The sequence below is a fragment of the Paraburkholderia lacunae genome, from assembly GCF_003353175.1.
Taxonomy (GTDB): domain Bacteria; phylum Pseudomonadota; class Gammaproteobacteria; order Burkholderiales; family Burkholderiaceae; genus Paraburkholderia; species Paraburkholderia lacunae.
Genome location: NZ_QHKS01000002.1, coordinates 342,351 through 399,076, shown reverse-complemented (window position 1 = coordinate 399,076; position 56,726 = coordinate 342,351). Strand labels below are relative to the sequence as shown.

General features: G+C 62.1%; 55 protein-coding genes, 1 tRNA gene and 2 pseudogenes (2 of these 58 cut by a window edge). 36 read left to right on the top strand and 22 right to left on the bottom strand.

Annotated elements, in window-relative coordinates:
• From DLM46_RS04670 to DLM46_RS04645, 7 genes are all read left to right on the top strand, one after another.
• A protein-coding gene (locus DLM46_RS04670) for a LysR family transcriptional regulator (protein WP_115099596.1) crosses the window boundary here: on the top strand, positions 1-222 show its end. 678 nt of this gene lie to the left of the window's left edge; 222 of the gene's 900 nt are visible here — the last part of the coding sequence; its start codon lies beyond the left edge, outside the window; the stop codon is at positions 220-222.
• Positions 223-697: 475 nt separating this feature from the next.
• Complete coding sequence (locus tag DLM46_RS04665) at positions 698-1,414, top strand: c-type cytochrome (RefSeq protein WP_115099595.1); 717 nt, start codon at positions 698-700, stop codon at positions 1,412-1,414.
• A 71-nt stretch (positions 1,415-1,485) separates the two neighbouring features.
• Positions 1,486-2,781: a c-type cytochrome gene (locus tag DLM46_RS04660; RefSeq protein WP_244305826.1), complete on the top strand. Its 1,296-nt coding sequence runs from the start codon at positions 1,486-1,488 to the stop codon at positions 2,779-2,781.
• Positions 2,782-2,915: 134 nt separating this feature from the next.
• Positions 2,916-3,092, top strand: a complete 177-nt coding sequence (locus tag DLM46_RS39285; RefSeq protein ID WP_165847908.1) for a hypothetical protein — start codon at positions 2,916-2,918, stop codon at positions 3,090-3,092.
• A 2-nt stretch (positions 3,093-3,094) separates the two neighbouring features.
• The gene (locus DLM46_RS04655) at positions 3,095-3,667 is read left to right on the top strand and encodes a cupredoxin domain-containing protein (RefSeq protein ID WP_115099594.1); all 573 of its coding nucleotides are present in this window, start codon (positions 3,095-3,097) and stop codon (positions 3,665-3,667) included.
• A complete protein-coding gene (locus tag DLM46_RS04650; protein ID WP_115099593.1) occupies positions 3,654-5,279 on the top strand; it encodes a b(o/a)3-type cytochrome-c oxidase subunit 1 in 1,626 nt (541 codons plus the stop codon). Before DLM46_RS04655 ends, DLM46_RS04650 begins: the two co-directional genes overlap by 14 nt.
• Positions 5,276-6,085 (top strand): c-type cytochrome, encoded by an 810-nt coding sequence (locus DLM46_RS04645; RefSeq protein ID WP_115099592.1) that lies wholly within the window; start codon positions 5,276-5,278, stop codon positions 6,083-6,085. The genes DLM46_RS04650 and DLM46_RS04645 overlap by 4 nt, the downstream gene beginning before the upstream one ends.
• A 37-nt stretch (positions 6,086-6,122) precedes the next feature.
• Here DLM46_RS04645 and DLM46_RS04640 read toward each other — a convergent pair whose 3' ends face one another.
• The 4 genes from DLM46_RS04640 to DLM46_RS04625 all read right to left on the bottom strand — a co-directional run bounded on the left by DLM46_RS04640 (position 6,123) and on the right by DLM46_RS04625 (position 12,825).
• A complete protein-coding gene (locus DLM46_RS04640) occupies positions 6,123-7,763 on the bottom strand; it encodes a methyl-accepting chemotaxis protein (RefSeq protein ID WP_115099591.1) in 1,641 nt (546 codons plus the stop codon).
• 409 nt (positions 7,764-8,172) lie between these two features.
• Complete coding sequence (locus DLM46_RS04635) at positions 8,173-11,184, bottom strand: hybrid sensor histidine kinase/response regulator (protein WP_244305816.1); 3,012 nt, start codon at positions 11,182-11,184, stop codon at positions 8,173-8,175.
• Between the two features lie 157 nt (positions 11,185-11,341).
• Positions 11,342-12,004 carry a response regulator gene (locus DLM46_RS04630; RefSeq protein WP_115099638.1) on the bottom strand — a complete coding sequence of 221 codons (663 nt, stop codon included), beginning with the start codon at positions 12,002-12,004 and terminating at the stop codon, positions 11,342-11,344.
• A 140-nt stretch (positions 12,005-12,144) separates the two neighbouring features.
• A complete protein-coding gene (locus tag DLM46_RS04625) occupies positions 12,145-12,825 on the bottom strand; it encodes a response regulator (RefSeq protein ID WP_115099590.1) in 681 nt (226 codons plus the stop codon).
• Positions 12,826-13,209: 384 nt separating this feature from the next.
• On the opposite strand from DLM46_RS04625, the gene DLM46_RS40880 reads away from it, so the two are divergent.
• The gene (locus DLM46_RS40880) at positions 13,210-13,341 is read left to right on the top strand and encodes a hypothetical protein (RefSeq protein WP_279635156.1); all 132 of its coding nucleotides are present in this window, start codon (positions 13,210-13,212) and stop codon (positions 13,339-13,341) included.
• A gap of 53 nt (positions 13,342-13,394) precedes the next feature.
• On the opposite strand, the gene DLM46_RS04620 is transcribed toward DLM46_RS40880, so the two are convergent.
• From DLM46_RS04620 to DLM46_RS04605, 4 genes are all read right to left on the bottom strand, one after another.
• On the bottom strand, positions 13,395-13,718 hold the full coding sequence (locus DLM46_RS04620) for a DMT family transporter (protein WP_115099589.1): 324 nt from the start codon (positions 13,716-13,718) through the stop codon (positions 13,395-13,397).
• A gap of 4 nt (positions 13,719-13,722) precedes the next feature.
• The gene (locus tag DLM46_RS04615; protein WP_115099588.1) at positions 13,723-14,076 is read right to left on the bottom strand and encodes an SMR family transporter; all 354 of its coding nucleotides are present in this window, start codon (positions 14,074-14,076) and stop codon (positions 13,723-13,725) included.
• Between the two features lie 450 nt (positions 14,077-14,526).
• Positions 14,527-15,051: a single-stranded DNA-binding protein gene (locus DLM46_RS04610; protein ID WP_115099587.1), complete on the bottom strand. Its 525-nt coding sequence runs from the start codon at positions 15,049-15,051 to the stop codon at positions 14,527-14,529.
• Between the two features lie 133 nt (positions 15,052-15,184).
• Complete coding sequence (locus DLM46_RS04605; RefSeq protein ID WP_165847907.1) at positions 15,185-16,372, bottom strand: MFS transporter; 1,188 nt, start codon at positions 16,370-16,372, stop codon at positions 15,185-15,187.
• Between the two features lie 450 nt (positions 16,373-16,822).
• Between DLM46_RS04605 and uvrA the strand changes: the two genes are divergently transcribed.
• The 3 genes and pseudogenes from uvrA to DLM46_RS04590 all read left to right on the top strand — a co-directional run.
• Positions 16,823-19,696 carry an excinuclease ABC subunit UvrA gene (gene uvrA / locus DLM46_RS04600; RefSeq protein ID WP_115099585.1) on the top strand — a complete coding sequence of 958 codons (2,874 nt, stop codon included), beginning with the start codon at positions 16,823-16,825 and terminating at the stop codon, positions 19,694-19,696.
• 35 nt (positions 19,697-19,731) lie between these two features.
• The gene (locus DLM46_RS04595; protein WP_115099584.1) at positions 19,732-20,817 is read left to right on the top strand and encodes an AI-2E family transporter; all 1,086 of its coding nucleotides are present in this window, start codon (positions 19,732-19,734) and stop codon (positions 20,815-20,817) included.
• 266 nt (positions 20,818-21,083) lie between these two features.
• A pseudogene (locus DLM46_RS04590) lies at positions 21,084-21,445 on the top strand (PepSY domain-containing protein); the annotation flags it as partial.
• 91 nt (positions 21,446-21,536) lie between these two features.
• Here DLM46_RS04590 and purU read toward each other — a convergent pair.
• The 5 genes from purU to DLM46_RS04565 form a co-directional block, all read right to left on the bottom strand.
• Positions 21,537-22,406, bottom strand: coding sequence for a formyltetrahydrofolate deformylase (gene purU / locus DLM46_RS04585; protein ID WP_115099583.1), 870 nt, complete (start codon positions 22,404-22,406; stop codon positions 21,537-21,539).
• 112 nt (positions 22,407-22,518) lie between these two features.
• Positions 22,519-23,397 (bottom strand): NUDIX hydrolase, encoded by an 879-nt coding sequence (locus tag DLM46_RS04580; RefSeq protein WP_115099582.1) that lies wholly within the window; start codon positions 23,395-23,397, stop codon positions 22,519-22,521.
• Between the two features lie 33 nt (positions 23,398-23,430).
• A complete protein-coding gene (locus DLM46_RS04575; protein WP_115099581.1) occupies positions 23,431-24,045 on the bottom strand; it encodes a LysE family translocator in 615 nt (204 codons plus the stop codon).
• Positions 24,046-24,090: 45 nt separating this feature from the next.
• Positions 24,091-24,657, bottom strand: a complete 567-nt coding sequence (locus DLM46_RS04570) for an adenine phosphoribosyltransferase (protein ID WP_115099580.1) — start codon at positions 24,655-24,657, stop codon at positions 24,091-24,093.
• 73 nt (positions 24,658-24,730) lie between these two features.
• Positions 24,731-26,734 (bottom strand): monovalent cation:proton antiporter family protein, encoded by a 2,004-nt coding sequence (locus DLM46_RS04565; protein WP_115099579.1) that lies wholly within the window; start codon positions 26,732-26,734, stop codon positions 24,731-24,733.
• 149 nt (positions 26,735-26,883) lie between these two features.
• Between DLM46_RS04565 and kdsD the strand changes: the two genes are divergently transcribed.
• The 11 genes from kdsD (at position 26,884) to DLM46_RS04510 (ending at position 36,308) form a co-directional block, all read left to right on the top strand.
• Positions 26,884-27,867, top strand: a complete 984-nt coding sequence (gene kdsD, locus DLM46_RS04560; RefSeq protein WP_115099578.1) for an arabinose 5-phosphate isomerase KdsD — start codon at positions 26,884-26,886, stop codon at positions 27,865-27,867.
• Positions 27,867-28,424 (top strand): KdsC family phosphatase, encoded by a 558-nt coding sequence (locus tag DLM46_RS04555; protein WP_115099577.1) that lies wholly within the window; start codon positions 27,867-27,869, stop codon positions 28,422-28,424. The genes kdsD and DLM46_RS04555 overlap by 1 nt, the downstream gene beginning before the upstream one ends.
• On the top strand, positions 28,421-29,029 hold the full coding sequence (gene lptC / locus DLM46_RS04550) for an LPS export ABC transporter periplasmic protein LptC (protein WP_115099576.1): 609 nt from the start codon (positions 28,421-28,423) through the stop codon (positions 29,027-29,029). Before DLM46_RS04555 ends, lptC begins: the two co-directional genes overlap by 4 nt.
• Before the next feature lie 20 nt (positions 29,030-29,049).
• Complete coding sequence (gene lptA / locus DLM46_RS04545) at positions 29,050-29,721, top strand: lipopolysaccharide transport periplasmic protein LptA (RefSeq protein WP_115099575.1); 672 nt, start codon at positions 29,050-29,052, stop codon at positions 29,719-29,721.
• Positions 29,718-30,503 (top strand): LPS export ABC transporter ATP-binding protein, encoded by a 786-nt coding sequence (gene lptB, locus DLM46_RS04540; RefSeq protein WP_115099574.1) that lies wholly within the window; start codon positions 29,718-29,720, stop codon positions 30,501-30,503. The genes lptA and lptB overlap by 4 nt, the downstream gene beginning before the upstream one ends.
• 187 nt (positions 30,504-30,690) lie before the next feature.
• The gene (locus DLM46_RS04535) at positions 30,691-32,208 is read left to right on the top strand and encodes an RNA polymerase factor sigma-54 (RefSeq protein ID WP_115099573.1); all 1,518 of its coding nucleotides are present in this window, start codon (positions 30,691-30,693) and stop codon (positions 32,206-32,208) included.
• A 169-nt stretch (positions 32,209-32,377) separates the two neighbouring features.
• The gene (hpf, locus tag DLM46_RS04530) at positions 32,378-32,737 is read left to right on the top strand and encodes a ribosome hibernation-promoting factor, HPF/YfiA family (RefSeq protein ID WP_115099572.1); all 360 of its coding nucleotides are present in this window, start codon (positions 32,378-32,380) and stop codon (positions 32,735-32,737) included.
• A gap of 295 nt (positions 32,738-33,032) precedes the next feature.
• The gene (gene ptsN / locus DLM46_RS04525; protein WP_115099571.1) at positions 33,033-33,548 is read left to right on the top strand and encodes a PTS IIA-like nitrogen regulatory protein PtsN; all 516 of its coding nucleotides are present in this window, start codon (positions 33,033-33,035) and stop codon (positions 33,546-33,548) included.
• Between the two features lie 124 nt (positions 33,549-33,672).
• Positions 33,673-34,641: an HPr(Ser) kinase/phosphatase gene (gene hprK / locus DLM46_RS04520; RefSeq protein ID WP_115099570.1), complete on the top strand. Its 969-nt coding sequence runs from the start codon at positions 33,673-33,675 to the stop codon at positions 34,639-34,641.
• 98 nt (positions 34,642-34,739) lie between these two features.
• The gene (gene rapZ / locus DLM46_RS04515) at positions 34,740-35,633 is read left to right on the top strand and encodes an RNase adapter RapZ (RefSeq protein WP_115099569.1); all 894 of its coding nucleotides are present in this window, start codon (positions 34,740-34,742) and stop codon (positions 35,631-35,633) included.
• Positions 35,634-35,672: 39 nt separating this feature from the next.
• On the top strand, positions 35,673-36,308 hold the full coding sequence (locus DLM46_RS04510; protein ID WP_115099568.1) for an LON peptidase substrate-binding domain-containing protein: 636 nt from the start codon (positions 35,673-35,675) through the stop codon (positions 36,306-36,308).
• Between the two features lie 12 nt (positions 36,309-36,320).
• Here the strand turns inward: DLM46_RS04510 and mutY are convergent, their stop codons facing one another.
• Together mutY and mutM are read right to left on the bottom strand one after the other, a co-directional pair.
• A complete protein-coding gene (gene mutY, locus DLM46_RS04505; protein ID WP_208866233.1) occupies positions 36,321-37,436 on the bottom strand; it encodes an A/G-specific adenine glycosylase in 1,116 nt (371 codons plus the stop codon).
• A gap of 7 nt (positions 37,437-37,443) precedes the next feature.
• On the bottom strand, positions 37,444-38,274 hold the full coding sequence (gene mutM / locus DLM46_RS04500) for a bifunctional DNA-formamidopyrimidine glycosylase/DNA-(apurinic or apyrimidinic site) lyase (RefSeq protein WP_115099566.1): 831 nt from the start codon (positions 38,272-38,274) through the stop codon (positions 37,444-37,446).
• Positions 38,275-38,361: 87 nt separating this feature from the next.
• Between mutM and DLM46_RS04495 the strand changes: the two genes are divergently transcribed.
• The 8 genes from DLM46_RS04495 (at position 38,362) to hisC (ending at position 45,577) form a co-directional block, all read left to right on the top strand.
• Positions 38,362-40,203, top strand: coding sequence for a tetratricopeptide repeat protein (locus tag DLM46_RS04495; protein ID WP_115099565.1), 1,842 nt, complete (start codon positions 38,362-38,364; stop codon positions 40,201-40,203).
• Positions 40,203-40,835: a lipoprotein insertase outer membrane protein LolB gene (lolB, locus tag DLM46_RS04490; protein ID WP_115099564.1), complete on the top strand. Its 633-nt coding sequence runs from the start codon at positions 40,203-40,205 to the stop codon at positions 40,833-40,835. Before DLM46_RS04495 ends, lolB begins: the two co-directional genes overlap by 1 nt.
• Positions 40,836-40,899: 64 nt before the next feature.
• Positions 40,900-41,781: a 4-(cytidine 5'-diphospho)-2-C-methyl-D-erythritol kinase gene (ispE, locus tag DLM46_RS04485; RefSeq protein WP_115099563.1), complete on the top strand. Its 882-nt coding sequence runs from the start codon at positions 40,900-40,902 to the stop codon at positions 41,779-41,781.
• 52 nt (positions 41,782-41,833) lie between these two features.
• Positions 41,834-41,910: transfer RNA gene (locus tag DLM46_RS04480), tRNA-Gln, on the top strand.
• Positions 41,911-41,956: 46 nt separating this feature from the next.
• The gene (locus DLM46_RS04475) at positions 41,957-42,913 is read left to right on the top strand and encodes a ribose-phosphate pyrophosphokinase (protein WP_006048037.1); all 957 of its coding nucleotides are present in this window, start codon (positions 41,957-41,959) and stop codon (positions 42,911-42,913) included.
• Positions 42,914-43,075: 162 nt separating this feature from the next.
• Positions 43,076-43,696 (top strand): 50S ribosomal protein L25/general stress protein Ctc, encoded by a 621-nt coding sequence (locus DLM46_RS04470; protein WP_115099562.1) that lies wholly within the window; start codon positions 43,076-43,078, stop codon positions 43,694-43,696.
• 139 nt (positions 43,697-43,835) lie between these two features.
• Positions 43,836-44,438 (top strand): aminoacyl-tRNA hydrolase, encoded by a 603-nt coding sequence (gene pth, locus DLM46_RS04465; protein WP_115099561.1) that lies wholly within the window; start codon positions 43,836-43,838, stop codon positions 44,436-44,438.
• Between the two features lie 59 nt (positions 44,439-44,497).
• On the top strand, positions 44,498-45,577 hold the full coding sequence (gene hisC, locus DLM46_RS04460) for a histidinol-phosphate transaminase (RefSeq protein ID WP_115099560.1): 1,080 nt from the start codon (positions 44,498-44,500) through the stop codon (positions 45,575-45,577).
• Between the two features lie 72 nt (positions 45,578-45,649).
• On the opposite strand, the gene DLM46_RS04455 is transcribed toward hisC, so the two are convergent.
• The 3 genes from DLM46_RS04455 to rsmD form a co-directional block, all read right to left on the bottom strand.
• On the bottom strand, positions 45,650-45,907 hold the full coding sequence (locus DLM46_RS04455; protein ID WP_064266587.1) for a YfhL family 4Fe-4S dicluster ferredoxin: 258 nt from the start codon (positions 45,905-45,907) through the stop codon (positions 45,650-45,652).
• A 63-nt stretch (positions 45,908-45,970) separates the two neighbouring features.
• Complete coding sequence (gene coaD / locus DLM46_RS04450; protein ID WP_115099559.1) at positions 45,971-46,486, bottom strand: pantetheine-phosphate adenylyltransferase; 516 nt, start codon at positions 46,484-46,486, stop codon at positions 45,971-45,973.
• A gap of 112 nt (positions 46,487-46,598) precedes the next feature.
• A complete protein-coding gene (gene rsmD, locus DLM46_RS04445; RefSeq protein WP_115099558.1) occupies positions 46,599-47,213 on the bottom strand; it encodes a 16S rRNA (guanine(966)-N(2))-methyltransferase RsmD in 615 nt (204 codons plus the stop codon).
• A gap of 241 nt (positions 47,214-47,454) precedes the next feature.
• Here rsmD and ftsY point away from each other — a divergent pair, with 241 nt between their 5' ends.
• Positions 47,455-48,588, top strand: a complete 1,134-nt coding sequence (gene ftsY / locus DLM46_RS04440) for a signal recognition particle-docking protein FtsY (protein WP_115099557.1) — start codon at positions 47,455-47,457, stop codon at positions 48,586-48,588.
• Positions 48,589-48,713: 125 nt separating this feature from the next.
• On the opposite strand, the gene maiA is transcribed toward ftsY, so the two are convergent.
• Together maiA and DLM46_RS04430 are read right to left on the bottom strand one after the other, a co-directional pair.
• Entirely contained in the window at positions 48,714-49,358 is a 645-nt protein-coding gene (maiA, locus tag DLM46_RS04435; RefSeq protein ID WP_115099556.1) for a maleylacetoacetate isomerase, read from the bottom strand.
• Positions 49,359-49,382: 24 nt separating this feature from the next.
• A complete protein-coding gene (locus DLM46_RS04430) occupies positions 49,383-50,081 on the bottom strand; it encodes a fumarylacetoacetate hydrolase family protein (protein ID WP_115099555.1) in 699 nt (232 codons plus the stop codon).
• Between the two features lie 216 nt (positions 50,082-50,297).
• Between DLM46_RS04430 and ybiB the strand changes: the two genes are divergently transcribed.
• Positions 50,298-51,269 carry a DNA-binding protein YbiB gene (ybiB, locus tag DLM46_RS04425; RefSeq protein ID WP_115099554.1) on the top strand — a complete coding sequence of 324 codons (972 nt, stop codon included), beginning with the start codon at positions 50,298-50,300 and terminating at the stop codon, positions 51,267-51,269.
• A gap of 510 nt (positions 51,270-51,779) precedes the next feature.
• Positions 51,780-52,832: pseudogene (locus tag DLM46_RS04420) on the top strand (2-isopropylmalate synthase); the annotation flags it as partial.
• Positions 52,833-52,971: 139 nt separating this feature from the next.
• On the opposite strand, the gene DLM46_RS04415 reads toward DLM46_RS04420, so the two are convergent.
• Positions 52,972-53,355: a nuclear transport factor 2 family protein gene (locus tag DLM46_RS04415; RefSeq protein ID WP_115099553.1), complete on the bottom strand. Its 384-nt coding sequence runs from the start codon at positions 53,353-53,355 to the stop codon at positions 52,972-52,974.
• 43 nt (positions 53,356-53,398) lie between these two features.
• A complete protein-coding gene (locus DLM46_RS04410; protein WP_115099552.1) occupies positions 53,399-53,962 on the bottom strand; it encodes an acyloxyacyl hydrolase in 564 nt (187 codons plus the stop codon).
• A gap of 363 nt (positions 53,963-54,325) precedes the next feature.
• Between DLM46_RS04410 and rpoH the strand changes: the two genes are divergently transcribed.
• The 3 genes from rpoH to DLM46_RS04395 form a co-directional block, all read left to right on the top strand.
• Entirely contained in the window at positions 54,326-55,261 is a 936-nt protein-coding gene (gene rpoH, locus DLM46_RS04405; protein ID WP_115099551.1) for an RNA polymerase sigma factor RpoH, read from the top strand.
• A gap of 346 nt (positions 55,262-55,607) precedes the next feature.
• Positions 55,608-55,868 carry a cytochrome oxidase putative small subunit CydP gene (gene cydP / locus DLM46_RS04400; protein WP_115099550.1) on the top strand — a complete coding sequence of 87 codons (261 nt, stop codon included), beginning with the start codon at positions 55,608-55,610 and terminating at the stop codon, positions 55,866-55,868.
• On the top strand, positions 55,858-56,726 hold the 5' portion of the coding sequence (locus tag DLM46_RS04395) for a cytochrome ubiquinol oxidase subunit I (RefSeq protein ID WP_115099549.1). It continues 724 nt past the right edge of the window; 869 of the gene's 1,593 nt are visible here — the first part of the coding sequence; the start codon lies at positions 55,858-55,860; its stop codon lies off the right edge, out of view. The genes cydP and DLM46_RS04395 overlap by 11 nt, the downstream gene beginning before the upstream one ends.

Below are 56,726 nucleotides of genomic sequence, written 5' to 3'. Positions count from 1 at the left end.
CATTCCGCGTCCGGGGTCGCCGGCTTGCAACTCGCGCTGAAGGCAGGGCTCGGCATGTCCTGCCTGAACGAGTCGTCGATCGGTGCGGGCGTGGTGGCATGTCCGCCGAGTGTCGGACTGCCGCCGCTGCCGGCGGTCGAGTTTCATCTGTTGCCGGGGCGAATCGGCGAAAGCGAACGCGTGAGCAACGCACGCACGGCGCTGATGCGGCTCTTCAGCTGACGCACGCAGCGTTGCGATATGCGCGTCGGCCTGAACAGTTCGATGCGTATGGCTCGACGCACGCGGCGAATCAGGTATCGAGCGCGTTTCGCCATGCTGTCCGCCCTCAATCCATGCGCAATCGAAAGGTTGAATCGGCTCCAGGCGCCACCTATGATGGTCAGGTGCCCAACCGGTTAGCCCCTCGCTTCCGGTTGACGCACCGGATAAATTCCTGCAACCTGCTACCCGCTGCCCGACATAACGAACACCCATTCCCACAGCCCGAAAGCCGCCACCCATCGGCGCATTCTGGCCAATGATTGTCTTCATCACGCAATTGCATCGCCGTATCGATTCAACACCGCGCCCCAAAAAATAAATCCGTTTCGATTTGCTGTTTTTGCAGTCGTTATAAAAGAAGAATTGGCAGGGTTGTCATGCATTGGTCATCGAATGCATGAGAAATAAATCGCGTTCCCCGACGAGGCCTGGCGTGCACCGTAGAACTATCGGATCTTCGATTCTGTTGGTGTTTTACGTCATGTGGAGTGGCGCGGCGTTCGCGGCCAGCGGCGCGCCGGGCCCCATGCCCTCGGCGATGGACGAGCGCGTGCGCGCCTGCACCTCGTGCCACGGCGTGCACGGCCAGGGTCTGAACGACGACTACTTCCCGCGCATCGCCGGCAAACCGGCCGACTACCTGTTCAACCAGTTGAGCGCGTTCCGCGACGGCGGCCGCACCTATCCGCCGATGGGCTATCTGCTCGCCTTTCTGCCGGATGAATACCTGCGCAAGATCAGCCAGTACTTCGCCGACCTGCAACCGCCCTATCCCAATGCCGACCACGCCGAAGTCTCGCCTGCCGTGCTCGCGGCCGGCCAGCGTCTCGTCACGCAGGGCGACCCGGCGCGCAGGATACCGGCCTGCATCGCGTGCCACGGCGCGCGCATGACCGGCACGCAGCCGGGCATTCCGGGGCTGCTCGGTCTACACGCGAGCTACATCGCGGGACAGATGGGCACATGGCGCTCGGGCACGCGTCGCGCGCTCGCGCCGGACTGCATGCATACGATCGCCGTCAAGCTGACCGACAAGGACATCACCGCAGTGTCGAGCTGGCTCGCGCGTCAGCCGCGGCCGGCAGATCCCCGGCCTGGAGCGGCGTCCGGTGAGCGGCTGCCTCTCGCCTGCGGGAGTCAACCGCAATGAAGCCGATCCTGTGCGCCATTCACACCGTTTCATGGGCGATGACGACAAGCCGTCGCGCCGCTGCGTCGCTCATGGCCGGCGCGCTGGCCGTCAGCATGATCGCGGCCGCAAGCGCCGTGGTTGCGCTCGCGCCGCATGCGCCGCTGATCGCTGAAGCCCGCGCCGCCGAAACCGCACCGGCTGCCATCGGCAACCCATCCGACACCCGCCCCGACATCGTCAAGCGCGGCGAGTATCTCGCGCGCGCCGGCGACTGCGTCGCCTGCCATACCGCGCCGCGCGGCAAGCTGTTCGGCGGCGGGCTCGCGATGGAAACGCCGTTCGGCACGCTTTATTCGCCGAACATCAGTCCGGACGCGCAGTACGGCATCGGCACATGGAGCGAGGAAGCGTTCTTCACGATGATGCGCACCGGCCGCACGCCGGACGGCAAGCTGCTTTACCCGGCCATGCCGATCGCGCAATACACCAAAGTCACGCGCGAAGACTCGAATGCGATCTTCGCCTATCTGAAAACGGTGCCGCCGGTGCGCCAGCCGAATCACAAGCACACGCTGCGCTTTCCGTTCAACCAGCGCAAGCTGCTATACGGCTGGCGCACGCTGTATTTCCGCGAAGGCGAGTTCCAGCCGGATCCGACGAAGTCGGTCGAATGGAATCGCGGCGCGTATCTGGTCGAAGGGCTCGGGCACTGCACGATGTGTCACACGAAAATCAACATGCTCGGCGGCTCGTCGCAGAGCGAACAGTTCGCGGGCGGTCTGATTCCGGTGCAGAACTGGTATGCGCCTTCGCTCACGTCCGACAAGGACGGCGGTCTCGGCGACTGGACCATCAAGGACATCGTCGACCTGCTGCAGGCGGGCATCTCCGACCGCGGCGCCGTGTACGGCCCCATGGCGGAAGTCACGTATCACAGCCTGCAATACATGACGGACGCGGACGTCAAAGCGATGGCCGCGTATCTGAAGACGCTGCCGGACAACGACCGCGGCCGCAAATCCGGCCCCTCCGCGCCGACCAGCACCAACGTGTTCGCGCTCGGCGAAAAGCTCTACGCCGACAAGTGCGCGCTGTGCCATGGCGCCAAGGGCGAGGGCCAGTTGCAGCATTACCCGCCGCTCGCCGGCAATCAGTCGATCGAAATGGATTCGGCGGTCAACCCGATCCGCATCGTGCTGAACGGCGGCTTCCCGCCCGGCACCATGCGCAATCCCGAGCCGTACGGCATGCCGCCGTTCGGCCAGGAACTGAACGACACCGATGCCGCCGCCGTCGTCACGTATATCCGCACCGCGTGGGGCAATCACGGCAAACCGGTGACGGCCCGCGAGGTCAACGAGTTGCGTAAGGCGCCGCTGCATTGAAGCGGCTGGGCGGTTGCGCGTGCGCGTTTCGCTCTGTGTTTTGCGAGGCGCGCTGCGTGGCGGCCCGGCTGATTCAGCGTTGTCGTCACACGGTACCGCGCTGCGCATGAACCGCTGCACTGGAGATTCTTTAGATGGAAGCGCACGACACCCGCAGTCCGGCCCCACCCACCGATGACGAGGTGGACCGCGTCGTTGCCGCCGGCCCGCATGGCGCGATCGCCGTGGCGGGCGTGGCCACGCTGATCGTCATCGCGATCTGGTTCGGCTTCTACTTTCTTGTCTTTCTGCCGCGCGGCGTCATTCACTGATCATGTCGACCGAGTCTCCTCACCCACCAGGCAGCGGCCACGCGGTCGCCTTACGCGCCGAGCGCCGCTGGGCGATTTTCGCCGCCGCGCTGATCGTACTGATGCTGGCCGTCGTCGTGTTCTCCGGGCTGCATTGGGCGATGATGCCGCCGTCGCGGGTCGAGACGATCGATCCCTCGCGCCTGCAACTGTCCGGCGAATTCGTCGAAGGCAATCTCGGCACCGCTGTCGAAGCGGACGGCTCGGTGGTCGTGCGTTTCATCGCGCAGCAGTATTCGTTCACGCCGCAATGTCTGCTGGTACCCGCCGATACGCCGGTCACGATCCGCACGACCAGCGCGGACGTCGTGCACGGCCTGCTCGTCACCGACACCAACATCAACACGATGGTTGTGCCCGGCTACGTCGCCACGCTGAACACCCGCTTCGACAAACCCGCCGATCACCTGATGCCGTGCCATGAGTTCTGCGGCTTCGGCCACCAGGCGATGTGGGCGCACGTGAAGGTGATCGACAAAACCGCCTTCTTCGAGCAAGCCCGGCAATCACGGAGGCTCAGCTGTGTTTCACGCTAAGCGACTCGTTCTCGCGCATTTCTGGCTCGCCTTCATTACGTTTCTGATCGCGCTGCTTCTCGGCGCGTGGCAGATGCTGGTACGCAGCCCGCTGCTGCCGTGGATCGGCGACCCCGAGCTCTACTATCGATCGGTCACCGCGCACGGCACGGTAATGGCCTACGTGATGCCGACTTTGGTGTCGATGGGCTTCGGCTACGCGATCGTCGAACTGGCGCTCGCGCAGCGGCTCGTCGGCCTGAAGTGGGCGTGGGCCGCGTTCATCATGCTGGCGGTCGGCGCGGTGATGGCGATGGTTCCCGTCGCGCTCGGCCAGGCCTCGGTGCTGTACACGTTCTATCCGCCGATGATCGGCAGCCCGTTCTATTACCTCGGCGTGGTGCTGGTGGTGGTCGGCTCGTGGATCTGGGTCGCGTTGATGCATGCGAATCTGCGCGTCTGGAAACGCGCGAATCCCGGCAAGCCCGTGCCGCTCGCGATGTTCGCCAACGTCGCCGGCGCGTATCTGTGGGCCTGGACCGCGGTGGGCGCCGCGCTCGAGATTCTGTTTCAGATCTTGCCGGTCGCGTTCGGTCTGACCAACACGATCGACGCCGGTCTTTCGCGCGTGCTGTTTTCGTGGACGCTGCACGCAATCGTCTACTTCTGGCTGATCCCGGCCTACATCGCGTACTACACCCTGGTGCCGCGCGCGATCGGCGGGCGGCTTTATAGCGACTCGATGGCGCGTGTGTCGTTCATCCTGTTTCTCGTATTCGCGATGCCGATCGGCATTCACCATCTGTTCGTCGACCCGCAGGTCGGCGCGGGCTTCAAGTTCCTGCACGCGGTGTTTACCGGCATGGTGTCGGTGCCGACGCTGCTGACGGTGTTCACGATCTGCGCGTCGGTGGAGATCGCCGGACGGCTGCGCGGCGGCAAGGGTGCGTTTGGCTGGCTGACGGCGTTGCCGTGGCAGAACCCGATGATGCTGGTGGTCGCGTTTTCATTCGTGATGCTGGGTCTCGGCGGGGCGGGCGGACTGATCAACATGAGCTACCAGTTGAACTCGACGGTGCACAACACGCAGTGGGTGACCGGGCACTTCCATCTGATTTTCGGTGGCGCGATCGTCATCATGTACTTCGCGATCGCTTATGAACTGTGGCCACAGTTGACCGGCCGCGCGATCGGCTCGGTGCGGTTGATTCGCACGCAACTGTGGCTGTGGTTCATTGGCATGATGGTGGTGACGCTGCCGTGGCATTACGTAGGCTTGCTGGGTGCGCCACGCCGCATGGCGTATTACGACTACAACGCGCCGGGCATCGAATCGCAGGCGCTCTGGGTCGGGATGTCGGCGGTGGGCGGGCTGATCCTCGCCGTGTCAGGCGTGCTGTTCATCTACATCCTGGCGAAATCGCAATTCGGGCCGGCGGAGCAGCAGCAGAGCTTCCGCTTCGCCAGCGCCGCACAGCCGGTGGAACGCGTGCCGGCCGCGCTCAATAGTTTCGGCTTGTGGGTGGCGTTGATGATCGGACTGACTGTGGTCAACTACAGTGTGCCGATTGTTCAGCTGCTCAAACTGCCGCAGACGTCGGTGCCGGCAGTGGTCGTCGGAGCACAGCGATGAATGAGGACCGCGTCTTCAGCTTGCGTAACCCGTGGTTCACGTTGAGCCTGGGCGGTACGGTCGCGATTGCCGTTGTGGCGGTTCTGATCGGGTTTGTCTGGTTGCCTTCGGCGAACAGTGCCTTCAGCGGACGCGGCCTGTGGGCGACTATTTGCAGCGCCGCCGGTGTCCCATCGAGCTGGTATGGAGGCAGCAACATCGCCGGAACCGCGCCGAGCGACGTGGTGGTGTTGCCGCCATCGCGGCGCGTGCGTGTCGACGCGAACTCTATCGGCCGCGGCGCGACCATCGCGACACAGAAGTGCTCCATGTGTCATGGTGTACAGGGCACGGTGCAGGTGACGGCGCCTGCCTTGGCCGGGCAGTATGCCGACGTGGTCTATAAAGAGTTGCGTGACTATCAGATGGGCTTGCGTCAGAACGCGGTCATGCAGCCGATCATTGCTGCGCGCAGCAATCAGGATCTGCATGATCTGGCGGCCTATTATGCTTCGCTGCCGCGAACTGGGGCGGCTGAGGTTTTGCCTTCCGGCGCCATGCCCGATGCGAATGCCGTGAAGCTGGCGATGCAAGGTGATCCGCTGCGCAATATTGCGCCTTGTGCCGCTTGCCATGGACAGTTGGATCGCAAGGGTGCGGCGCCCTGGCTCGGCGGGCAGTCTTCCGTTTATCTTGCTGCGCAGATGCGGGCGTTTGCTTCCGGTGCTCGGCATAACGATATAAACGAGCAGATGCGGAATGCGGTCCGGCAGATGACACCTGATGAAATTGACGGTTTGGCTAAATATTATGCCGCCATGCAGTGATGCAACCAGCCGCGTCGCGCATGCAATGAAACGCGACTCAAACCGCAATAACCTCCTCAGTCCCAACGAACCCCGGCGCTTGCGCACCACCGCGCCGACCGGCGAAAGAAGAAGCTGAGCCACGCCCCGTCTGAAAGACAGCCACCGCCGAAGTCAGCCTCCGCGCCTGCTCCTCGAGCGAACCAGCCGCCGCCGCGGCCTGCTCGACGAGCGCTGCATTCTGTTGCGTCACCTCGTCCATCTGCGCGACAGCGAGATTCACCTGATCGATCCCGGTACTCTGCTCAATCGCGGCAGCGGCAATCTCACTCATGATCGAACTCACGCGAGCAATCGCGTCAACAATCTCGGTCATCGTCGACCCCGACCGCTCGACCAGTTGCGAACCAGCCTGCACCCGCGCGGTCGATGCATCGATCAACGCCTTGATCTCTTTCGCGGCCCCCGCGCTACGCTGCGCCAACGACCGCACTTCACTCGCCACCACTGCAAATCCACGGCCCTGCTCGCCCGCACGCGCAGCCTCAACCGCCGCGTTCAGCGCCAGAATGTTGGTCTGGAAAGCAATCCCCTCGATCACGCCAATGATGTCGGCAATCCGCCGCGAGTCGTCGACGATGCCATGCATCGTGTCCACCACCTGCTCCGTGAGGTCGCCACCCTGCGCGGCCAGGCTCGACGCGCCTTGCGCGAGTCCGCTCGCCTGCTTCGCATTGTCGGCGGTCTGCTTGACTGTCGAGGTCAGTTGTTCGATGCTGGCCGCCGTTTCCTCGAGCGATGCAGCTTGTTCCTCGGTACGCTGCGACAGATCGGCATTGCCCGCGGCAATCTCGCTCACGCCCGTATCGATGGATTCAGTGCCCTGACGCACGGTGCTCACCGTGGCGATCAACGAGTCCTGCATCTTGCTCAATGCCGCGGCCAGCCGCCCCATTTCGTTGTCGCTGGTCACTACGATCTTGCTGGTCAGGTCACCGTTAGCGATCCGCTGAAACTGCGCAATGGTCGCGTCGACAGGACTGACAATCGCACGCACGAGCACCGTACGGCCGATCCACGAACCCAGCAGCGACACCACCATACCGACCGCCACCACGATACAGATCGCGTAGAACAGGTCCTGTGCATCCTGATAGCGCTGCGCGCCATGATCGAGCTGCAATTGTTCGAGCGCGAGCATCGCCTTCTCGTACGCGGTGTAGAGCGACGACAGCTTGTGCGCCTGCAATTGCTGGAACGAGGTCCTGTCGCCGGACTTCAACGCGGCCAACGCCGGTTCGACGCCTTCGCGCAAGAACGTATCGCGCTTGTCCTGCATGTCCTTGATGAGACGTTGCTCATCGGCGCCCATGGTCGCGCGGCTCATATAGTGAGCGAGCCGTTCGTCGGATACTTTCTGATACTGATCGAAGCGCCCGAGCACCGCGTTCGCGCCGTCCTGATCGTTCAGATCGATCAGCGACGCGTACGTCGCCAGTGCCAGGCGCAGCCGAAGCAGTTGTCCGGCGCTGCCTTCCAGGTCGGCGACTGCCGGCGTGTCCACGGTGTACATCTGCTGCAGCGACGCGTTGCTCGAGCGCAATGACAGCAGGCCGGCGGCAGCGCCGGCTAGCAGCACGACAAAAAAGAACACCACCATCGCGGTGAGGCAGGTGCGAATCGACAGTTTTTTCAGCATTGGGACTTGCCTCCGTTGTGCTGCCCGGCCGAAGGTCCGGAAAAATAGCCTCGGCCACGCGTGCTGCGCCCAAGCCCATCCGGCCAGGTCCGCAACCGTTTTGTCCAAAATTTAAGCGGACGCCACATAAATGGACAACGGAGGGATTGCCAAAAACTTTATGGTGGATGACGCATGCGTTTGCGCTACGTCAAATTACAGTCGGACAGCGCCGGCGGCAGGCCTCGTGCTGAAACTGGCGCTCGGTCAAACTGCGGCTCCTGCTTGCAAACGGCTACTTATCTAGCAACGACGAACGTCAGATGGTTGGCAGGGGGAGCGCGCTGACCTAAGCATACGGTCCGGGTCAGCGCGATCGATGCATGCCCCGAGCTTCGCGACGTCGATCGCGCCTTCCAGTTGGATCGGATCAGGACGAGGACCGCTCCTGGGCAGATGCTTCGAAAGCAACCAGCGCGCCTTGCACCTCAGCGCGTAACGCTGGCCAGAGTTCGGCAAGCGTAGCCGCCCCTTCGTCGCGCACCATCTGCTCCAGGCCACCGAGAAGTTCAGCCAGGACCCGATTCCCGACCGACATGAATCCGCCCCTTAGCGAGTGAAGTTCGCGTACCAGCGCTTGCGCATCGTTGCTCGATAACGCAGTTTCAATCGATTCGAGGGACGCCCGAGTCGCCTCTTGCATCGCAGTTCTGACGCCATCCGGAAGAGTCTTTACGGAACTCGCAGCCAGCGCTCCGCAACTCGAACGAACGGCACCCCTCGCGTGGGCGCGCAGCGCGCGATCCAACACGGCAAGCGTCAATGGTTTGGCGAGGAGCGCGCTGATTCCCGCGCTCTTTGATCGCCGCTCTTCCTCAGGCGCGATGTGGGCTGTCATTGCAACCACAGGCAGCGTTGAATCGTGCTCGTGCACGGCGCCTGCCAGCGTATAGCCGTCCATTGACGGCATGCCGAGATCTGTCAAAACGAGGTCGTAATTTCCCTGCTTAAGCGCACTGAGCGCCCTTTCGCCACTTTCGACGACAGTTGCGCGCATCCCCAGTTCGTCAAGTTGATCCACCAATAAGATTCGGGTGGCGGGATGATCTTCGGCCACCAGCACTCGAAGCGGCTCGTCATCGCGCAATGCGGCGGCGTCGGGTTTCGTCGGGACAATTTCCAGCGAGTTCGCGCTCTCGATCTCGGCCGCGCCGCTCGGAACCCGCAACGGCAACGTCACCGTGAATGCACTGCCTCGCCCCACCGCGCTCTCGGCCGATATGCTTCCGTTCATCGCTTGAGCGAGGCGCCGGCACAGCGGCAGGCCGAGCCCGGTACCACCGAATCGACGATGAATCGAAACATCAGCTTGCCTGTAAAGATCGAATATGTGCGTGAGCGCCGATTCGGCAATCCCGATCCCCGTATCGATAACGCGGATATCGATATGCTCAGCGCCTTCCACGCCCGTTTTACGGGCCTCGACCGTTATCTCGCCGTGTTCGGTAAACTTGATCGCATTGCTGAGCAGGTTCGAGACGATCTGCCTGACCCTTACTGGATCTCCGAGGTAACGGCCACGCAGCTCTTGCGAAACGCGACATTGCAGCTCGAGGTTCTTTGCTGCCGTCAATGGGCGGAAAGATTCAGCTATCTCGTGAAGCAGCGACGCGTAGTCGAATGGAATTGACTCGATCGTCAACTGCCCGGCTTCCACCTTGGACAGATCCAGAACGTCGTTGATGATGCGAAGCAACGCATCGGATGATGAATCGACGATATCCAGCCGGCGGCGCTGAACCTCGGCAAGCGAAGACCGCTTCATCAGTTCGAGGTTACCGATCACGGCATTGAGCGGCGTCCGGATTTCATGACTCATTGTCGCGAGAAATACGGACTTGGCCGCGTTTGCCTGATCGGCCGCGCGTCGAGCCTCCTCGAGCTTTTGCTCCGTCAAGTTGCGAGCGGTGATGTCGACGACCGTACTGAGCAACGTACTGACTCCCCGATATTTGACGCTAACGACATTGAGGAGCAGATGGACCGAGCCTGTCCCAGCGGAGGCGAAGGTCATCTCGTGCTCGAGCACAGCTCGCCTGCGCACCCCGGCGGCGTCCTGAAACCGCCGATACGCTGCCCATATCTGGCGACCTAACGGCGCACCATCGGCAGCCTCCTCGAAGCGAGCCATTGCTTCGTTGCGCACCAGCGTGTTCCCTCCCGCCTCATCCAGCAGGATCAAACCGATGGGTGCCGTTCGGATCAACGTCTTGTTGAGCTTTTCGCTTTCTTTGAGCCGCACCGCACGCAAATAGGACGGCGCGAGAATCTTCCGATTGAAAATAGCGATACCTGCAAGGAGGAGCGCCCAGCCGCACAACGTTAGCGCGCCGATCGTCAGGAAGCGCAGCTTCAGCCCGCTCAAAATGGTCCGTGCCGTATAGACATAGATCAGGGACCAATCCGTTCCGGGAATGCGCTCGTCGATCGTGAAAAGTCCACGACTCGGCGCCGGGCTCGCCGTCGATTTAACGGGATTTCTCAGGGCGGCGGCCGCATCAAGAAGATTGCTGTGTTCCCCCGTCGGGGTAAGCAGCACGTGGCCCGCATCGTCGACGACCGCAAACGCCCCACCATCGGCACCGTTGTCCATATTGTTGAGAAATCTGCCTGGGCGGATGGTGTAGACAATCATGCCGATTGGCCCACCCTCGCGATCGAACACCCAGGTCGCGGTCCGGAGCACCAGACCCCCGGTTAGAGGATCGAAGCGCGGTGGCAACCAGTAAATGTCACGCGAGGAAAGCGTTTGTCGGGCTTCGGCATTGCGGACGAGCGCAACAACATCCGGCCATTCGTCGCGCAAGGCCGAGTGTATTTGATCGAGCCGGGAACGTGGCACGGCGATGCCAAGAGGCGATCGCAGAAAGGCTGCGACATATTCTGCGTGCGCACTGACAAAATAGGTTTGAGCAATGCCGAAGGTTGACCATGTCGACGCAGCGTTAGAGTCAAGCATCCGCTCGTTCATGGCCAGTATCGGCAAGAATCGACCCTCGTTATCCCAGTCGCCAACCGCGGCTTTGGCCACGTACAGGCGTCGGGAATCATTCTGTTGGACGAGGACAAAGCCGTGATTTTTCTGGAATCCCTCGGCCAACCCGGGCGAAGGCGTTCCATGCGGATCCCAGACCCCTTCCGCATAGGCGGCGAGCCGCTTGAGCACGGCAGTGCTCTCTGCCATGCTGACCAGCAAGCGTGATTTCTCTGTCAGGAAAGCGGCGTGCATCCGGGCGTTGTAGTCGCTCACTTCCAGCCAGCACACCGCGGTTGCGCATGCCAACATGAAGATGGACAGTACCGCACCGCCGCCGTACAGCAGCAGACGCTGATAGAACCTCATCCAATCAGGATCGAATTGCTTCCGCTTGGCGATACGCATCAACCCACCTGGCAATTGGCGCCGCGCTGTCGTTGCGACAAAAACTAATCGCGCACGTTCAGGTGTTCAAACGGCGTTGACCGCTTCATCCGACGACAGCAGCGAGACCGCACCTCAGCTTCGATGCGAAGCGCATTGCCTTGAATTTGGGCGCGCGTCAGTCATCCGTTGCTGCGTCGCTTTTCACAGACAGAGCAAGCGATCCGTCGTACTTGATTAAATCAGCATCGCGAGTGATGCCCAGCTTTCGCATCGCCGCCAGCTTTTGCGCACTCACGGTTTTCTTACTGCGATGCAACTGCTCGGCGATCTCTCCGACCCTGTATCCTGCGCGAAACAGACGAACGATCTCCGCTTCGCGCGCCGAGAGCTCGCTCTTGCCGCGGACATCATTGCTTTCGAGTAACTGAACAATCGTTGGAGAGAGATATCGGCCGTTCGTATACGCGGCATGCACCGCGGTCACCAGATGGGACATCGAATCGGACTTGCTGAGAATGCAGGTGACGCCGAGCTTCTGCAGCGCGCGGAACACGTCCGGGGCGCTGATCATCGTGACTGTCACCATGCGCAGATGCGGATAGCGGCGCTGCAGGAATGTCAGCAGCGTCTGCCCGTCACCGTATTGGTCTCCCGGCATCACATAGTCGAGTACCAGGACGTCGCATTGCACCGCATCGAGTTTCTCGACGAGCACTTGCGAGTTCGCCACAACGCCGACGACCTCGATGGCCGGTACCCCCGTGAGTGCCTGTGCGATCCCATGACCGGTTACCGGATGGTCATCCGCGATCATCACGCGTATGGAGAAATCGCCCATTTGGTTTTCCGCGAAATTCAAATTGGGTACGAGGCTGTGCCACGGCCAGCACATAGAACGGATTGCAGCGGTGATTCTATCTCAAAACTAGCGTTGAGACCTTTGAAAAAACCCAAGCGTGAAACCTGCAATTGTCAATTTCAGGCGATGTCCATTGCAACGACGGCCGCGGCCTCATCAATCAAATCCATATTGACGGCGCACTTCATTAAATCCATATCCCTCTTTACGCCCAATTTTCTCATTGCACTCGTCTTTTGAGCGCTTACGGTCTGCTTTCCTTTATTCAGCCGCACCGCAATTTCCCCGACAGTCATGCCAGTCAAATATAGACGAATAACCTCGACCTCTCGAGGCGACAACTTCGACGACCTATAATTTCTCTCCTGTCCCGCGGAATCTATGACTTGCCGCACGATTGGCGAAAGATACACACCTCCACCGTAGCCGGTATGAATCGCGGTAATAATGTGTCCCACATCGTCGAACTTGCTCACGATGCCCGAAACGGATCGCGCCTGGATTGAGCGAATGATCACCGGATTCTCGTGGGCTAGCAGAACAACTATCTTGAGGTTTGGGCGCAGCCGCCGCACGTATGAAAGAAGGGTTAGCCCTGCCATCTGTCCCTTGTCGCGCATCCCATAATCAATTAACACGACGTCGCAGTCTTGAGTTTTTATCGAATCGATAAGCTCTTTCGGGCTTTGACAGGTCTTTATCAACTCGATTACGCTGGACTTTTCGAATACTGCCTTCATTCCAGCCACCATCAGCGGGCGATCGTTAGCAAAGATCGTTTTGACGCTAAAATCATTCATATGCAGAACCACCCCATTTGCGCAGCCAATCCACCCGGCTCATTTTCGTGTCTTTAGATACGCGGAGGCCGTATGACTCTCGCAATAAACTCCGTTGACAACGTTTGCTTATTGTAAGAATGATCCGAGACTGAAAATAGGGGACGACAACTTAAATGTCACCGGAGATGATGAGACATGTCCTATATTTGACGCTTCCTGACTATTAGGAAATTCATCCTAAAATTAAATGCCGCTATGTCCCTACTTCGTGCTTAACATCAGTAGGCTGAGCACCGTCAAATTGGCGATGCGCGTTTGATAATGAGCTACCAGCGTTGCTAGCGCACGCTCCGAGTTGTTAGCCTCCGCCACGACTGGCGTCCGACGCAACACGAGCCACAAGTGTCGCGCCTGCTCGACTTGGGCGAGACGGCGGAATTGGCGGCACGCCTTATCCGGGCAGTGCGGCTTCGCCTGGAGGCCGTGCTCGGCATCTCGGCGACCGGCATCGGCCAGCGAAAACTGGCCGGTTAGCGCAGTTGCGAAATTGACGGCAAGAGAGTGCTAGCGTCGATTTGCCTTTCCCTCTACTCCGCGACTGAAAGTACAATCACGGCCACCGTCACGAGGAGTATGCCAATCCAGCCTATTGGTTTTAGCCGATGTTGATAAAATAGGCGCCCACATATTGCAGTCCCTGTGATGCCAATTGCACCCCACATGGCATAAGCAACCGCCAGATCCATTCCTTTCACTGCCTGACCAAGTAGCGCGAAAGCAATCCAAAGCAAGACTACGGCCCCAAATCCCCAACGGATACGGCGAAAACCATCGGATTTCTCCAGCATCATGTTGGCAGCGATATCAATTGCAGCCGACCCAGAGACATAAATTATCGGGATTATTTTCATGTTTTTAATCTCCCTCACCCAATGCCACACAGACGATGCCGGTTAGCGCCAATATAAGACCAACGATATCAAGCCAGTATAACCCTTCCTTAAAAACAAAAACGCTTATCATGGTTAGCGCCGCCAGCCCTAAACCTTCCCATACGGCGTAGGCGACACCAACGGCTATGATGCGAATAGACAAAGACAGAAGGTAATACGACAAGGCAAGGGCCACTGTCATGACCACGTATCCACCGTACGTTCCGCTACGTGCCGCCGTGGCCATGAAAGAGGTGCCTGTCACTTCGGCGACGATCGCTCCCGCGAGGAACGCCCAGGCAACTCCCGAACTTTCAGCTTTCGCAGCTTCGTTCATATTTAACTAATCCGAAAAAGTTTTTTCTTGCGCACAAAATCGGAAAGCACGGCATAGCGCAATTCGCAAACGGAGACCGCTCGTCCTTCGCAATCCAAGTTGGGCGGCAGCCGACAAAGTAGGCTCCTGGAATATACGCTTTCTTTTTTGGGGCGTGTCAGCAACCGGCGTTTGAGGCGTTTGAGGCGTTTGAGACCTTCTAACACCGAGATTGCCGGACAGCCGACTGAGGAGCGATTTCGATTCCCGTTCCTGATCTCGGAATATCGACAATCACCTTGCGCTGCTGGCACCCGAGGTTGTTGACAATAGTTACAAATCAAAATCGCCGGGAGCCGCGGTATCCCTCCGGCAATTGTTGCAGGTCAGGGAACGCCCTGAATCCCAGATACAAAAAGAAAACCCCGCGCAAAGGCGGGGCTGATCTTTACACTTTTAAATTACGGGTGGTTAGAACGGAATATCATCGTCCATCTCATCAAAGCCGCCGCCGGCCGGCGCGCTCGGGCGGCTGGAGCCGCCGCCGCTGCCGCCACGCGAGGCGCCGCCGCCCGAAGCCGCACGGCCGCCGCCGCTGCTGCGCTCCGACGGTTCGCCGCGGCTATAACCGCCTTCGTCACCGCCGCCCATCGAGCCGCCGCTGCGGCCGCCGAGCATCTGCATCTGCTCGGCGATGATTTCCGTCGCGTAACGGTCGGTGCCGTCCTGCGCCTGGTACTTACGGGTGCGGATGCGCCCTTCCAGATACACCGACGAGCCCTTCTTCAGATATTCCGACACGATTTCCGCGAGGCGGCCGAAGAAGGCCACGCGGTGCCATTCGGTCGCTTCCTTGAATTCGCCGGACGCCTTGTCCTTGTACCGATCCGTCGTTGCAAGGCGGATGTTCGCCACTGCGTCGCCGCTCGGAAGATAACGGACTTCCGGATCGGCTCCGAGATTGCCGACGAGAATGACCTTGTTCACGGATGCCATGAGTTTCTCCTGTTGATTCCGTTGCGGGCGGCGCGGCAATACACGGTTCGCGTCTCGTGACCGGCAGGCCCGAGACCAGAACCGCGCCTCAGCCCGCCGCCGGGTGAGTTCTGGGTGGGGTCCTGAGACCCTGTTACGCCTTACGCGGCGGCTGTTTCATGTTTGTGGCGATTATAAGCCAGCACAAAACAAGCCCCGAACAAGTAAAGAACACGGCGCTTTGCCCGTCCGCTTTCAGCAGCCAGCCGCCGATCATCCCGCCCAATGCCAGACCGATCGACTGGGTGGTGTTGTACACGCCGGCCGCCGCGCCCTTGCGGGTTCCCGGCGCCAGTTTCGACACCAGCGAAGGCTGCGATGCTTCAAGAATATTGAAGCCCAGAAAGTAGACAAAAAGAATCGCCGCCACACTCAGAATCGTATGCGGTGCGACGCCCAACAACAACTGTCCGATCAGGATAAGACCGATGGCGGACAGCAGCACGATTTTCATTTGCCCGCGTTTCTCGGCGGCGATGATCGCCGGCACCATCATCACGAACGAGAGGCCCATCACCGGCAAATACACCTTCCAGTGCGACGCGACCGGCAGTCCGCCAGCTTCGAGAATGCGCGGCACGACGAGGAACAACGCGGTTTGCGTCGCGTGCAGCACGAGCACGCCGAAATTCAGGCGCAGCAGTTCGACGTTGTGCAGCACTTCCGCGAACGGCGCACGCACATGCACCGGCTTGGGCGCATTGGGCACGATCCACAGCACCACCCCGACCGCCAGAATCGAGAAGATGCCGACCAGCGTGAACAAGCCGCTCATGCCGACCCACTGGAACACGATCGGCGCACCGACAATCGCGACCGCGAAGGAAACGCCAATGCTGCCGCCGACCATCGCCATCGCCTTGGTGCGATGCTCTTCGGCGGTGAGGTCGGCGATAAAGGCGATCACCGCCGACGACACCGCACCCATCCCCTGAATCACCCGGCCGACGATGATCCACGTCATATCGTGAGCGCCCGCCGCGATGAAGCTGCCGAGCGCGAAAATCAGCAGGCCGGTGGCGATCACCGGCTTGCGCCCCACCTTGTCCGAGATCCAGCCGTAAAAGATGTACAGCATCGATTGCGTCACGCCGTACGCGCCGAGCGCGATGCCGACCAGCAGCACGTTGTCGCCGCCCGGGACAGTCTTCGCGTAGATCGAGAACACCGGCATGATCATGAAGAGACCGAGCATGCGCAGCGCGAAGATCGCGGCAAGCGACACGGTCGCGCGCAGTTCAGGCGCGCTCATGCGTGAGGAGGTGGCGGACGGATTGGACATCGGAAGCGTTCTTTGAATGAGCTGGGCGGCATACCGCCGGCGGCCAGCCTCGCGGGACGGCTACAACCGGGTGACAACCAGACAACAACCGGGCAACAACCAGGCGGCGGACCGCAAAGCTGCGCAAAGCATGCGGCACACGAGCCGGCGGCCCTTACCGCGGTTTCGCTCGGGCCTCGCGGCACGTTGCGGTTGCCTCGGGGTTGCCTCGGGGTTGCCTCGGGGTTGCCTCGGGGTTGCCTCGGGGTTGCCTCGGGGTTGCCTCGGGGTTGCCTTGTACTCGCGAGAAATGGCCCCAGTTAGCTCCATTCCCCGCAGCGCTGGACCGCTGTCTTACAGCTTGCCTCAGCTCCTGTTCGGACTGTCAGGAAGCCGTAACGGCGGTCTTGAAAAGTCGTTATAGTAGCAGGTTTAGCCTCTTCCTCTTTCCGCCAGGTCATGGAATAACGCGTGGAACAAATCCGTATCCGTGGGGCTCGCACCCACAACCTGAAGAACGTCAATCTCGATCTCCCACGTCACAAGCTCGTCGTGATTACGGGCCTATCCGGCTCGGGCAAATCGTCGCTCGCGTTCGACACGCTCTATGCGGAAGGACAGCGGCGCTACGTCGAAAGTCTCTCGGCTTACGCTCGCCAATTCCTGCAATTGATGGAGAAACCGGACGTCGATCTGATCGAAGGGCTGTCCCCGGCGATCTCGATCGAACAGAAGGCGACCTCGCACAATCCGCGCTCCACGGTGGGCACGGTCACCGAAATTCACGACTATCTGCGGCTGCTGTACGCGCGCGTCGGCACGCCTTACTGTCCAGATCACGAAATTCCGCTGGAAGCACAAAGCGTCTCGCAGATGGTCGACGCGGCGCTCGCGATGCCGGAAGAGACCAGGCTGATGATCCTCGCGCCCGTGGTGGCGAACCGCAAAGGCGAGCACGTCGAGCTGTTCGAGGAAATGCAGGCGCAGGGCTTTATCCGCTTTCGCGTGCGCTCCGGCGGCGGCACCGCGAACGAAGGCGTGGCGAAGATCTATGAAGTCGAGTCGCTGCCGAAGCTCAAGAAAAACGACAAGCACACGATCGATGTAGTCGTGGATCGTCTGAAAGTGCGCGGCGATATGAAACAGCGCCTCGCCGAATCGTTCGAAACGGCCTTGCGTCTCGCCGACGGCCGCGCGATCGCACTCGAAATGGATACGGACAAGGAGCATCTGTTCAGCTCGAAGTTCGCCTGCCCGATCTGCTCGTATTCGCTGCAGGAACTCGAGCCGCGCCTCTTCTCGTTCAACAACCCGATGGGCGCATGCCCGGAATGCGACGGCCTGGGCCAGATCACCTTCTTCGATCCGAAACGGGTCGTCGCGCATCCGTCGCTGTCGCTGGCGGCGGGTGCGGTGAAGGGCTGGGACCGGCGTAACCAGTTCTACTTCCAGATGCTGCAAAGTCTCGCGGCGTTCTACGAGTTCGAGATCGACACAGCCGTCGAAGATCTGCCGGAGAAAGTCCGCAAGATCCTGCTGTTCGGTTCGGGCAAGCAGGAGATTCCGTTCTCGTACATCAACGAACGTGGCCGCACTTCCGTTCGCGAGCACGTGTTCGAAGGGATCATCCCGAATCTGGAGCGGCGTTACCGCGAGACCGATTCGGTCGCGGTGCGCGAAGAGCTCGCCAAGTATCAGAACAACCAGCCGTGCCCGGCCTGCGCCGGCACGCGGTTGCGCCGCGAAGCGCGTTTCGTGCGGATCGGCGCGGATGGCGACGCGCGCGGCATCTTCGAAATCAGCGGCTGGCCGCTGCGCGATGCGCTCGGCTATTTCCAGACGCTGCGGCTCGAAGGTTCGAAGCGCGAGATCGCCGACAAGGTCGTCAAGGAAATCGTCGCGCGCCTCATGTTCCTGAATAACGTCGGGCTCGATTACCTTTCGCTCGAACGCAGCGCGGAAACGCTCTCGGGCGGCGAGGCGCAGCGCATCCGCCTCGCCTCGCAGATCGGCTCGGGGTTGACCGGCGTGATGTACGTGCTGGACGAACCGTCGATCGGTCTGCATCAGCGCGATAACGACCGGCTGATCGCCACGCTCAAGCATCTGCGCGACCTGGGCAACTCGGTGATCGTCGTCGAACACGACGAAGACATGATCCGCATGGCCGACTACGTGGTCGACATGGGGCCGGGCGCGGGCGAACACGGCGGCATGGTGATCGCCGAAGGCACGCCCAAAGAGGTGCAGGCGAACGCGGCATCCATGACCGGGCAGTACATGTCCGGCGCCCGCAACATCGAATTTCCGGACGAGCGCAAGGACCCGGACGAGCGGCGTCTGCGCATCGTCGAGGCGTATGGCAACAATCTGAAGCACGTGTCGCTCGATCTGCCGGTGGGTCTGCTCACTTGCGTGACCGGCGTGTCCGGCTCGGGCAAGTCGACGCTGATCAACGACACGCTGTATCACGCGGTCGCGCATCACCTGTACGGCTCGTCCACGGAGCCGGCGCCGTACGAATCGATCGAGGGTCTCGAGCACTTCGACAAGGTCATCAACGTCGATCAGTCGCCGATCGGCCGCACGCCGCGCTCGAATCCGGCCACCTACACGGGTCTCTTCACGCCGATCCGCGAGCTGTTCGCGGGCGTGCCGGCGTCGAAAGAGCGCGGCTACGATCCGGGCCGCTTCTCGTTCAACGTGAAGGGCGGGCGCTGCGAATCCTGCCAGGGCGACGGCGTGCTGAAAGTGGAGATGCACTTTTTGCCGGACGTGTATGTTCCCTGCGACATCTGCCACGGCAAGCGCTACAACCGCGAAACGCTGGACGTGCAGTACAAGGGCAAGAACATCAGCGAAGTGCTCGACATGACGGTCGAGAGCGCTTATGAGTTCTTCAAGGCGGTGCCGGTCGTCGCGCGCAAGCTGAAAACCTTGCTGGACGTGGGCCTGGGCTATATCAGGCTGGGCCAGTCGGCCACCACTTTGTCGGGTGGCGAAGCGCAGCGCGTCAAACTATCTTTGGAACTGAGCAAGCGCGACACGGGTCGCACTCTCTATATTCTCGACGAGCCGACCACCGGCCTGCACTTTCACGATATCGCGCTGCTGCTGGAAGTGATTCATCGGTTACGGGATCAGGGTAATACCGTCGTGATCATCGAGCATAATCTCGATGTAATCAAAACTGCCGACTGGGTCATCGATCTTGGCCCAGAAGGCGGAGCAGGCGGCGGCCAGATCATTGCGCAAGGTACGCCGGAGCAGGTTGCCAGGTCGAAGGCAAGTTTTACTGGTAGGTATCTGGCGCCTTTGCTGAAACGCACTGCCAGTAATAAGTAACGCTGCACAACAAGGGTTGGGGACGGAAATAAGCCATGGCCAAGCGGAATCAGGCGCAGGACGACGGGCAAGTGCAGGACCTACGTCCGCGCCCGGTCAGGCTGACCAGCGATATGAGCCTGCCGAAGCTGTCGGCGGTCGAGATCGGCAGTTATTTACTGATGCTGGTCGGAATGTGGGCGGTCATCGAACTGCGGCTGCTCGGCGCGCTGCTCGCCGGCCTGCTCGTGTTCCAGCTGGTGCATATGATTGCGCCGCGCATCGAGCGGCATATGTCGAGCCAGCGGGCGCGCTGGCTCGCGGTCGTGATATTGTCGACGGTCATTGTGGGCACGCTGACGGCCCTGACGCTCGGCATCATCGAGCATTTCGAGAACGACGTGCCGAGCGTGCAGAAGCTGCTCGACCAGGCGATGCAGCTGATCGACCAGGCGCGCGGCCGGATTCCGCAATTCATCGCCAACTATCTGCCGGTCGACACCGAGCAGATGAAGACCAAGGCGGCCGAGCTGATGCAAGCGCACGCCAATATGCTGCAGCAAAGCGGCAAGACCGCGGCGCGAGCGTTCACACACATCCTGATCGGCATGATCATCGGCGCGATCATCGCGGTCGGCGCGCAGCAGCATCTGCAGCGGCTGCCGCTGTCCACGGCCTTCGTCACACGCGTGACACGTTTCGCCGATGCCTTCCGCCGCATCGTGTTCGCCCAGGTGAAGATTTCCGCGATCAACGCGACCTTCACCGGCATCTTCCTGCTGGCGGTGCTGCCGATCTTTCACGATCAGTTGCCGCTGTCGAAAACGCTGGTGCTCGTGACGTTCATCGTCGGCTTGCTGCCGGTGATCGGCAATCTGATCTCGAACACGATCATCGTCGCGGTGGCGCTGTCGGTGAGCTTTCCGGCGGCGGTCATGTCGCTGGTGTTCCTGATCCTGATTCACAAGCTGGAGTACTTCCTGAACGCGCGCATCGTCGGCGGCCAGATCGAGGCGCGCGCCTGGGAACTGCTGATCGCCATGCTCGTGATGGAAGCGGCGTTCGGCCTCCCCGGCGTGGTCGCCGCGCCGATTTTCTATGCGTATATCAAGCGGGAATTGATTTATCTGCGGTTGGTTTGAACTTCCGGCGAACTGAGGCGGAATAAAGCGCGAATAAAACACGGCAGTTCGGTGTAATGCCGTTCAGTTGAGCGACTGAACGGCATCTGGCACTTCGGTGCCGTTTTTTGCTCAGAGCCGACGTGCGCGTTCAGCAGCAGGGTGCGACGGAAAGCTTGCAGCAGAGTGCACGCCTCTTTAAGATGCGAATAATTCCCATTTGCGCAATGCGCCTTCCGTGACACGCCGTTCCCTTCCGTCCGCTGTTCCGCTGGCTAGCGCACGAGGCGTATGGGGTCGGCTTCTACGCCACCGGCAACGATCACGGCGACGTCGGCCTGGGCAATCCGTGGATGTACTGGGACGCGGTCACCGCGGCAAGCAGCTCGGCGCGCAGATCCCCGGCAAGGGTACGGCCGGCGACATCGTCATGCAGGTGCAATTCCCGCTGCACTCGGGACGCATCCTCGGGCTCGGCGGACGGATTCTGATTAGCGCGGTGGGGCTTGCAGTCGCGGCGCTGAGCGCGACAGGGCTGCTGATCTGGCTGAAGAAGCTGAATGCGCGCCGCCGTTCGGCGCAAAACACGCAAAACACGCATAAGGCAATGAGCGCACGGGACGCGGGGAGCTCCGCGGCGCGGCCCTAGCCGGAGATTGCGCCGGACTCATCCGGCGCACGCTTGCAGTTTGCGCGCCGGCCCGCAGGCCGGCCGACAACCGCAAGCGCATCGAGCACTTCTAGCGAAACACCACCGTCTTGCTGCCGTTCAACACGACGCGATGCTCGACGTGCCACTTCACCGCGCGCGCGAGCGTCACGCATTCGACGTCGCGGCCAATCGCCGTCAGTTGCTCCGGCGTCATGCTGTGATCCACACGCTCCACTTCCTGCTCGATGATCGGGCCTTCGTCGAGATCCGTCGTCACGTAGTGGGCGGTTGCGCCGATCAGCTTCACGCCGCGGTCGAACGCCTGGTAATACGGCTTCGCGCCCTTGAAGCTCGGCAGGAACGAATGGTGAATATTGATCGCGCGGCCCGCGAGCGCTTCGCACAGCTTCGGCGACAGAATCTGCATGTAGCGCGCGAGCACCACCAGATCGACCTGATGCTCGTCGATCACTTCGAGCACGCGCGCTTCCTGCGCGGCCTTGGCGTCGGGCGTGCCGCCCATCAGCGGGAAGTGATGGAACGGAATGTCGTAGCTGGCGGCGAGCTGGTAGAACTCCTTGTGGTTCGAGATGATCGCCGGAATCTCGATACCCAGCTGACCGGTGCGGTAGCGGAACAGCAGATCGTTCAGGCAATGGCCGATCTTCGACACCATGATCACGACGCGCGGCTTCACCGACGCATCGTGCAACTCCCAGCGCATGCCGAACTGTTCGGCGAGCGTCGCGAACGAGGTGCGCAACGCATCCTGACCTGGATCGCCGCCCACCTGCTGAAAATGCACGCGCATGAAGAACTCGCCGGTGCGGCTGTCGCCGAACTGCGCGGAGTCGAGAATATTGCTGCCACGTTCGAACAGAAAGCCCGAAACCGCGTGGACGATGCCGGGCCGGTCGGCGCACGACAGTTTGAGGATAAAGCTGTGATCGGTCGACATGACCTGGGTGACTCCCTTCTTCAATGCGTGGTTTGTTCGCGTGGTTTCTTTGCGTGGTTGATTCGATACAGCGCCGCAAGCGCTGCGCGGCAGCGCGTCCGTGCACAAGCGGTCAGGCGAGCACGGGTGGCGCAAACACCGTGTCGATACCCGTACACGCGGCTTCATCGATCCAGCGGCGGCGCAGCAGGCAATCCAGGGTGGCGAGACTCGCGTCGACGGTCATCGCGCCTTCTTCGATCCAGCGCGCTACTTCGTCGATGCGCGCGAGCCGGTGTTCGCCCACTTCGCCGTCCTGATTGCGCGGCGCGAAATCGGCCGGCAGCGCGAGGTCGTAGACGAAGATCTGTTCAGCCTGCGTGCCTTCCGGCAACGATTGCAGCACATGTGCGGTGCGGCCCGCCACGGCGCGCGCGGCGATGTCTTCGGGGATACCGGCTTCTTCCCAGCACTCCTTGATGATCGTCGCCTCGATGCCGAAGCCCCAGCCGATCCCGCCCGCCACGACGTTGTCGAGCATGCCTGGATCTGTCGCCTTGGTGTCGCTGCGGCGCGCGATCCACAATTGCGGCGCGCCCTTTGGCGGGGCTCCCCTCGGCGACGCGCCATCCGCGTATTCTACGACGCCGTTCAGATGCACCGCGTAGGTCATCGTGCCGAAGAAGCGCGACGCCGCGCGTTCGATGTACGCGAGCGGCGGCGCATCGAAGGCATTGCGGATCGCGTAGGTCTCGTTGCGCCAGCCTGGGATCCGGCCTTCGGCGGCGAGCGCGCCGATCACGGAACCGAGCGCCGCGCTGCGCAGATCGACGGTGTTGAACACCGGCGCCAGCATCACGCGCGCGCGGCCGATTTCGAACACATCGGGCCAGCGCGCGAGCAACGGCACATCCATCGAGCGAATCCAGCCCACCTGCTCGCCGTCGATCCAGAACGGCAGATGCGCGTGCACGTCGAAACGGCGCGCGGCGGTGATGCAAGGCAAAGTCATGCAGAACTCCAAACTGTTCTTCGGGCGCAGCCGTCAGTCGCGCAACGCCACGCGAATGCCGATCGCGATGAACGTGGCGCCGGCGAGGCGGTCGAGCCACACGCCCACGCGCGGCCGGCGCTTCAACCAGCCGCCGATCACGCCCGCGCACACGCCGAACAGCGAGAACACCACCACCGTCTGCAGCATGAACAGCACGCCGAGTTCGAGCATCTGCACCGTCACGCTCTGCGCGCCGTGCGGCTGCACGAACTGCGGCAGAAACACGACGAAGAACAGCGTCACCTTCGGGTTCAGCAGATTGCCGAGCACGCTTTGGCGAAATACCGCCATCAGCGGTTGCGGCGCGCGTTCATGCGCGGTTGCGAGGCCCTGGCTGCGCAGCGCCTTGATGCCGATCCAGATCAGATACGCAGCACCGGCCAGCTTGATCGCCTCGAAAGCGACCGGCGACGAGCGCAGCAACGCCGCGACGCCGAGCGCGGCCAACGTGGTGTGAAACGTGATGCCGGCGGCAAAGCCGAGCGCGGCGACGAGGCCCGCGGCGCGGCCCTGCGAGATGCCGCGCGCGAGCACTTGCAGATTGTCGGGACCGGGCGCCATCGTAATGGCAATCGATGTGGCGAGAAACAACAGGAAGTTGGGCATCGTACTGACCTTCTTTGTGTGCAAGAAGAAATTCGCGTCCGGCGCTCAATGTCCGCCGAATTCAGTCACCGTATAGAGCGGCAGGCCCGCGTCGCGCAGCAGCGCCGAACCGCCCAGCTCGGGCAGATCGATGATCGCCGCGCCTTCGACCACCACCGCGCCGAGCCGCTCCAGCAGGATCTTGCCGGCCATCATCGTGCCGCCGGTGGCAATCAGGTCGTCGATGATGACGATACGATCGCCCGGCTTGCAGGCGTCCTCATGAATCTCGACGGTAGCGGTGCCGTATTCGAGTTCATACGATTGCGAGACGCGCTTGTACGGCAGCTTGCCCTCTTTGCGGATCGGGATGAAGCCGAGGTTCAGCTCGTGCGCGACGATCGGCCCGATGATGAAACCGCGCGCATCCAGACCGGCGACGTAGTCGAGCTTCGCGTCGATATAGCGCTGCACGAACAGGTCGATCAGCACGCGCAGCGACTTCGCACATTGCAGAAGCGGCGTGATGTCGCGAAACTGCACGCCCGGCAGCGGCCAGTCGGGCACCGTGCGAATCTTGCTTTTGACGAACTCGGCCGCATCGAGCGGCGCGCCCGCAAGCGCGTTGGACATGATGACTCCGGATGGACCTCCACAGGTCCGATGAAAAGCTCAATGAATTCGCCGGGGCACGGCCCGGCGCACGTCAGGCCGCGGCCGCTCCCGCCCGGCGATGCTTCGAAAGCCGCTCCTCGGCCTCGGCCAGCTGTTCGGGCAGACCGCGCAACACCACGATATCGCTCGCGCGCAGCTTGGTGGACGGGTCCGGCTCGACGCCGCGAATGCCGTGCCGGCGGATCGCCGTCACTTCGACGCCCATCTCGAACAGCCCCACTTCCGCCAGCGTGCGGCCCACCGCGTCCGAGTTTTCGTCGACCGGCACCGATTGTAGCCGCACCTGTTCGTGACCGTCGTCGTCCTCGATGTCGTCGGCGCCGTGGAAATAGCCGCGCAGCAGCGCATAACGCTCGTCGCGCATCTCCTCGACCCGCCGCACCACCCGACGCATCGGCACGCCCATCACCACCAGCGTGTGCGAAGCCAGCATCAGGCTGCCTTCGACGATTTCCGGAATCACTTCGGTCGCGCCGGCAGCCAGCAGCTTTTCCAGATCGGCGTCGTCGACCGTGCGCACGATCACCGGCAGCGTCGGTTCCAGTTCGTGGATGTTATGCAGCACGCGCAGCGCCGAAGGTGTGTTCGCGTAGGTGATCGCGATCGTGGCGGCGCGGTGGATACCGGCGGCGAGCAGCGATTCGCGCCGCCCCGCATCGCCGAACACGACCGATTCGCCCGCGGCGGCGGCGGCGGCCACACGGTCCGGGTCCAGGTCCAAGGCGACGTACGACAGGCCTTCATGCTCCAGCATGCGCGCCAGATTCTGCCCGGCCCGGCCGTAACCGCAAATGATCACGTGACCGCTTTGCTTCAGGCTCTGCGTCGCGATCCGCGTCATCTGCAACGATTGCATCATCCATTCCGTCGACGACAGCCGCAGCACGATGCGATCCGCGTTCTGGATCAGGAACGGCGCGGCCAGCATCGACAGCAGCATCGCGGCGAGAATCGCCTGCAGCAGCGTCGCGTCCACCAGATGCTTGTCGAGAATCAGATTCAGCAGCACGAAACCGAATTCGCCGGCCTGCGCGAGGCCGATGCCGGTGCGCATCGCGACGCCCGGCGACGCGCCGAACAGGCGCGAGAGTCCCGTCACCATGACCGCCTTCAGCAGCAGCGGCCCGACCAGGAAGCCGAGCACGATGAACGGATGCGCCCAGACCACGCGCGGATTGAGCAGCATGCCAGTCGTCACGAAGAACAAACCCAGCAGCACGTCGCGAAACGGCTTGATGTCTTCTTCCACCTGATGCCGGTACGGCGTTTCCGCGATCAGCATGCCGGCGATGAACGCGCCGAGCGCGAGCGACAGCCCGAATTTGTCCGTGATGAAGGCGGCGCCGAGCGTCACCAGCAGCAGGTTGAGAATGAACAGTTCCTGCGAACGGCGCCGCGCCACCACGTTGAACCAGCGCGTCATGAAGCGCTGACCCACTATAAGAAGCAGCGCCAACGCCACGACGATCTTGACCGCCGCCAGCCCGAGCGCGCTGACGAGGTCCTTCGAATCGCCGCCCAGCGCCGAGATGACGATCAATAGCGGCACCACCGCCAGATCCTGGAACAGCAGCACGCCGAAGATGTTGCGGCCGTGCTCGGTCTCGATCTCGAGCCGCTCCGCGAGCAGCTTGCTGACGATCGCCGTCGACGACATCGCCAGAGCACCGCCCAGCGCGACGCTCGCCTGCCAGGTGATATGGACCCAGCGCTCCAGCAGGAAGCCGAGCGACACCGCCACCGCAACCGTGCCGATCACCTGCAACAGGCCGAGGCCGAATACGAGCCTGCGCATCGTGCGCAGTTTGGACAGCGAAAACTCCAGCCCGATCGAGAACATCAGGAACACGACGCCGAATTCGGCGAGGTTCTGCGCGCCCGCCGAATCGGGAATCAGACCGAACGCATGCGGACCGACGATGATGCCGACCGTCAGATACCCGAGCATCGGCGGAAGATTCAGAAAGCGAAACACCACCACACCTGCGACTGAGGCCAGCAGCAGGAACAGCGTCATTTCCAGCGGGGAAATCATCGGCAAACACGCATGGGTAAAGCGTCCTCGTTCGTCAGCGGAACCGCGCACGCAAAACGCCGTGCGACAAGGTTGAGGGGCCGTTGAAGGCAGCGGCTTGGCACAGCAGGCCCGGCGCGGCGAACAAGCGCCTTTGCTATACTCCGCGAATGATAGCGAAAATCAATGGCGATCGGGCACTCGCGCTCGCTCGCGACGTGCTCGACATCGAAGCGGACGCCGTGCGCGCGCTTCGCGATCAACTCGACGATAGTTTCGTCGGGGCGGTCGATTTCATCCTGGGTTGCCGTGGTCGCGTGGTCGTTTCCGGCATTGGCAAGTCGGGCCACGTGGCCCGCAAACTGGCGGCCACGCTCGCCAGCACCGGCACGCCGGCGTTCTTCGTCCATCCGGCGGAAGCGAGTCACGGCGACCTCGGCATGGTCACCGCCGACGACGTGTTCGTCGCGCTGTCGAATTCCGGCGAGACCGAAGAGCTGGTGTCCATTCTGCCGCTGATCAAGCGCATGGGCGCAAAACTGATCGCGATGACGGGCCGTCCGTCGTCGAGTCTCGCACAACTGGCCGACGTGCACCTGAATTCCGCCGTGGCGAAAGAAGCGTGTCCGCTGAATCTCGCGCCCACCGCCAGCACCACCGCCGCGCTCGCGCTCGGCGACGCGCTCGCGGTCGCGGTGCTGGATGCGCGCGGTTTCGGTTCGGACGACTTTGCCCGCTCGCACCCGGGCGGCGCGCTCGGCCGCCGCCTGCTCACTTATGTGCGGGACGTGATGCGCACCGGCGACCAGGTGCCGAAGGTGACGCCCGAGGCCACCGTGCGCGACGCGCTGTTCCAGTTGACCGCCAAGCGCATGGGCATGACGGCGGTCGTCGATCACGAAGATCGCGTGGCCGGCATCTTCACCGACGGCGACTTGCGCCGTGTGCTCGAGCGCGATGGCGACTTCCGCGAACTGTCGATTGCCTCGGTCATGACCGCCGGCCCGCGCACCATCGGTCCGGACCAGCTCGCCGTCGAAGCCGTGGAACTGATGGAGCGCTACCGCATCAATCAGATGCTGGTCGTCGACGAAGCAGGCAAGCTGATCGGCGCACTCAACATGCACGACCTGTTCTCGAAGAAGGTGATTTGATGCCCGTGTCCCTGACCGCCACCGAACGCGCCAGCCGCGTGAAGCTGATGATTTTCGACGTCGACGGCGTGCTGACCGACGGCGGCCTGCTGTTCACGGCGGAAGGCGACACGATGAAAGCGTTCAACTCGATGGACGGCCACGGCATGAAGCTGCTGCGCGAGGCCGGCATCGAAACGGCGATCATCACCGGGCGCAAGTCGGGCATCGTCGCGGCGCGGGTGAAGGAGATGAACATCACCCACGTCTATCAGGGCGTGCAAGACAAACCCCAGGCGTTCGCAGACCTGTTGCGGCAAACCGGCATGACGCCCGAAGAATGCGGCTACATGGGCGACGACTGGGTCGATCTCGGCGTGATGCTGAAGGTCGGCTTCGCGGCGGCGCCGGCCAATTCGCATCCTGAAGTGATCGCGCGCGCCCATTGGGTCAGCGAGGCGCGCGGCGGTCATGGCGCGGCGCGCGAGGTCTGCGACACGCTGCTGCGCGCGCAGCACAAATACGAGGCACTCCTCGCGGCCGCCTGTAGCGGCGAACAGCGAGGCCTCGTCGGATGAACCAGTTCCGCCTGACTTCCCTGATTCCGCTCGTCGCCATGGCGGCGCTCGCCGGCATTACCTGGTGGCTGCTCCAAGCCACGCTGCCGCGGCCCAACGAAGGCATGATTCGCCCCAAGGAGCACACGCCGGACTATTTCGCCGACAACTTCTCGGTTTCCGAACTCGACCAGTCGGGCTCGACGCAATACCGTCTAACCGCCACTCACCTGATTCACTACGAAGACGACGAGCTGAGCGACCTGGTCAAGCCGGCCATGCGCGCGTTCCAGCCCGGCAAGCCGATCGTCACCGCGACCGGCGACACCGGCAAGGTGAACGGCGACGCGTCGATCGTGGATCTGTACGGCAACGCCCGCATCCTGCGAGCGGCCGGCAACGGCGATCCGCAGATGCAGGCGGATTCGGAGCATTTCCGGGTGCTGGTCAACGACGATGTGATCGCGACTGAAAAGCCGGTTAAACTTCAGCGCGGCATGTCGGTGATGACTGCCAGCGGCATGAACTACAACAACGTCACCCGGGTGATGCAGCTGTTCGGCAACGTGAAAGGCGCAATCGCCGCGTCCGACGCCGGCGGCAGCTCGGCCAAGCAACCCGGGTAATCCTCTCCAGGCGTGACTGCATGAACGAATCGTTCCCCCGTTTTGATACCGGCCGCGCGTGTACCCTATCCGCGTGCCGCGCCGGACTCGCTGCGCTGATCGTCGCGTTGCCGCTCGCCGGCTTTGCGCCGCTCGCGCACGCGGACCGCGCCGACAAGGACAAGCCGCTGAATATCGAAGCGGACAACATGACTTACGACGACCTCAAGCAGGTCAACATCTTCACCGGCCACGTGGTCGCCACCAAAGGCACGATCGTGATCAAGGCCGATCGGGTCGAAGTGACGCAAGATCCGCAGGGCTATCAGTACGCCACCGGCACCTCCGGCGGCGGCAATCTGTCGTATTTCCGCCAGAAGCGCGAAGGCCTCGACGAATACATCGAAGGCACGGCAATCCGTATCGACTACGACGGCAAGCAGGACCTGACCACGCTGACCACCAACGCCACCGTGAAGCGCCTGCAAGGCCTCTCGACGGTGATGGACCAGGTGCACGGCAGCGTCGTTACGTATGACGGTCAGAACGACTTCTACACTGCGAAGGCGGGCAAGGACGTCGCCGGCCCGGGCAATCCGACCGGCCGCGTGCGCGCGATGCTGTCGCCGCGCAACGGCGGCCCGGCGCCGCTGAGCGGCGCGTCGGCCACGCTCGCGCCGTCCACCACGATCCAGGGAGCGCCGAACCAGTGAATACCTCCGCGTCCCTCCCCAATCGCAAGCCGGCCGGCACCAGCAGTTCACTGGCGGTGCGCAACCTGAAAAAGCGTTACGGCTCGCGTACGGTCGTCAAAGACGTGTCGCTCGACGTCAAAAGCGGCGAAGTGGTCGGCCTGCTCGGCCCGAACGGCGCCGGCAAGACCACCTCGTTCTATATGATTGTCGGCCTCGTGCCCCTCGATGCGGGCGAAATCGATCTGGACGGCAAGTCGATCAGCCTGCTGCCGATCCACAAGCGCGCGTCGCTGGGCCTGTCGTATCTGCCGCAGGAAGCCTCCGTGTTCCGCAAGCTCACCGTCGAAGAAAACATTCGCGCGGTGCTGGAGTTGCAACACGAAGACAACGGCAAGCGGCTCTCCAAAGACGGTATTACCAGCCGCACCGAAGCGTTGCTTGACGAACTTCAGATCGCTCACCTGCGCGAAAATCCGGCGCTGTCGCTGTCCGGCGGCGAACGGCGGCGGGTTGAAATCGCACGCGCGCTGGCCACCAATCCGAGCTTCATTCTGCTCGACGAACCGTTCGCGGGCGTCGATCCGATCGCTGTGCTGGAAATCCAGAAGATCGTCAAATTCCTGAAGCAGCGCAATATCGGCGTGCTGATTACCGACCACAACGTGCGCGAAACGCTCGGCATCTGCGATCACGCATACATCATCAGCGACGGCAGCGTGCTGGCAGCCGGTGCGCCGAGCGACATCATCGAAAACGAAAGCGTGCGGCGCGTCTATCTGGGCGAGCACTTCCGCATGTAAGTACACAAGGGATTACCGGCGGAGCGAGCGCGCCTGCTCCGCCGGTCCTTTGCGGCAACCGCACATCAGCATTTTTGACCGGGGGCGCCCCGCGCCCGGCGTCGCCCAAAACCGGCGCACACGTTATTGCGAGTGTCGCAAGGTATCGCGGTCGTGGCAAACTCTCTACAATGAATCTCAACTTGCCATGAAAGCCAGCCTCCAACTCCGCCTATCGCAGCATCTTGCGCTGACCCCGCAACTGCAGCAGTCCATCCGGCTGCTTCAGCTGTCTACGCTCGAACTGCAGCAGGAAGTCGCAATGGCGATCTCGCAGAATCCGCTCCTCGAAAACGAGGACGACTGGATTGCGAGCCCCCTGCGCGTGGCGGCCGACGGCTCATTGATCGCCCAGGCGCCCAACTCCTCCGCGCCGCCCGACCAGATGGGCGGCAATACTTCGTCTTCGTCCGCGAGCGGCAGCGAGCGCGCCGAGAACGGCGAGCCGCAGGGCGTCGACGAATATAACGGGCTTTCGGGAGAGGGCAACAGCGACGCGTCGCAATGGAATCTCGACGACTACGGCCGCTCCGGCAACGCCTCGGACGACGACGATCTGCCGCCGCTGCAAATCCACGAATCGAGCACCTCGCTGCGCGATCACCTGACGGCGCAATTGCGCGTCACCCAGGCGGGCCAGCGCGACCGCGCGCTGATCACCTTCCTGATCGAATCACTCGACGACGACGGCTACCTCACCGCCACGCTGGAAGAAGTGCTGGCCGACCTGCCCGAGGAGCTCGAAGTCGACCTGGACGAACTGAACGCCGCGCTTGCGCTGCTGCATAGTTTCGACCCGGCGGGCGTCGGCGCGCGCTCCGCGTCCGAATGTCTGAAGCTGCAACTGCTGCGGCTCGACGACTCGCCTACCCGCACGCTTGCGCTCGACATCGTCGCCCACCATCTGGAACTGCTCGCGGCGCGCGACTTCACGCGCCTGCGCAAGCATCTGAAGGCCAGCGACGACGACCTGCGCGATGCGCATCTGTTGATCCGCTCGCTCGAGCCGTTTCCCGGGGCCGCATACGGCAAGGCGGAAGCGGACTACGTCGTGCCGGACATCATGGTGCGCAAGACGGCACAGGGCTGGCAGGCGGAGCTGAACCCGGAAGTCGTGCCGAAGCTGCGGATCAACCATCTGTACGCGAATATTCTGCGCAATAACCGGGGCGATCCGGGCAGCGGATCGTTGCGCCAGCAACTGCAGGAAGCGCGCTGGCTGATCAAGAATATCCAGCAGCGTTTCGAGACGATCCTCAGGGTCGCGCAAGCTATTGTGGAGCGTCAAAAGAGCTTTTTTGTGCACGGCGAAATTGCCATGCGCCCCTTGGTTTTGCGGGAAATTGCTGATACGCTGGGCCTACACGAGTCGACTGTCTCGCGTGTGACAACCGGTAAATACATGCTGACCCCATTCGGGACGCTTGAATTTAAGTACTTCTTCGGATCACACGTCTCAACCGACACGGGTGGCGCGGCCTCCTCCACGGCGATTCGCGCGCTCATCAAGCAACTGATAGGAGCGGAAAACCCGAAATCTCCTCTTTCAGACAGTCGCATAGCCGAACTGCTGGCGGAACAGGGCTTCGTGGTCGCACGGCGTACCGTTGCGAAGTACCGCGAAGCGCTCAAGATTCCGGCAGTCAACCTGCGCAAGTCTCTGTAGCCCGTCGCCTGTTGCGGCGGGCATTTACCGGCCGCTCCGCAGTTGGCGGAAAGGCCGGCCGATGCGACCTGCCAGCAGTCAGTCACCGGGGGGCGACTCAGGCAAGCCGACAATCGACCGGACCTACGTCATCGTGCGGAACAAGCGGCATCTAGCTTGGAGAAGCACTATGAATCTGCAGATCAGTGGACACCACCTCGAAGTAACGCCTGCGTTGCGCGAATACGTGATCACCAAACTAGATAGGGTGCTAAGACATTTTGATCAGGTCATCGACGGCAGTGTGGTCCTCTCGGTCGACAACCACAAGGAAAAGGAAAAGCGTCAAAAGGTTGAAATCAACCTGCATTTGAAGGGCAAAGACATCTTTGTCGAGAGCTGTGACAGCGATCTCTACGCTGCGATCGATCTGATGATCGACAAGCTCGACCGGCAAGTGATACGCCATAAGGATCGTCTGCAGGGCCATCAGCACGAGGCGATCAAGTACCAGCCGCTGGCGCCGCAAGTGGACGTGCCGCCGCAATAAGGAAGGCTTTCCTTACCCAGCTAAACCGCCCGAAACCGGGCGGTTTTTCGTTTCCGGGCCGCTTTTTGAGCCGCGTTGAACCGCTTGTGAGCCTCCTCCCGCTCCCCAGCGCGGGGGCCGCTGCCTCCAGCTAACAAACGCATACGCCGGGCGATGGCGCGCCGCACCATCCACAGCTACCCTGTTCTATAATGTTCCGGTTACCATCGGGGTCAAGCGAGCTCAAAGGGAAGTCGGTCGGCCGGAGTCCTGCGCTTTCGGACTCCAATGCACATCGCCGTGAGCATCAAAACGAATGGAACACCACTCAAACGCCCCAGCGAGGAGAAACCAGGCCACGTTTTCGCCTGTCAACATGAATCGTTTAGCCAAATTTCTTCCCCTCGAGAACGTCGTCGTCGGACTATCGGTCACCAGCAAGAAACGCGTGTTCGAGCAAGCGGGCCTGATCTTCGAGAACCAGAACGGCATCGCCCGTAGCACGGTCACTGACAATCTGTTTGCGCGCGAGCGCCTCGGATCGACCGGGCTTGGTGAAGGCGTCGCGATTCCGCATGGCCGGATCAAAGGCTTGAAGCAACCGCTTGCCGCGTTCGTCCGCCTCGCCGAGCCCATCCCCTTCGAATCGCCCGACGGGCAGCCGGTTTCGCTGCTGATCTTCCTGCTGGTGCCCGAACAGGCCACCCAGCAGCACCTCGAAATTCTTTCGGAAATCGCCCAATTGCTGTCCGATCGCGAAGCCCGCGAGCGGCTGCACACGGAAGAAAATCGCGAAGCGTTGCATCGCCTGCTTACTCAGTGGCAACCTTGATGTATCGGCGGTTATCCGCACGCCGGTTACCCGCGAGCGTGCGGGTTCAGCACTGCATGGCGCGCTGCGCGTGAGCGCGGCCGCGCCTTGCCGGGCAAGCGGTCCACACTGGAGTCACTGACTCATGGATACGTCCAGCATCAACGCCCAGAGCATTTTCGACGACAACGCAGCCGCGCTGAAACTAAGCTGGCTGACGGGGCATGAAGGCTGGGAACGCGGCTTTTCTTCAGAATCGGTCGCCAATGCCACGTCGAGCGCCGATCTTGTCGGCCACTTGAACCTGATCCACCCGAACCGGATTCAGGTGCTCGGCGACGCCGAAATCGACTACTACAAGCGTCAAACCGACGAAGACCGCTCGCGCCACATGGCCGAGCTAATCGCGTTGGAACCGCCGTTTCTGGTGGTGGCGGGCGGCGTAGCCGCGCCGCCGGAGCTGGTGCTGCGCTGCACGCGCTCGTCCACACCACTGTTCACCACGCCGATGTCCGCCGCCGCGGTGATCGACAGCCTGCGCCTCTATATGTCGCGCATTCTCGCGCCTCGCGCCACGCTGCACGGCGTGTTCCTCGACATCCTCGGCATGGGCGTGCTGCTCACCGGCGACTCCGGCCTCGGCAAGAGCGAACTCGGGCTGGAACTGATCAGCCGCGGCCACGGCCTTGTGGCAGACGACGCGGTGGATTTCGTACGCCTCGGTCCTGATTTCGTCGAAGGGCGCTGCCCGCCGCTGCTGCAAAACCTGCTCGAAGTGCGCGGCCTCGGCCTGCTCGACATCAAGACGATCTTCGGCGAAACCGCCGTGCGCCGAAAAATGAAGCTGAAGCTGATCGTACAGCTGGTGCGCCGTCCTGACGGCGAATTCCAGCGGCTGCCGCTCGAAAGCCAAACCGTCGACGTGCTCGGCCTGCCGATCAGCAAAGTCACGATTCAGGTGGCGGCCGGCCGCAACCTCGCGGTGCTGGTCGAAGCGGCGGTGCGCAACACGATCCTGCAACTGCGCGGCATCGATACATTGCGCGACTTCATGGATCGCCAGCGTCTGGCGATGCAGGATCCCGACAGCCAGTTTCCCGGCAAATTGATCTGAGCTTGCGCCGCTACGCCACGCTTCGTGTCAACGGTGGGCGGCGGGGCGCGCGCACGGGGACCAGATGCTATGATGAAATGTACGGATTTCACGACTCCATGCGCATAATCCTGATCACCGGTATTTCCGGCTCCGGCAAGTCAGTTGCCCTGAACGCGCTTGAAGACGCGGGTTATTACTGCGTCGACAATTTGCCGCCGCGTTTTCTGCCGCAACTGGCCAACTACCTCGCCGAGGACGGGCAAGACCGCCTTGCGGTAGCCATCGACGCGCGCTCGAGCGCTTCGCTCGACGAAATGCCCGCGATGATCCGCGATCTGTCGCGCGCCCATGACGTGCGCGTCCTGTTCCTAAACGCAAGCACGCAATCGCTGATTCAGCGCTTCTCCGAAACACGCCGCCGGCATCCGCTGTCCGGTTCGACCGCGCACGACGCGGACGTCGGCTTGCTGACGTCGCTCGCCGAAGCAATCGAACGCGAACGTGAACTAGTGGCAGGTCTTGCCGAGTTCGGCCATCAGATCGACACCAGCAATCTGCGCGCGAACGTGCTGCGCGCGTGGGTCAAACGCTTCATCGAGCAGGAGCATTCAGGTCTCGTGCTGATGTTCGAATCGTTCGGCTTCAAACGCGGCGTGCCGCTCGATGCCGATTTCGTGTTCGACGTACGCACGCTGCCGAACCCGTACTACGATCATGAATTAAGGCCGCTTACGGGCCTCGATAAGCCTGTGATGGATTTTCTCGATGCGCTGCCGGTCGTTCACGAAATGATCGACGACATCGAGAAGTTTCTCGACAAATGGCTGCCGCATTTCCGCGACGACAACCGCAGTTATCTCACCGTCGCGATCGGTTGCACGGGCGGCCAGCACCGCTCGGTGTTCATTGCTGAGACGCTCGCCGCGCGTCTCGCAAGTCAGGCGAATGTGATTGTGCGGCACCGCGATGCGCCGGTCGAGATCGGCGAATCATCGAAGCTAGTGGCTTAACCGGCCGCATCGCGCGGCCTCACCTCGAAGCGTTGCGCCATGTCTACCACTTCTACTGTGCTTGCCGATGTGCCGCTGTTTCCGCTGCATACGGTGCTGTTTCCCGACGGGCTGCTGCCCCTGAAAATCTTCGAGGCGCGCTACCTCGACATGGCGCGCGACTGTCTGCGTGACAAAACGCCGTTCGGCGTGTGTCTGCTGAAAAGCGGCGCCGAAGTGGCGCGCGCCGAAGAGCCTTCAGTGCCTGAAGCAATCGGCTGTCTTGCCGAAATCGAAGAGTGCGATGTCGAAGCCTTCGGCATGCTGCTGATTCGCGCGCGCGGCACGAAGCGCTTCCGCCTCCTGTCGCACCGCGTGGAAAGCAGCGGCTTGCTGGTCGGCATGGCCGAGCCGCTCGGCGACGACATACCGCTCGAAGGCAATCAGCATCTGGCCAAATTCGGAGCGTGCGCCGAGGTGCTCGAACGGATCATCGCGACGATTGGCGAACGCGATCCGGAAAGCTTGCCGTTCGCCGAACCGTTCAGACTCGACGACCCGTCATGGGTGTCGAACCGTCTCGCCGAGGTGTTGCCGATTGCGCTGCGCGCCCGCCAGAAACTGATGGAATTGCAGGACGCCGGCGCGCGAATCGACGTGGTTCATCACTACATGCAGCAGCATCAGTTGCTGTAAAAACCGCTGCTTTTACAGCAGTGAGCCTTGCAAGCCGTCCAGCAGTTTGCGCACCGGTGCGGGCACGCCGAACGCATCGAGATCGCTTAGCGCGACCCACGCGGTGTGCGCATCGCCTAACGCGGCCGGCGCGCCCACACCGCGGCTCAGTTCCGCCAGCCGCGGCTCGATATCCAGCCTGAAATGCGTGAATACGTGCGTGAGCGGTGCGAGCGGCGAGACCGATCCATCGCCGCCGAAGGCGCGCGCCCGCTCGGCGAGTGCGGCTTCGTCGGCGGCTTCGGGCAGGCTCCACAAGCCGCCCCAGATGCCCGACGGCGGGCGTTTTTCCAGCATCACGGCGTTGCCGTCGCGCAGCACCAGCATCCACGTGCGGCGTGTCGGCGTCGTTTTTTTGGGCCGCGCTGTGGGCAACTCGCGCTGCCGTCCCGTCACGTTCGCCAAGCAATCGACCGCGAACGGGCAGCGCAGGCAATCCGGCTTGCCGCGCACGCACAGCGTTGCCCCGAGGTCCATCAGACCTTGCGTGTAGGCGCTGACATCGTCGTCCGATGCATTCGACGGCAGCAGCGATTCCGCCAGCGTCCACATCGTGTTCTCGACTTTCTTCTCGCCGGGAAAGCCTTCAACGCCAAATACGCGCGCCAGAACCCGCTTCACGTTGCCGTCGAGGATCGTCGCGCGCGCGCCGAATGCGAACGACGCGATCGCCGCCGCCGTCGAGCGGCCGATGCCGGGCAATTCCGCCAGTTCGTCGACCGATGCTGGAAACGCGCCGCCATGCCGCTCGACCACCGCCTGCGCGCAGCGATGCAGATTGCGAGCGCGCGTGTAGTAGCCGAGGCCGGCCCATAGCGCCATCACGTCGTCGATCGGCGCTGCGGCGAGCGCGGCGACATCCGGAAACCGCGCCAGAAACTTTGCGTAGTACGGAATCACCGTCGACACCTGGGTCTGTTGCAGCATGATTTCCGACAGCCAGATGCGATACGGATCACGCGTGTTCTGCCACGGCAGGTCGTGACGGCCATGCCGGCGCTGCCAGGCGATCAGCCTGGCGGAAAAATCGGACAAGGCCGGAAAAGTTGACGCGGCGGGTGCGGCGGACGGAGTTAAGCGAGAGGGCATCGAAAAATTAGCGCTGGCAGGTCGGACAGAAATACGTGGAACGCTGCCCCTGCACGATCTGTTTGATCGGCGTTCCACACACGCGGCATGGCAGGCCCGCGCGATCATAGACGAAATAGTCGAGCTGGAAGTAACCGCTCTCGCCGTCACTGCCGACGAAATCGCGCAGCGTGCTGCCGCCCTTCTCGATCGCCGCGGCGAGCGTCACGCGCACCGCGTCCGCCAGGAGATCGTACCGAACCAGCGAGACGCGGCCCGCCGCGGTGGTGGGCCGGATGCCGGCGCGAAACAGGCTCTCGGACGCGTAAATATTGCCCACGCCGACCACGATTTCACCCGCCAGCAGCGCCTGCTTCACCGACACTTTGCGCCCGCGCGTCAGCCGATGGATCAGTGCGCCGGAGAACGCCGGCGAGAACGGCTCCACGCCCAAGGCCGCGAGCAGCGGATGTTCGAGCACGTCGCCGGCTTCGCGCGGATGCCAAAGCACCGCGCCGAAGCGCCGCGGATCGCGGTAGCGCAGAATGAATTCGTCGAAAATCCAGTCGATGTGGTCATGTTTCCCCGCGGCCGGCGGGCGCGGCAAGTGGCGCAGCACCCTCAGCGTGCCGGTCATGCCCAGGTGCACGATAAACCAGCCGGCGTCGATTTCGAACAGTAGGTACTTGCCGCGCCGCTCGACCTTGCGCACCACATGGCCACGCAAGGTTTTCGCAAGGTCCGCCGGAATCGGCCAGCGCAGCGCGGGCGTACGCACGTCGACGCGTTCAACCTTGCGCCCGGACACATACGGTTCGATTCCCCGTCGGGTAACCTCAACTTCTGGCAACTCTGGCATGTCTAACTGGTCTGCAACTTGCGTGAGTGGTTGTGCGCGTATTGTAGCGAGCGCGTTACAATCGTCCGAAACATTGAACGGATTTCCATGAACTTGTCCTTCGTGAAGCTGTTTTCGAAGCGCCCGGCCAACGCATCGCGCGTGCCGCACGCTGTCTCCGCTCGCCGGATGCTCGGCGCGGCCGCGCTCGCCGTCTGGGCGCTGGCTGCCGTGCCCGCGCACGCGCAGGACCCCTCGCCGGACTCGGACGACACCTCCGTCACCTTGCCGGACCCGCTCGGCCCTGCATCGGCAGAAGACCTGAAGTCTTTGCCGAACGTCGCACTGTCGAGCCAGATCGTATTCCAGGTGCTCGCCGCCGAAGTCGCGTTGCAACGCGACCAGCCGGCGCCCGCCTACCAGACCTACCTCGCGCTCGCGCGCGACACACACGATCCGCGCATGGCGCAACGCGCGACCGAAATCGCGCTGGCCGCGCAGAGCCCTTCGGACGCGTTGGCCGCCGCGCAATTGTGGCAGCAGTATGCGCCGAACTCGGAACGCGCCGCGCAACTCGACGCGTCGCTGCTCGTGCTGTCCGGCAAACCTGACGACGCCGCGCCGATCCTCGCAAGCGAACTGGCAAAGGTGCCCGCCGAAAATCGCGGCAGTGCGATTCTCGCGCTGCAACTGCTGCTGTCGCGCGGTCCGAACCGGATCGGCGGCTTGCACGTTCTGCAAGACCTGCTGAAGAACGACCTGAACCGGCCCGAAGCGCAACTGGCCATTGCACGTCAGCAGCTCGTTTCGGACGACGCGCCGGGCGCGCGCAAGTCGCTCGAACAGGCGCTGACGCTCAAGCCCGACTATCTGCCGGCCGCGCTGATGCTCTCGCAGATGGGCCCGGAGGAGCGCAAGGAAGGCATTGCGTCCCTCGAAAAGTACGTGCAGCAGAATCCGAAATCGCATGATGCGCGTCTCGCGCTCGCGCAGATGTATCTCGCGAGCGACCGTCTGGACGACGCGCAGCAGCAGTTCGAGATCATGCACAAGAACAACGCGAAGGACCTCACGCCGCTGATGGCGCTCGCGCTGATCAAGATCCAGCAAAAGAATTTCGCCGACGCGCAGAAGTATCTCACCCAGTATGCGCAGCAAGCGGAAAAAACGCCGGGCGCCGATCCGGGCCAGGCGTATATCTACCTCGCGCAACTGTCGCTCGAACAGAAGAACGAAGCGGCAGCGGGCGACTGGCTGAACAAGATTTCCCCGTCGAGCCAGCAATACATGCCGGCGCAGATCACGCGCGCGCAATTGCTCGCCAAACAGGGCAAGACCGGAGACGCCCGCAACCTGCTGGCCGGCCTGCAGGCGCGCGATCCGCGCGACCAGGCGCTGATCGCGCGTACCGATGCGGCGATCCTGTTCGATGCGAAACGCTACCCCGAGTCGGAAGCGGCCCTGCAAAGAGCCACCGCGAATTTCCCGGACGACCCCGATCTGACCTACGACTACGCCATGGCCGCAGAAAAGACCGGCCACTACGATGTCATGGAGGCGCAACTGCGCAAGCTGATCGAGACGCAGCCGGACAATCCGCAGGCGTATAACGCACTCGGCTATTCGCTGGCCGATCGCAATCAGCGCCTCGCGGAAGCGAACAGGCTGGTCGAGAAGGCTTCGTCGCTTGCCCCGAACGACGCGTTCATCATGGACAGCGTCGGTTGGGTCAAGTACCGCATGGGCAATACGTCGGACGCGATCAAGCTGCTGCGCAAGGCCTACGACATCCAGCCGAATGCCGAAATCGGCGCGCACCTCGGCGAAGTGTTGTGGAAAACCGGAGCGCAGGATCAGGCACGCGCCGCTTTCCGCGATGCGCGCAAACTCGAACCGGACAACGACACGCTTGTTAAAACGCTGCAACGTCTCCAGGTAAACGATCTTTGATGCGTCTTTCCCGCGTGTTTTCTTTTCCCCGGACGCAGCGTGGAGCGGCGCTCGGATTTGCAGCGGCGGCGGTCGTCGCATTGGCTGGTTGTGCATCGGTGAAGCCGCAAGGGCCGTCCGCTTCGAACACCGCGACGTCCATCTCGACGCAAACGAGCCGCGCCTATCAAGGCCGCTTCGCGGTCCAGTACAACGATCAGAACGGCCAGCAGCGCAATGCGTACGGTAACTTCGCCTGGCAGGAAACCGGCGACACCGTCACCCTGCAGTTACGCAGTCCGCTCGGTCAGACGCTCGCGATCGTGACTTCGTCGCCGGCTTCGGCCACGCTCGAGTTGCCGAATCGTCAGCCGCTCACCGCCGACAACGTCTCGACACTGATGCAGAACGCGCTCGGCTTTGCGCTGCCGGTCGAGGGGTTGCGCTATTGGCTGCAGCCGTCGCCTGCGCCGACGTCGAGCGCGCGGACCGAGAAGGATCCCGAACAGCCGTCGCGCCTGAAACAGATCACGCAGGACGGCTGGACGATCGACTACCTGGCGTATGCCGACGCGCCGGCTACCGGCGTGAAGCGCATCAACCTGAGCCGACTGGAACCGCCGCTCGACATCAAGCTCGTGCTGGATCAGTAGCCGCGCCTGTTCGCGCAACTTTGCCGCTTCTTTGGCGCCGCATTGGCGCATGTAGCCCAGACCCATGATCGAATCCACCCACTCGCTGCGCGATTGCCTCGCGCCAGCGAAGCTAAACCTCTTCCTGCACATCACCGGCCGCCGGCCGGACGGCTATCACACGCTGCAAACCGTCTTCCAGTTGCTCGACTGGGGCGACACGCTGCATTTCACGCGACGCGACGACGGTCTCATCACACGCAGCACCGAGATCGCCGACGTCCCGCCGGAACACGATCTCACCGTGCGCGCAGCGACACTCCTGAAGGCGCACACGGGCTCGTCCGAGGGCGTCGATATCGAGATCGACAAGCGCCTGCCGATGGGCGCGGGCCTCGGCGGCGGCAGCTCCGATGCGGCCACTACGCTGCTTGCGCTGAATCGCCTATGGAAGCTCGATCTGCCGCGACTGGAACTGCAGGAACTAGCGTTGAAGCTCGGCGCCGATGTGCCATTTTTTATTTTTGGGAAAAATGCGTTCGCACAGGGTGTCGGAGAAGCTTTAGACGTTGTACAATTGCCGCCGCGCCATTTCTTGGTGGTGACACCGAGGGTTCATGTTCCGACTGCAGCGATTTTTTCTGAAAAAGCGTTGACAAGAGATTCAAAACCCCTCAGAATTACGGACTTTCCTGCAGAACTTAGCTGCAACACTGACTGGCCAGAAAGTTTCGGTCGGAATGACATGCAGCAGGTTGTCGTAGGGAAGTACGCGGAAGTAGCGCAAGTGCTGCGATGGTTTGAAAACATCGCACCAGCGCGGATGTCTGGATCAGGTGCAAGTGTATTTGCAGCGTTCCGTAGTAAAGCTGAAGCAGAAGCGGCGCAAGCCAAACTGCCGGGCGAATGGAACAGCGCAGTGGCCGCAGGTCTCGATCAACATCCACTCTTTACTTTCGCGTCATAAGTTTTGCATCGTCGAACGAAACTCCACGTTCGGCGGAGCTCAAAGTTAGTGTAGGGGAGTCGCCAAGCTGGTTAAGGCACCGGATTTTGATTCCGGCATGCAAAGGTTCGAATCCTTTCTCCCCTGCCAAAAATTCTCGCATTTCCCCTCGCCCCCAGCCTGAAGTAGGTGCACGATGAGCAGCCATGACGGCCTGATGGTTTTTACTGGCAACGCAAATCCCGCGCTTGCACAGGAAGTCGTCAAAATCCTCGGTATTCCCCTCGGCAAAGCCATGGTTAGCCGTTTCTCGGACGGTGAAATCCAGGTCGAGATTCAGGAAAACGTGCGTGGCAAGGACGTCTTCGTCCTGCAATCCACCTGCGCGCCGGCGAACGACAATCTGATGGAACTGATGATCATGGTCGATGCGCTCAAGCGCGCATCCGCAGGCCGGATCACCGCAGCCATCCCCTACTTCGGCTATGCCCGTCAAGATCGGCGCCCGCGTTCGGCGCGCGTCGCCATCTCGGCGAAGATCGTGGCGAACATGCTGGAAATCGCCGGCGTCGAGCGGATCATCACGATGGATCTGCATGCCGACCAGATTCAAGGCTTTTTCGACATCCCGGTCGACAACATCTACGCAACGCCCGTGCTGCTCGGCGATCTGCGCAAGCAGAACTACGAGAACCTGCTGGTCGTATCGCCGGACGTCGGCGGCGTGGTGCGCGCCCGGGCATTAGCCAAGCAGCTGAATTGCGATCTCGCTATCATCGACAAACGCCGCCCGAAGGCGAACGTTGCCGAAGTGATGAACATCATCGGTGAAGTCGAAGGCCGTACCTGCGTGATCATGGACGATATGGTCGACACCGCCGGCACGCTCTGCAAGGCAGCCCAGGTTTTGAAGGAACGCGGTGCGAAGCAGGTGTTCGCTTACGCCACCCACCCGGTTCTGTCGGGCGGTGCGGGCGAGCGTATCGCAGCTTCGGCACTGGACGAACTCGTTGTCACGGACACGATCCCGCTCGGCGAAGAAGCCCGCTCATGCGCCAAGATCCGTTCGTTGACCAGCGCCGGCCTGCTCGCCGAAACGTTCTCGCGGATTCGCCGCGGCGATTCGGTGATGTCGCTGTTCGCGGAAAGTTAAGTATTTGCGAAGGCGCAGCGTAGTGCACTATCCGCACGCTGCGCTTTTGCACAATCGGCACGAACGAACGAAGGTTCGTGCCGCCGTTTTGGGGCCTCAGCCATAGTGGCTTGCGGGCCCCGTTTTTACTGCCTGGTCGCGGGCAGTGTATTGGAGATTCAAATGAAAGTAGTCGCTTTCGAGCGTAACCTGCAAGGTACGGGTGCGAGCCGCCGCCTGCGTAACTCGGGCAAGACCCCGGGCATCGTATATGGCGCTGGTGCTGAAACGCAATTGGTCGAACTGGACCACAACGCGCTGTGGCACGCGCTGAAGAAAGAAGTTTTCCACTCGTCGATTCTCGATCTGGAAATCGGTGGCAAGTCGCAACAGGTTCTGCTGCGCGACGTGCAATACCACCCGTTCCGTCAGCTCGTTCTGCACGTGGACTTCCAACGTGTCGACGCGAAGAAGAAGCTGCACACCAAGGTGCCGCTGCACTTCATGAACCAGGAAACCAACCCGGCAGTGAAGCTGTCGAGCGCGGTGATCTCACACGTCCTCAACGATATCGAAATCGAGTGCCTGCCGTCGGCACTGCCGGAATTCCTCGAAGTCGACCTGGCGAAGATCGAAGCAGGCCAATCGATTCACGCCAAGGACATCGTCCTGCCGGCAGGCGTCGCACTGGTTGCTCACGTCGAAGCAGAAAACCCGGTGATCGCTGCTGCAACAATCCCGGCTGGCGCAATCGCTGAAGGCGAAGCCGCTGCTGCGGGCGAAGGCGAAACGCCGGCTGCTTAAGCTGCACTGAGCGAGCAATCCTCTCGATCCGTTTCAATGAAACGGTCGATGTGACCCGCCGAGGTTCGCCCCGGCGGGTTTTTTTTCGTTTTTTCAGCTCGGCTGCATGCGGCGCCGAGCCAGATGGACCCAGGCAAACATGATCAAGCTGATCGTCGGGCTCGGCAATCCGGGCGCCGAATACACCGCGACGCGCCACAACGCCGGCTTCTGGCTAGTCGATCAACTGGCGCGCGAAGCAGGCACGACGCTGCGTGACGAGCGGCGCTTCCACGGTTTCTATGCGAAAGCGCGGCTTCATGGCGAAGAAGTACATCTTCTGGAACCGCAGACGTATATGAACCGCTCGGGTCAGTCGGTCGTGGCGGTGGCGCAGTTCTTCAAGATCCTCCCCGACGAGATTCTGGTCGCTCACGACGAACTCGATATGCCGCCAGGCAGCGTCAAGCTGAAGCTCGGCGGCGGCAGCGGTGGTCACAATGGCTTGAAAGACATCACTGCGCATCTGTCGTCGCAACAGTATTGGCGGCTGCGGATCGGCATCGGCCATCCGCGCGACCTGATTCCCGAAAGCGCGCGCGCCGGCGCCAAGCCGGACGTCGCCAATTACGTGCTGAAACCACCGCGGCGGGAAGAGCAGGACGCGATCGATGCGTCGATCGAACGGGCGCTCGCCGTGATGCCGCAGATCATCAAAGGCGAGCTTGAACGCGCGATGATGCTGCTGCATCGCAATTCCTGAGCGCGCCGCCCATCTGCAATCCGCATCCGCCGCCGTCTTGCCACCGACAGGAGATTCGCTTGAGCCGCTATTGGAGTGACATCGTCCACCGTCTGACGCCTTATGTGCCGGGCGAACAGCCCGCGCTCGCGCATCCGGTGAAGCTGAACACCAACGAGAACCCGTATCCGCCGTCGCCGCGCGTGGTCGAAGCGATCCTGCGGGAGCTGGGCGCTACAGGCGAGTCGCTCAAGCGCTATCCCGATCCTACGGCGCGCAAGCTGCGCGAAACGGTCGCCGCGTATCACGGTATTCGTCCTGAGCAGGTCTTCGCGGGCAACGGTTCAGACGAAGTACTGGCGCTCACCTTTCAGGCATTGTTGAAGCACAACGAGCCGCTGCTGTTTCCGGACATCACGTACAGTTTCTATCCAACCTACGCGCGGCTTTTCGAAGTCGCCTACCGGACTGTCGCGCTCGACGACACCTTCGCGATCAATGTCGACGATTACGCGGCGCCTAACGGCGGCGTGCTGTTCCCGAATCCGAATGCGCCGACCGGACGTCCTCTGCCGCTCGCCGATATCGAGCGCCTCGTTGCCCGTAATACGGGTTCGGTCGTGGTGATCGACGAGGCCTATGTGGATTTCGGCGCCGAATCGGCCATCAGGCTGATTGACCGCTATGCGCATCTGCTGGTGATTCAAACGGTCTCGAAGTCGCGTTCGCTGGCCGGAATGCGCGTCGGCTTCGCGTTCGGCAATCCCGAGTTGATCGCCGCGCTAAACCGCGTGAAGGACAGTTTCAATTCGTATCCGCTCGACCGGCTGGCGCAAGCGGCCGCTATCGCCGCGTACGAGGACGATGCCTGGTTTCGCGCCAATTGCGCCAAAGTGATTGCGAGCCGCGAGCGGCTGGCCGCGGGGCTGACGGCGCTGGGCTTCGAGGTGGTGCCGTCGGCGGCGAATCTGCTGTTCGCGCGCCACGAGGGCTACGACGCGGCGACACTCACGGCACGGCTAAGGGAAAGGGAAATTTTCGTGCGCCACTTCAAGGCGGCGCGAATCGATCAACATTTGCGGATCTCAGTCGGCACCGACGCCGAATCCGACATCCTGCTGCACGCGTTGCGCGACATTTTCAGTGCCTACGTCGGGTAACAACGCATGGCCCAAACAGAACGCGCGAAGGACGGTGCAAAAAACGCAGCGAGGCCGACGCCTCGCCGTTCATCACGCGCCCTTGGCGGCCTGCAGTGCGTGGTACTTCGCCATCAAACCCTCAGGTGTTTCAAGATGCTCCGGATCGCGCGGAATGCACTCCACCGGACACACCTGGATGCACTGCGGCTCATCGAAATGGCCGACGCACTCGGTGCATTTCTTCGGGTCGATCACATAGATTTCCGGGCCCATTGAAATCGCGTCGTTCGGGCACTCGGGCTCGCACACGTCGCAATTGATGCACTCGTCGGTAATCATCAAGGCCATACTTCTCTCACTTCGCACCGGCTGAAGCCGGCTTTGATCCGTCAAACCAGCAGTTTACGCCGGTTACGGTTGCGCCGCCGAAGCACCATTGTTCTGATCCAGCGCAGCAACCTTTTCCATCAGCCATTTTTCGACCGACGGGAACACAAATTTGCTGACATCGCCCCCCAGTTGCGCGATCTCGCGCACGATCGTGCCCGAGATGAACTGGTATTGATCGGAAGGCGTCATGAACATGGTTTCGACGTCCGGCAGCAAATAACGATTCATGCCGGCCATCTGGAACTCATATTCGAAGTCCGAGACGGCACGCAGGCCACGCACGATCACCCGCGCGTTGTTGCTGCGTACGAAGTCCTTTAGCAGCCCCTTGAAGCTCATCACCTGAACGTTCGGGTAGTGGCCCAGCACTTCATGGGCAATGTCGAGGCGCTCTTCGAGCGTGAAGAACGGCTTTTTGTTGCGGCTGTCGGCAACGCCTACCACCAGCGTGTCGAAAATGCTCGACGCGCGTCGAACGAGGTCTTCGTGACCGCGCGTCAGCGGGTCGAATGTGCCCGGGTACACGGCGACTACCATGAGACTTCTCCTCTCTTCAGACAAATGGGCACGTCAAAGCGTCCACGCGACGCATTTGGCACCGGCCGCGCACGTAACGGCAGACCGTTCGGCGCTTGTTTTGGAACGCGCATTATTCCTTATTTTCGCGTTGCAGCAAATGAAAGTGGACAGCTCCGGCTTTGCCTTGCCGCACGATCTGCCAGCCGGCGAGCGTTTCGTTATCAACGAGCTCGAGCGCGGCGCCCGCTTCGACATACAGAAAGCCCTCCGCGCTCAACAGCGGCACGGCCAGCGCGAGCGCCTTGTCGAGCAGATCGTCGCCGAAGGGCGGATCGAGGAATACCACGTCGAACGACCCGGGTGCGAGGCTTGCCGCGAGCCGCAAACCGTCTGCTTCAGCGATTTCGATCATGCGCGCCGACAGACGCTGCTGGTTCGCGCGCAGCTGGCTGGCGGCCCGCGCATTGCGCTCGACCATCAGCACCCGTGCCGCGCCGCGTGAGGCCGCCTCGAAGCCCAGCGCGCCGCTGCCGGCGAACAGATCGAGGCAGCGCTGGCCATCCAGACGTTGGCCAAGCCAGTTGAACAGCGTTTCGCGCACGCGGTCGGGCGTGGGCCGCAGGCCGTCCAGATCGAGCACGGGCAGCGGCGTGCGCTTCCAGTCGCCGCCGATGATACGGATAGCGTGCGCTTTGCCGCCTTTGGATGAAGCGCCGTGGGCGCGTGAAGGTGCGGAACGGGGCATGCAGTTTCGATTACGTAAGAAAGGCGCCCGCCACGCCGATGCGTGCGGGCCGGAGCGCCAACGTTACCACAGGGGGGCGCCGCGTCCAGCCTGGCCGTTCGGCCAATACGACGGGCAGCGGCGCGCCTGATAAAATGTGCGGCTTCCAGCGCCTTGCATCCCGCATCGCAACGCTGCCTGCCGCTCCTGCCGGTTTCGTGCCGGCTGCGCGCATCGGCGCGCGCTCTCACCACGCCAGATCATGTTCAGCTTTTTCAAACGATTCAAGGGTTCGAAAGAGTCCGGTAACGCGCCAGACGAATCGCAGACGCCGCCGGAAACCCTGGCGCCTGAGGCCCCCATAGAGACGCCGGCCGCCCCGGTTCGCAGCGAGGCGCAGCCGCCCGCCGCTCCTCCGGCAAACGAGCCGCAGGCCCCCGAGGCCGAGCTGGAAACCGTCGAAATCGTTCCGCCGCCGCTGCTGGACGCGGGCGCGAAGCGTTCCTGGCTCACGCGGCTGAAAACCGGCCTGTCGAAAACCAGTTCGAGCCTAACCGGTATTTTCATCGGCACGAAGATCGACGAGGATCTGTACGAGGAACTGGAAACCGCGCTGCTGATGTCCGATGCGGGCGTCGACGCCACCGAATTTCTGCTCGAATCGCTACGTGAGAAAGTGCGCGCCGAGCGCCTCACCGACCCGCAACAGGTCAAAGCAGCGCTGCGCACACTGCTGATCGACCTGCTCGAGCCGCTGGAGAAATCGCTGATGCTCGGCCGCGCGCAACCGCTCGTGATGATGATCGCCGGCGTCAACGGCGCGGGCAAAACCACCAGCATCGGCAAGCTTGCCAAGCATCTGCAGAGCTTCGATCAATCGGTGCTGCTGGCCGCGGGCGACACCTTCCGCGCCGCCGCGCGCGAGCAACTGGCGATCTGGGGCCAGCGCAATAATGTAACGGTGGTGTCGCAGGAAAGCGGCGATCCGGCCGCGGTGATCTTCGACGCGGTCGGCGCTGCACGTGCGCGCAAGATCGACGTGCTGATGGCCGACACCGCCGGCCGCCTGCCGACCCAACTGCATCTGATGGAAGAACTGCGCAAGGTGAAGCGCGTGATCGGCAAGGCGCAAGACGGCGCGCCGCACGAAGTGCTGCTGGTGATCGACGCGAACACCGGGCAGAACGCGCTCGCACAAGTGAAGGCTTTCGACGACGCGCTCGGCCTCACCGGCCTGATCGTGACCAAGCTCGACGGCACGGCGAAGGGCGGCATTCTTGCGGCGATCGCCCGGCAGCGTCCGATCCCGGTTTACTTCATCGGCGTCGGCGAAACGGTCGAGGATTTGCAGCCGTTCAGCGCGGAAGAGTTTTCGGACGCCCTGCTGGGCGGTTGAGCGTACACGCCGCTCGCAGCGAAACAGCAAAGAGGGCGCTTCGTGAACTGCACGCCAAAGGTTGGACCGGTATCCAACTTTGCGAGGTCAGCTCATCGAGCGCCCTTTTTATTCACGCCATGGAATCATTCCGCGTCCGGCTGCGCACCGGGCGCCGCACGCGCGAACGCATCGAGTTGCATCGCGTGATCGTAGATGCGCTGAATCGTCGGAAACCGCGCCGTGTCGACCTTGAAGCGCTGCGCGTTGAACACCTGCGGGATCAGGCACGCGTCGGCCAGCGTCGGCTGATCGCCGAAGCACATCTTGCCGGTGCGCGAATCGCCCGCCAGATGCGCTTCGAGCGTCGTAAAGCCCGCCTCGACCCAATGCCGGTACCACGCGTCCTTCGCGTCGTCGTCCAAACACAGCGTGTGCTTTAGGTACTTCAGCACGCGCAGGTTGTTCAGCGGATGAATCTCGCACGCGACTTGCAACGCCACCGAGCGCACATACGCGCGATCGGCCGGCGCCGCCGGCAACAACGGCGGCTCGGGATGCGTTTCTTCCAGATACTCGATGATCGCGAGCGACTGCGGCATCACTTCGTTACCGTCGACGAACGTCGGCACGATGCCGTCCACATTCACCTTGCGATACTCGGGCTTCAACTGCTCGCCGCCGTCGCGCACGAGGTGCACCGGCACGTAGTCGTACGGCAGGTTCTTCAGGTTCAGCGCGATACGCACGCGATAGGATGCCGAGCTGCGGAAATAGCTGTAGAGCTTCATGGTGTGTGTCTCCTCCGGCCGTCTTCAGACTACCCGCACGCTGAACTCTCCGAGCCCATCCACGCCACCCTTCATCAGATCGCCCTGCACCACCGCGCCGACGCCTTCTGGCGTGCCGGTGAAAATCAGGTCGCCCGGTTGCAGTTCAAACAGCGTCGACAGATAGGCGACGGTCTCGGCCACCGACCAGATCAGCTGCGACACGTCCGAGCTTTGCTTTTGCTCACCGTTCACCGATAACCAGATCGCACCCTTGCCGATATGTCCGACCGTCGCCACCGAATGAATCGGACCGATCGGCGCCGAGTGATCGAAGCCCTTCGCGGTATCCCACGGACGCCCCAGCTTCTTCGCCTCGGCCTGCAAATCGCGGCGCGTCATGTCGAGCCCCAGCGCATAGCCGTAGACATGGTCGAGCGCGCTTTCAGCGGGAATGTTCTTGCCGCCCTTGCCGATCGCCGCCACCAGTTCCATCTCGTAGTGCACGTTATTCGATTGGGACGGATAGGGGAATTCGCCGGTTGCGCCAGGTGCGACGTACAGCACTGCATCGGCCGGTTTGGTGAAGAAGAACGGCGGTTCGCGGTCGGGATCATGCCCCATCTCACGCGCGTGCGCCTCGTAGTTACGGCCCACACAGTAGATGCGGCGTACCGCGAACTGTTCGCTGGCCTCCACGACCGGCACCGCGACCACCGGTGCGGGTGCAAATACGTAACTCATCCCGTTCTCCGTCTTTTTAATTGTGCCGCCAGCGCGGCGATAAAACACCGAGTTTAACGCGCACGAAAGCACGGCGCGCATTGACACGCACGGCCGGCGGCACCGGCGCATCGTCTCGCGGGACCGCCATAGATGCGATACTCACACTGAATCTCGTCCTTTGAATACCCTGGCCAACCGCTTACGGCGGTACGCCACTACGCCCCACTGCGCCCGATGACCGACTCTGCCACCGCCACTTCCGTCTTTCCCTGCGCCCGTTTCATCAAGGAAATCGGCCGCGGCCCGAACGGCGCCCGCGCGCTTAGCGCCGAAGATACCCGCGCTCTTTACGACGCCATGCTCGACGGCCGCGTGTCCGACCTCGAACTCGGCGCGGTGCTGCTCGCCTATCGCGTGAAGGGCGAAACAGCCGACGAACTCGCCGCGATGCTGGCCGGCGCGCACGCGTCGTTCGAACCGGTTCATCTGCCGCACGGCGCGTTCCGGCCTGTCTCGATTCCGAGCTACAACGGCGCGCGCAAGCAACCGAATCTCGTGCCCTTGCTGGCGTTGCTGCTGGCGCGCGAGGGTGTGCCGGTGCTGGTGCACGGCGTCACCGAAGATCCGGGCCGCGTCACAAGCGCCGAAATCTTCACCCATCTGGACATCCCCCACGCGCAAAACCACGCCGATATCGAAGACGGCCTGGCGCAGCGGCGTCTCGCATTCGCGCCGATCGGCGTACTCGCACCGAAGCTCGCGCGGCTCCTCGCGCTGCGCCGCCGCATGGGCGTGCGCAATTCGACGCACACGCTCGTGAAGATCCTGCAGCCGTTCGCCCCGGCCGGCCTGCGGCTCGTGAACTACACACATCCGCCGTATCGGGACAGTCTCACGCAACTGTTCAACACGCATCCGGACGCCGCGGCAGGCGGCGCCCTGCTCGCGCGCGGCACTGAAGGCGAAGCGGTGGCCGACACGCGGCGGCAGGTGCAGGTCGACTGGCTGCACGACGGCGTCTGCGAAACGCGCGTGCCGCACGAGCGTTCATCGCCCGACGCGCCCGAGGTCGACTTGCCCGAAGCACGCGACGCTCCTACCACCGCCGCGTGGATCAGCGCCGTGCTGCGCGGCGAAGCGCCGGTGCCGAGCGCGATTTCGCGTCAAGTCGAACTGATCGTGGACGTCGCGAAAACGCCCATGTGACGGGCGTTGCACGGCCATGAGGCGGTTTTTGCGGCGGCGCTCGCTGTGTAAAACGTAAAGACCGCCGATTGACACGGCGCGGCCCGCTGTCATACATTCGGCCGATGCGTTCCCTTCCGAACACCCTCCGAATTACCTCCGGCCGCCTCGCGCGGCCCCTATCGCTACGTCTAGCGTAAGCCGGACGTAGCGCCGCGCGCTGGCAGCTCAGGTTGCTCAAAGCGCGGTCCGCAAGGCAGTTCCTCGTTGTTTCTGTTTCACCCCCGACCGTAGTTCTTCACAACCTGTAGTCGTTTGCATTCGTCCGTTTACCGTTCGGACGAATCGCGAGGGTCAAATGCACGTTGCATCGGCATCATCCACGTCCGTTTTCGTCGTCACGACGTTGTTTGTTCGCGCCCGTTCGTTGTTGCCGCTAGCGACCAGCTGGCGGGCCGTGCACTCCGTGGCAGCCCGCCAGCCGCTCGACGCCACATCCTTTCGCATACGACACAACGAACGAGGCCCATCATGTTGCGCAATCCCGCCGAAAAATACCGTCCCTTCCCGCTCGTACGCCTGACCGGGCGGAAATGGCCAGGCCGCACGATCAACCACGCGCCGATCTGGATGAGCACCGACCTGCGCGACGGCAACCAGTCGCTGATCGAACCGATGAACGCTGCACAAAAGCTCGAATTCTTCGAGATGCTGGTGGCGATCGGCTTCAAGGAGATCGAAGTCGGCTTTCCGTCGGCTTCGCAAACCGACTTCGATTTCGTGCGCAAGCTGATCGACGAACAGCGTATTCCCGACGACGTGACGATCGAAGTATTCGTGCCGTCGCGCCCCGAGCTGATCGCACGGACCTTCGAATCGCTCGAAGGCGCGCCGCGCGCCATCGTGCATCTGTACAACGCGATCTGTCCGTCGTTCCGCAAGATCGTCTTCAACCAGTCAAGGGACGAAATCAAGGCGCTGGCCGTCGAAGGCACACGCATCATCAAGGAACACGCGCAGGCTCGGCCCGGCACCCACTGGACGTTCCAGTACTCGCCGGAAACCTTCAACACGGCCGAACTCACGTTCGCGCGCGAAGTGTGCGACGCGGTTGCACAGACGTGGTGGCCCACGCGGGATCACAAGATGATCGTCAACCTGCCCGCGAGCGTCGAAGCGGCGACGCCGAACGTGTTCGCCGATCAGATCGAATGGATGGACCGCAATCTCGGCTACCGCGACAGCATCGTGCTGTCAGTGCATCCGCATAACGATCGGGGCACCGCGGTGGCCGCGGCGGAACTCGCGCTGCTGGCGGGCGCGGACCGTATCGAAGGGTGCCTGCTCGGCAACGGCGAACGCACCGGCAACGTCGATCTCGTGACGCTCGCGATGAACCTCTATGCGCAAGGTATCGACCCTGGCCTCGATTTCTCCGATATCGACGCGGTGCCGCGCGTGGTCGAGCGTTGCAACCAGATTCCGGTGCATCCGCGTCATCCGTATGCAGGCGATCTGGCCTTCACAGCGTTCTCCGGATCTCACCAGGACGCGATCCGCAAGGGCCTTGCGCAGCGCACACCCGGCAGTTAATCCGTGTAGTGAGTTCTGGTAGTCGTTGCCGGCAGGCGACACGCCCAGCACGAGCAGCGCAACCCGGCGGCTCGTGCCGGCCGGGCGCTCACCACGCGCCAGCGGCGAAACGAGACGGGCTCACGAAGGCTCACTCGATCGCGCAACGCGTCGCCTGCCAGGCAATCAGGCGCCATTGCCCGTCTTCCTGCGTATGAATCGCCGTGTACGCGATAGGAAACAGCAGCGCCCCGTTGTTCGCTTCCATCTCGATCAACGCCCGCCCGGTCACGACGCAGGTCTCTCGCCCTACCGGCAGCACGTCTTGCGACTGCACTTCGATCTGCCGATAGCGCCGGCGTCCCGCTGTAATGCCATCAATGAACTGCCGCTTCGTCTCACGCTTGCCGTTCGTATGGACATAGCTCACGTTGTCCGCGAGCAGCGTATCGAGCGACGGCCCGTCGCCGTCGACCATCGCACGAAAGCGCTCACGCTCGAGCCCGCGAATCGCTTCGATCAATTTTGCCGCCATTGCTCAGCCCCTCGCACCGATGAGCCGGACGTGGCCACGGTCGTCAGAAGTTATATTGCAAATATAGCTGGCTGAAATTTATACCAGGATTGGGCTCTTTGATACCGCCGTTGGAAATATGCTGGAACCGGTAGCCCGCCTGATACTGCTGGTGGCTGCCGAATTGCACGCCGACGCCCGCCATGTCGGCGAACTGGAACGCCGTCCCGAGGGTGAGCGACGTAGAAATTCTGGGACTCGACAGCAACCGGATGCCGGCACCCGCTTCAATATAAGGGCGGATCGACCCTGAACCCTTGATGAAGCGGATGATCGGCGTCACGCCGATTTCGCCGATGTTGTCGTGGACGTTCCCTTCGTTCGTATGCCACCAGGCCACGTGCGCTTCGCCGATCAGCGAGAAATGCCAATCGCCGATTTGCCACCACGTCAGATTCGGATCCCACACGAAACCGAGATCGACCTTTTTGACGTGGTGATCGCCCACGCCCGCAGCGACTTGCACCCCGAACGGATCAGCCACGGCCAATCCCGATACGCCAAGCAACACAACTGCTGAAGCGCCTTTTAGAGCCAGACCACGCAAAGCATTTTTCTTGTTTGTCATCGAACACCCGAACTATGGTCGAACGTTGATCATCTCTGACGATTTTGCCTATTCTAAATTCAAACCCGATCCGGCGCTCTGTATGAGGAAATCGAAATTCTCGCAATTAGTCACTTCACTTTTAGAAAATACCGGTCACTTATAGGTATGCAGGCGGTTTGTCAGGTAAGTCATGCGACTTACACATCGCTAGCAACAGAAGCGTATGATGGCTATTGAAACCTAAATTTCAATAGCGAAAGACGGAACTCAGATGACCCTACGCCCTCTAAGTGTTAGCACTCGGGAAATCAGAGTGCTAACATCCAACGCTGGAGTCGATCTCTGACCACGCTTTTGTCTGATTCCAAAGGAGTTTCCTACGTGAGCCATGCAATGACCCTTCCGAATACTCTGAGCCCGTTGTCGGCTAAGGCCGCTTCGGCAGGTGCACTGGCGCTCTCGCATTCCTCGCTGCTGCCCGGCCAACTGGGCAATATCGACGCCTACATCCAGGCCGTCAATCGGATTCCGATGCTGACGCCGGCGGAAGAACGCCAGTTCGCCACCGAATTTCGCGAGCAGGACAATCTCGAGTCCGCGCGCCGTCTCGTCCTGTCGCACCTGCGGCTGGTCGTATCGATCGCGCGCAACTATCTCGGTTATGGCCTGCCGCACGCCGACCTGATCCAGGAAGGCAATATCGGCCTGATGAAGGCCGTGAAGCGCTTCGACCCGGAGCAGAACGTGCGCCTCGTGTCGTACGCGATGCACTGGATCAAGGCCGAGATCCACGAATACATTCTGCGCAACTGGCGCATGGTGAAGGTCGCCACCACCAAAGCGCAGCGCAAGCTGTTCTTCAACTTGCGCAGCCACAAGCAGGGCTTGGGCGCGTTCACCCCGGATGAGATCGAAGGTCTCGCCAACGAGTTGAACGTGAAGCGTGAAGAAGTGGCCGAGATGGAAACGCGGCTCTCCGGCGGCGATATCGCACTGGAAGGTCAGGTCGAAGACGGTGAAGAGTCGTACGCGCCGATCGCCTATCTGGCCGACTCGCATAGCGAGCCGACCGCCGTGCTGGCTTCGCGTCAGCGCGACAAGCTGCAAAGCGACGGCATCGCCAGCGCGCTCGAATCGCTGGACGCCCGTAGCCGCCGCATCATCGAGGCACGCTGGCTGCATGTGGAAGACGACGGCTCGGGTGGCTCGACGCTGCACGAACTGGCCGACGAATTTGGTGTGTCGGCCGAACGTATTCGCCAGATCGAGGCGAGCGCCATGAAGAAAATGCGCAGCGCGCTGGCGGAGTATTCGTAACGTCTGACGAGATCCAGAGCGCCGGCTTGCCCGGCGCACTATTAGGTCACTGAGCCCTGCCCTCGCAAGATGGCAGGGCTTTTTTCTATCCGGGCGTCGACGCGCTCGCGCCTCGCCGCACCAGTGTCGCCCTCAATCAGGAACGCGCTCGGCCGGTGCGCATTTCTTGACGTATCGCAAGTCACGTTGCAATACTCTCCGAAGGAGGCAAGCTTCGCGACCCAATGCCGCAGCCTGAACTCACGCGCACAAGGTCACTGCTCCTAGAATCGGGATGCACTCGCCGGACCGCACTGCGGCCTGGTTCCAGCCGGACTCATCGGCGTGAAGTTGCCTTCGACCGATCATGACCATAGCCCTCAATCGCAATAACGCTCACCGGCCAGGCTTACGCAAGCGCCTCGCCGCCTGGGTGCGCGGTCCAACCCTGGCGCGGGACATCGCCATCGTCCTCGCCATCAAGTTCGCACTGCTGATGGCGCTCAAATACACGTTCTTCAATCATCCGCAGGCGGAGCATATGTCGCTGCCGCCCGAGCAAGTCGCGCAGGCATTGCTGTCCGTGCCTGTCTCGCATCCGTCCCAAGGTGATCCACATGCCCGTTAGCGAAGTCGTAGAACTGTCGCGCCTCCAGTTCGCCATTACGGCGCTTTATCACTTTCTCTTCGTGCCGCTCACGCTCGGCCTGTCCTGGCTGCTCGTCATCATGGAGTCGGTCCACGTGATGACCGGCAAGCAGATCTACAAGGACATGACGCAGTTCTGGGGCAAGCTGTTCGGCATCAACTTTGCGATGGGTGTCACGACCGGTCTTACGCTGGAATTTCAGTTCGGCACGAACTGGTCGTACTACTCACATTACGTCGGCGACATATTTGGCGTGCCGCTCGCAGTGGAAGGCCTGATGGCGTTCTTCCTCGAGTCGACCTTCGTCGGGCTGTTCTTCTTCGGCTGGAACCGGCTCTCGAAAGTGCAGCACCTGATCGTCACATTCCTCGTCGCGCTCGGTTCGAACCTGTCCGCACTGTGGATTCTGGTGGCCAACGGCTGGATGAACAATCCCGTCGGCGCGGAATTCAACTACCAGACGATGCGCATGGAACTCGACAGCATCTTTTCCGTGCTCTTCAATCCGGTCGCGCAGGTCAAGTTCGTGCACACCGTATCGGCCGGTTATGTGACGGCGTCGATGTTCGTGCTCGGCGTGTCGTCGTGGTATCTGCTCAAGCGCCGCGATACCGAATTCGCGTTGCGCTCGTTCGCGATCGCCGCGGGTTTCGGCCTGGCGTCGACGCTGTGCGTGATCGTGCTCGGCGACGAGTCCGGCTACCGTACCGGCGAAGTTCAGCAAGTGAAGCTGGCGGCGATCGAATCCGAGTGGGAAACGGCGCCCGCACCCGCACCGTTCACGATCTTCGGCATTCCGAACCAGAAGGAAGAGCGCACCGACTACGCCATCCGGAT

Bases quoted from the DNA above. Each gene is read 5' to 3' on its own strand.
- DLM46_RS04660 (WP_244305826.1), top strand. From the start codon at position 1,486: ATGGCCGGCGCGCTGGCCGTCAGCATGATCGCGGCCGCAAGCGCCGTG.
- DLM46_RS39285 (WP_165847908.1), top strand. From the start codon at position 2,916: ATGGAAGCGCACGACACCCGCAGTCCGGCCCCACCCACCGATGACGAG.
- DLM46_RS04655 (WP_115099594.1), top strand. From the start codon at position 3,095: ATGTCGACCGAGTCTCCTCACCCACCAGGCAGCGGCCACGCGGTCGCC.
- DLM46_RS04645 (WP_115099592.1), top strand. From the start codon at position 5,276: ATGAATGAGGACCGCGTCTTCAGCTTGCGTAACCCGTGGTTCACGTTG.
- DLM46_RS04640 (WP_115099591.1), bottom strand. From the start codon at position 7,763: ATGCTGAAAAAACTGTCGATTCGCACCTGCCTCACCGCGATGGTGGTG.
- DLM46_RS04635 (WP_244305816.1), bottom strand. From the start codon at position 11,184: ATGCGTATCGCCAAGCGGAAGCAATTCGATCCTGATTGGATGAGGTTC.
- DLM46_RS04630 (WP_115099638.1), bottom strand. From the start codon at position 12,004: ATGGGCGATTTCTCCATACGCGTGATGATCGCGGATGACCATCCGGTA.
- DLM46_RS04625 (WP_115099590.1), bottom strand. From the start codon at position 12,825: ATGAATGATTTTAGCGTCAAAACGATCTTTGCTAACGATCGCCCGCTG.
- DLM46_RS04620 (WP_115099589.1), bottom strand. From the start codon at position 13,718: ATGAAAATAATCCCGATAATTTATGTCTCTGGGTCGGCTGCAATTGAT.
- DLM46_RS04615 (WP_115099588.1), bottom strand. From the start codon at position 14,076: ATGAACGAAGCTGCGAAAGCTGAAAGTTCGGGAGTTGCCTGGGCGTTC.
- DLM46_RS04610 (WP_115099587.1), bottom strand. From the start codon at position 15,051: ATGGCATCCGTGAACAAGGTCATTCTCGTCGGCAATCTCGGAGCCGAT.
- DLM46_RS04605 (WP_165847907.1), bottom strand. From the start codon at position 16,372: ATGTCCAATCCGTCCGCCACCTCCTCACGCATGAGCGCGCCTGAACTG.
- DLM46_RS04595 (WP_115099584.1), top strand. From the start codon at position 19,732: ATGGCCAAGCGGAATCAGGCGCAGGACGACGGGCAAGTGCAGGACCTA.
- purU (WP_115099583.1), bottom strand. From the start codon at position 22,406: ATGTCGACCGATCACAGCTTTATCCTCAAACTGTCGTGCGCCGACCGG.
- DLM46_RS04580 (WP_115099582.1), bottom strand. From the start codon at position 23,397: ATGACTTTGCCTTGCATCACCGCCGCGCGCCGTTTCGACGTGCACGCG.
- DLM46_RS04575 (WP_115099581.1), bottom strand. From the start codon at position 24,045: ATGCCCAACTTCCTGTTGTTTCTCGCCACATCGATTGCCATTACGATG.
- DLM46_RS04570 (WP_115099580.1), bottom strand. From the start codon at position 24,657: ATGTCCAACGCGCTTGCGGGCGCGCCGCTCGATGCGGCCGAGTTCGTC.
- DLM46_RS04565 (WP_115099579.1), bottom strand. From the start codon at position 26,734: ATGATTTCCCCGCTGGAAATGACGCTGTTCCTGCTGCTGGCCTCAGTC.
- kdsD (WP_115099578.1), top strand. From the start codon at position 26,884: ATGATAGCGAAAATCAATGGCGATCGGGCACTCGCGCTCGCTCGCGAC.
- DLM46_RS04555 (WP_115099577.1), top strand. From the start codon at position 27,867: ATGCCCGTGTCCCTGACCGCCACCGAACGCGCCAGCCGCGTGAAGCTG.
- lptC (WP_115099576.1), top strand. From the start codon at position 28,421: ATGAACCAGTTCCGCCTGACTTCCCTGATTCCGCTCGTCGCCATGGCG.
- lptA (WP_115099575.1), top strand. From the start codon at position 29,050: ATGAACGAATCGTTCCCCCGTTTTGATACCGGCCGCGCGTGTACCCTA.
- DLM46_RS04535 (WP_115099573.1), top strand. From the start codon at position 30,691: ATGAAAGCCAGCCTCCAACTCCGCCTATCGCAGCATCTTGCGCTGACC.
- hpf (WP_115099572.1), top strand. From the start codon at position 32,378: ATGAATCTGCAGATCAGTGGACACCACCTCGAAGTAACGCCTGCGTTG.
- ptsN (WP_115099571.1), top strand. From the start codon at position 33,033: ATGGAACACCACTCAAACGCCCCAGCGAGGAGAAACCAGGCCACGTTT.
- hprK (WP_115099570.1), top strand. From the start codon at position 33,673: ATGGATACGTCCAGCATCAACGCCCAGAGCATTTTCGACGACAACGCA.
- rapZ (WP_115099569.1), top strand. From the start codon at position 34,740: ATGCGCATAATCCTGATCACCGGTATTTCCGGCTCCGGCAAGTCAGTT.
- DLM46_RS04510 (WP_115099568.1), top strand. From the start codon at position 35,673: ATGTCTACCACTTCTACTGTGCTTGCCGATGTGCCGCTGTTTCCGCTG.
- mutY (WP_208866233.1), bottom strand. From the start codon at position 37,436: ATGCCCTCTCGCTTAACTCCGTCCGCCGCACCCGCCGCGTCAACTTTT.
- mutM (WP_115099566.1), bottom strand. From the start codon at position 38,274: ATGCCAGAGTTGCCAGAAGTTGAGGTTACCCGACGGGGAATCGAACCG.
- DLM46_RS04495 (WP_115099565.1), top strand. From the start codon at position 38,362: ATGAACTTGTCCTTCGTGAAGCTGTTTTCGAAGCGCCCGGCCAACGCA.
- lolB (WP_115099564.1), top strand. From the start codon at position 40,203: ATGCGTCTTTCCCGCGTGTTTTCTTTTCCCCGGACGCAGCGTGGAGCG.
- ispE (WP_115099563.1), top strand. From the start codon at position 40,900: ATGATCGAATCCACCCACTCGCTGCGCGATTGCCTCGCGCCAGCGAAG.
- DLM46_RS04475 (WP_006048037.1), top strand. From the start codon at position 41,957: ATGAGCAGCCATGACGGCCTGATGGTTTTTACTGGCAACGCAAATCCC.
- DLM46_RS04470 (WP_115099562.1), top strand. From the start codon at position 43,076: ATGAAAGTAGTCGCTTTCGAGCGTAACCTGCAAGGTACGGGTGCGAGC.
- pth (WP_115099561.1), top strand. From the start codon at position 43,836: ATGATCAAGCTGATCGTCGGGCTCGGCAATCCGGGCGCCGAATACACC.
- DLM46_RS04455 (WP_064266587.1), bottom strand. From the start codon at position 45,907: ATGGCCTTGATGATTACCGACGAGTGCATCAATTGCGACGTGTGCGAG.
- coaD (WP_115099559.1), bottom strand. From the start codon at position 46,486: ATGGTAGTCGCCGTGTACCCGGGCACATTCGACCCGCTGACGCGCGGT.
- rsmD (WP_115099558.1), bottom strand. From the start codon at position 47,213: ATGCCCCGTTCCGCACCTTCACGCGCCCACGGCGCTTCATCCAAAGGC.
- ftsY (WP_115099557.1), top strand. From the start codon at position 47,455: ATGTTCAGCTTTTTCAAACGATTCAAGGGTTCGAAAGAGTCCGGTAAC.
- maiA (WP_115099556.1), bottom strand. From the start codon at position 49,358: ATGAAGCTCTACAGCTATTTCCGCAGCTCGGCATCCTATCGCGTGCGT.
- DLM46_RS04430 (WP_115099555.1), bottom strand. From the start codon at position 50,081: ATGAGTTACGTATTTGCACCCGCACCGGTGGTCGCGGTGCCGGTCGTG.
- ybiB (WP_115099554.1), top strand. From the start codon at position 50,298: ATGACCGACTCTGCCACCGCCACTTCCGTCTTTCCCTGCGCCCGTTTC.
- DLM46_RS04415 (WP_115099553.1), bottom strand. From the start codon at position 53,355: ATGGCGGCAAAATTGATCGAAGCGATTCGCGGGCTCGAGCGTGAGCGC.
- DLM46_RS04410 (WP_115099552.1), bottom strand. From the start codon at position 53,962: ATGACAAACAAGAAAAATGCTTTGCGTGGTCTGGCTCTAAAAGGCGCT.
- cydP (WP_115099550.1), top strand. From the start codon at position 55,608: ATGACCATAGCCCTCAATCGCAATAACGCTCACCGGCCAGGCTTACGC.